The following is a 57,671-nucleotide window of genomic DNA, read 5'->3' as shown; positions in this document are numbered from 1 at the left end:
GAAGGCGCCGGGCACCGCGGCGGCGAGCGGTCCGGTGCCGGGAACGAGGTCGAGGCCGAGCGAGCGGTAGTGCGCGGCGGAGGCGCCCGCGGGGGCGGGGCCCTGGCCGCACAGAACCTGCACGTCGCCGTCCTTCGGCGCGAGGATCATCGGGACCTCGCCGGCCGGGCCGTTGAGGTGGGGTTCGACGACGTGCAGGACGAACCCTGCGGCGACGGCCGCGTCGTAGGCGTTGCCGCCGTCCTCCAGGACGGCCATCGCGGACTGCGAGGCGAGCCAGTGGGTGGAGGACACCATGCCGAAGGTGCCCTGGAGGGTGGGGCGGGTGGTGAACACGGGTACGGCTCCTTGCTGCGGCGTGCGGGGGTTCTGTGGTGCTTCGCGGATCGTACGGACGGGGGTCGGGTACCGGCGGTGCGGGTCAGGCCGCCGCGTCGGGGGCGGTGCCGTCGTCGGCCACGAGGTGGCAGGAGACCTGCCGGCCGCCGGGGATCTCCCGCAGGGCGGGGACCTCGGTGCGGCACCGGTCGACGGCGAGCGGGCAGCGGGTGTGGAAGCGGCAGCCGGGCGGGGGATCGAGGGGGCTGGGCAGCTCGCCGTGCAGCACGATGCGCTCCCGGGAGCGCTGGGCGACCGGGTCGGGGACCGGTGCCGCGGAGAGCAGCGCCTGGGTGTAGGGGTGCTTGGGGTCGGCGAACAGCTGGGCGGTCGGAGCCTGTTCGACGATCTGCCCGAGGTACATCACGGCGATCCGGTCGGCGAGGAACTCGACGGCGGCCAGGTCGTGGGTGATGAACAGGCAGCCGAAGCCCCGGTCGCGCTGGAGGTCGGCGAGGAGGTTGAGGACGGACGCCTGGACCGAGACGTCGAGCGCCGAGGTGGGTTCGTCGGCGACCACGAGGTCGGGGTCGCAGGACAGGGCCCGCGCGATGGAGATCCGCTGGCGCTGTCCGCCGGACAGCTCGTGCGGGTGCCGGTCGGCGTGTTCGGGACGCAGACCGACCTGGCCGAGCAGCTGCTCGACCCGCTCCCGTGCGGCCGCTCCGCGGGCGCGGCCGTGGAGCCGGAGGGGCTCGGCGATGATCTGGCCGACGGTCATCCGCGGGTCGAGCGAGGACGACGGGTCCTGGAAGACCAGGTGGAAGTCCTTGCGCAGGGGGCGCAGCGCCCGGCGGGAGAGGTGGCTGATGTCGGTGCCGTTGATGTGCACGGTGCCGGCGGTCGGCTCGTCGAGGCGCACGGCACACCGGCCGACGGTCGACTTGCCGCTGCCCGATTCGCCGACGAGGCCGACGACCTCGCCGCGGCCGATGGTGATCGAGACGCCGTCGACGGCCCGTACGGTGCCGCCGCCGGAGGCACCGAAGTGCCGTTCCATGGCGCTGATCTCCAGCACCGGAGGATGCGGTCCCCCACCGTCACGCGGTGCGGGGACGGTCTGTGCGGTGGTCACTGTCCGGCCTCCTGGTCGGGTCGTGTGCCGAGGTCCTGGGGGTGCGCCGGGGTTCCGGGGGCGGCCGGTGCCGGTGCCGTCCCGCCGGTGCCCTCCGTGTACGGGTGCCAGCAGGCTGCCCGGTGCGGGGCGTCCGCTCCGGCGGCCGGGTCGACGGCGCGGAAACCGGGGCGGCTGCCCGTGCAGGTGTCGTCGGCGCGGGAGCAGCGGGGCGCGAAGGTGCAGGCGTCGGGCTGGCTGTCCAGACTGGGGACGAGGCCGGGGATCTCCGGCAGCCGCCGCTTCCCCTCGCCGCCGGGCCGCAGCACGGCGCCGAGCAGGCCGCGGGTGTAGGGGTGGCGGCCGGAGGCGAACAGGTCGTGCACCGGGGCCTGTTCGACGCCGCGTCCGGCGTACATCACGAGCACCCGGTCGGCCGCGTCGGCGACGACGCCGAGGTCGTGGGTGACCAGGACGATGGCGGTGCCGAGGCGTTCGCGCAGCGACTGGAGCACGTCGAGGATGCCCGCCTGGACGGTGACGTCCAGCGCGGTCGTCGGTTCGTCGGCGATGAGGACGGCGGGGTCGCAGGCCACCGCGATGGCGATCATGACGCGCTGGCGCATGCCGCCGGAGAGCTGGTGCGGGTACTCGTCGATGCGGCGGGCCGGCGCGGGGATCCCGACGAGTTCGAGGAGGTCCACGGCGCGCGCCCTGGCCTCCTTGCGGCTCAGTCCCTGGTGCCTGCGCAGCACCTCGCCGATCTGCCGGCCGATGGTGAGGACCGGGTTCAGCGAGGTCATCGGCTCCTGGAAGATCATCGCGATGTCCTTGCCGCGGACATCGCTCAGCTCCTTCTCGGACGCGCCGACCAGTTCGCGTCCGCCGAGCCTGATCGAGCCGCCGATCCTGGCGGTCGGGGGCAGCAGCCCCATGGCGGCCATCGAGGTGACGGACTTGCCGCAGCCCGACTCCCCGACCACGGCGAGGACTTCACCCGGCGCGAGGTCGTAGGAGACGCCGTCGACGGCGTGCACGGTGCGGGTGTCGGAGTGGAAGGACACTGACAGGTCGCGCACGCTGAGCGCGGGCAGGGCCGGTGCCTGCACCGCCGGTCCGGGAACGGTCTCGGTCATCGGGTCCCTCCTCGGGGGTCCAGGACGTCGCGCAGCCCGTCGCCGAGCAGGTTGAAGGCGAGCGTCGCCGCGACGATCGCGAGGCCGGGGAAGACGGCCAGCCAGGGCGCGGGCGCCAGGAAGGACTGGGCTCCGGAGAGCATCACGCCGAGCGAGGGGTCGGGCGGCTGGACGCCGAGGCCGAGGAAGCTCAGCAGCGCCTCGCCGATGATCGCGGCGGGGATGCCCACGGTCGCCTGGACGATCAGGGCGGAGGTCGCGTTGGGCAGGATGTGCCGGAAGAGGACGGTGCCGTCGCCGCCCCCGTTGGCGACGGCCGCGGCGACGTAGTCGACGTGCTTGAGCCGCAGCGTCTCGGCCCGGGTGATCCGGATGACGGCGGGGATCTGCGAGATGCCGATGGCGATGGTCGCGTTGGTGAGCGACGGGCCGAGGATCGCGGCGAGTCCGACGGCGAGCACCAGGAACGGGAAGGCCAGCATGGTGTCGGTGAGCCGGGAGACGGCGGTGTCCGCGAACCGGCCGTAGTACCCGGCGAGCAGCCCGAGCGGTACGCCGACGAGGAAGGCCAGCAGGACGGCGACGAGGCCCACCTGCATGGACGCGCGGGCGCCGTGGAGGATGCGGGAGAGCTGGTCGCGGCCGAGGTCGTCGGTGCCGAGCCAGTGCGCGGCGCCGGGCTCGGCGAGCACGTTCCCGAAGTCCGGCTGCGAGGGGTCGTACGGGGCGATGAGCGGGGCGAACAGGGCGGCGAGGACGAAGACGGCCGCGATGACCGCGCCGGTGAGCGCGAGCCGGTTCCTGCGCAGGGCGCGGAGTTTGCCGCCGCCGGACCTCCGGCGGCTCGCCTCGGGCGGGGTGGACAGCACTGTGGACGCGGTGGTCACCGGGCACCTCCGAGCCGGATGCGCGGGTCGATGACCGAATAGACCACGTCGACCAGCAGGTTGATGAGGATGTACGCGGCGGAGGTGCAGAGCACCACGGCCTGGAGTGTCGCGTAGTCGCGGGTGAAGACGGCGTCGATGGTGAGCTTGCCGAAGCCGGGGAGGACGAAGATCTGCTCGGTGACGACGGCCCCGGAGATCAGGTGCCCCAGCTGGAGGCCGAGCACGGTCACGACGGTGACGAGTGAGTTGCGCAGCGCGTGTCCGCCGATGACGGAGCCATTGGACAGGCCCTTGGCCCGGGCGGTCCGTACGTAGTCGGCCGAGAGGGAGTCGAGCATCGCCGCCCGCGTCTGCCGCATCACGACGGCGGCCAGACCGGAGCCGAGCACGATCGCGGGCAGCACCATGCGGCGCAGGTTGTCGACGGGGTCGGTGCCGAAGGGCACGTATCCGGAGGCGGCGAACACCGGTACGGCGATGGCGAATCCGAGTACGAGCACGATGCCGAGCCAGAAGGTCGGGATGGAGAGGCCGATCAGCGCGACGGCGTTGGCGAGCCACTCCTCCGGCTTCCCGCGCCGCACGGCGGCGACCACTCCCGCGCCGATGCCGACCACGACCGCCAGGAGCAGCGAGAGCGCGGCCAGCTCCAGGGTGACGGGCAGGGCCTGCCCGATCGCGTCGGCGACGGGGAGCCCGGTGCGGGAGGAGGTGCCCAGGTCGCCGGTCAGGGCGTGCCCGATGAACCGTGCGTACTGGACGACCACGTTGTCGTTCAGCCCGTAGCTCTCCCGGATCGCGGCGAGGGCCTCAGGGCTGCGTTCCTCGCCGGCCAGTGCGAGCGCCGGGTCGCCGGGCAGCGCCCGGATGCCGGCGAAGACGACGACGCTGACGAGGAAGAGGGTGATGAGGGACTGACGCAGGCGCGTCAGCAGGTACTTCGTCATCGGGTGTACCCCGCATTCTTGACCCGGACCAGTCCGTCGCCGTACACGCGGATGCCCGCGACGTCCTTGCCGGCGACGACGTAGTTCTTCTGCCGGTAGAGGTAGATCAGTGCGTGGGCGTCCTGGACGCGCCGGGTGAGTTCCTCGTAGATCCGGGTGCGCCGGGCGGGGTCCGCGACACTGCGCCCCTCGGCGATCAGCTTGTCGATCTCCGGGTCGCCGAGTCCGTAGGCGTTCATGGCGCCTGCGGTCTTGAGGAAGTTCGAGACGTTGCCGTCCGGGTCGAGCCGGCCGGACCAGCCGCTGGTGAAGACGTCGTAGTCGCCGCCGTCGGTCTCCGCGAGCATGGTGGCGTACTCGGTGGGCCGCAGCGACAGCTCGAAGCCCGCCTCCTTGACCATCGCCTGGAGGACCTGGCCGACCCGCCCCTGCTCCGGGGTGGTGGACGTCTTCAGCTCGATCTTCACCGGTGTCCTCACCCCGGCCTCCTCGAGCAGCTTCTTCGCCCGGTCGACGTCGCGCCGGGGGCAGTCCTCCGGGTCGACGCCGGGGGCGATGGCGGACTGCGGGGAGACGGGGCCGCAGGCCGGCTCGTACATGCCCTGGAAGACGACCTTGTTGAGCAGGTCGCGGTCGATGGCCAGCTCGAAGGCCTCCCGGACGCGGACGTCCCGGGCGAGCGGGGTGTCGAGCTTCCCGGGCTTCTGCCCGAGGCCCTTCACGTTGCCGACGTTGATCCCGATGCCCTGGTAGCCGAGCGAGGGCGAGTTGAACAGCTGGAGCTTCGGTTCGGTCAGAGCGCTCTGCACGTCGACGGGGGCCATCTGGTCGCCGACCTGGAGGTCTCCGGAGCGCAGGTTCGCGAGCCTGACGTTGCCGTCGGGTATCGGCTTGTAGACCACGCCGTCCAGGTGGACCTTGTCGGCGTCGTAGTAGTTGGGGTCCTTCCTGAGCACGATCCGGTCACCGCCGACGCGCTCGGCGAAGCGGAAGGGGCCGACGCAGGAGGGGTGGTTGGTGAAGTTCTTGCCGTACTTCTTCAGTGCGGTCGGCGACATCACCATCCCGGCCCGGTCCGCGAGCACGCCGGTGAGCGGCACGTACGCGTGATCGAGCGTCAGGCGGACCGTGAGCGGTCCGGTGGCCTCGGCCTTGCCGACCGGGGCCAGTTCGGTGCCCCGTGCGGATCCGGGCAGGTCACGGTGGCGCAGCAGCGAGGTGACGACCGCATCGGCGTCCATCCGGGTCCCGTCGCTGAACTTCAGCCCGGGTCGCACCTGGATGGTGACGGTGCGGCCGTCGGCCGAGGTGGTGGGGAGGGACGCCGCGAGCTGCGGCACGAGGGTGCCGTCCTCGTCGATGTCGTAGAGCTTCTCGCACATGCCCGCGAAGACCGTGCGGCCCACCAGGGTCTGCGCGAGGCTCGGATCTAGTTTGTCCGGATCCGAGTTGAGGGCGACGGTGAGTGTCCCGCCGTCGCGTACGGACCGGTCATCGGTCATGCGCACACCACCGACTTCGGTCGCCGAGGACTGCAACGACGCGCAGCCCGAGGTGAGGGACACCAACGCAACCGCCACCAGGGCAACCGCTTTTCGGCGCACGGGGGCCTACCTCCCGCCAAGGGGTGATCAAGGAATATCGCAGACCGTATTTCGCATACAGTCCGCAAGGCAAGGGCTCCGCCCACATAGCGGACAGGATTTACCTGACGATCAGATAACGGAGCGGCGGCACCGGGGCGACCTTCATGCAGGTACCACCCACCACGGGCCGCGGGGCCCCGGCGGCCTCCGGGCACCGCCCGGCCGTAGCCCGCCGTTCGTATACGGATGCCGAGACCGTCACCCTGCGCCACCGGCCACTGCCCCGGACCGGCTGCCGGCCGCCCGGCCTCCGGGGAGGCTTCGGCGGGGCAACCGCGCCGACCGCCTGCCGTGCGGCACCCTATGAGCCACCATCTCCCCTTTGTCATCACTTCGAGAGGCGGCGCGCACGTGCCCAGTGGTCTCCATGCCGACACCGTCGGCCCGGTGGATGTGGCTGTCATCGCCTTCGAGGGCAACACGTTCGACGGAGGAATCGTCCCGGCGCTCCGCGAGCTCCAGCAGGACGCGACCGTGCGCGTCCTCGACCTGGCCTTCGTCTCGAAGGCGGACGACAGCTCGGTCACCGTCGTGGAGCTGACCGATCCAGGTGTCGCCGAGACCCTGCGGCAGGTCTCGGACGTCCAGTTCGACCTGCTCAGCGACGAGGACCTGCAGACCGTGTCCGACACGCTCACGCCCAGGTCCTCGGCGCTCGTGGTGGCCTGGGAGAACACCTGGGCCGGCCGGCTGGCCGCCGCGATCCGGGCGTCATCGGGCGAGATGGTGCTGCTCGAACGCATCCCGCGGTCCACCGTCGTCGAGGCCATCGCCGCACTCGACGGCAAGTGAACAGAGACGAAGGAGACGGCCTGCCATGCCACGACGAATCGGACGCCCGGGCCTGCTGGGCACGATCGCCCGCACCGCGGTGATCTCGGGCACCGCCACCGCGGTGTCCAACCGGGTGGAGAGGCGCGACATGCAACGCCGGACGGAGTACCGGCCCCAGCAGGCACCCCAGGCGCCCGCTCCACCTCCGGCCGCTCCTGTCGCTCCGGCCGCCGGCCCGGACCGGGTCGCCCAGCTGACCCAGCTCGCCGAGCTGAGGACCCAGGGCGTCCTCACCGAGGAGGAGTTCGCCGCGGAGAAGGCCCGCATCCTGGGGTCCTGACGGGATCGCCCGCACTTCCGCCTCTCCGCCCGCCCGCACGTCCGCCCGCTCGATCGCCTCTCCGCCCGCCCGCACGTCCGCCTCTCCGCCCGCCCGCACGTCCACCCCCCCGGTCGGCCGCGCGGCCGCGTCCCGGCGGCGCCCGCCCCCCTCCCGGTACGGATACCGACCCATGCTCGGTCACCTTCGCGACAGAGTCCTGCCGGACCGTCAGCGCCGTTCCCTGGACGACCTCCAGGAGGACCTGGACCTGTCCTCGGGGGACAGCCAGGCCAAACAGTCGGCCTTCTGGACCATGCTCACGCTGTCCTCGGTCATCGCGGCGGGCGGCATCCTGACCGACTCCACCGCCACCGTCATCGGGGCGATGATCATCGCCCCGCTCTCCACGCCGATCATGGGTATCGCCCTCGGCGCGGTGCAGCGTCGCCGCACCTCGGCCGCCGCCTTCGTGGCGCTCGGATGTCTGCTGGTCGTCCTCGTGGGCGCGGCCGCCTCCCTCGTGGTGCCGCCCGCCTACGACCTGCTGAGCGACAGTCAGATCTCGGGCCGCACCTCCCCGGGCCTGCTGGACCTCGTCGCGGCCCTGGCCACGGGCTTCGCCGGCGCGGTGGCACTGGCGCGCAAGGACGTCGCCGCGGTGCTGCCAGGCGTGGCCATCGCCATCTCGCTCGTCCCCCCGCTGGTGGTCACCGGCGTGTGCGCCGGCCAGGCGGCGTGGTGGCTGGCGCTGGGTGCGCTGGTGCTCTTCGTGTCGAACCTCCTCGCCCTGGTCTTCGCGGGCATGGTGGTCTTCGCCACCCTCGGGCTCCCCCGGGCCGCCGAGGGCCGGCGGCGGGCTCCACGCCGCGCCTACGTCATGCTCGGACTGCTCTTCACCGCGGTGCTCCTCCCCCTGGCCGCCAACACCGTGGCCACCGTGCTGCTGAACACCTGGACCGCACGGACGAAGAACTCCGCGCAGCGATGGCTCTCGCACACGCCCGGCGCGACGGTCACCGGCGTCGACGCGCAGTCCCGGACCCTGTACGTCCACGTCCGCGGCCCCGGTGACCTCCCCCCGCTGAAGGACCTGCTGGACGATCTCGAAGGGGAGGTCCCCGACGGCGTCCCGATCGTGGTCGACTCGACGCGTGGTGAGCAGATCGCCGCCGGGAAGGTCGGAGGGTGAGGCGGAACGCCTCGTCCTCGTCCCGCGTCCCCGGCACCGCACCGGCCGCATCGGGGCTGCGCATCCACTCGGCGCGGGCGAGCATGGAGGACCGGACCGAACCGTCGAGAGGAACGAAGCCGTGCATGGTGAGTACAAGGTGCCCGGCGGCAAGCTGGTCGTGGTGGACCTGGACGTCGAGGAAGGCGTCCTGCGCCACGTGGGGGTGGCCGGTGACTTCTTCCTGGAGCCCGACGAGGCGATCCTCTCGATCAACGGAGCCCTGGAGGGGGCCCCTGCCTCGACGGACACCGCGGGTCTCGCGGCCCGGATCACGGCGGCCCTGCCCGAGTCGACCGTCATGCTCGGTCTGACCGCGGAGGGCGTGGGCACCGCGGTGCGACGGGCCCTCGCCCGTGCCACCGAGTGGAGCGACCACGACTGGCAGCTGGTGCACATGGAGCCGCAGGCGCCGGCCCTGCACATGGCTCTGGACGAGGTGCTCACCGCGGAGGTGGCCGCCGGGCGGCGGGCCCCCACCCTGCGCGTCTGGGAATGGGCCTCGCCCGCCGTGGTGATCGGCAGCTTCCAGTCCCTGCGGAACGAGGTGGACCCCGAAGGGGTGGCACGGCACGGCATGACCGTGGTCCGGCGCGTCTCCGGCGGGGGCGCCATGTTCGTGGAACCCAGCAGCACGATCACGTACTCCCTGTCCGTCCCCGAGTCCCTGGTCTCGGGCCTCTCCTTCGCCGACAGCTACGCCTACCTCGACGACTGGGTCCTGGGCGCGCTCGGCGACATGGGCATCAGGGCCTGGTACCAGCCCCTCAACGACATCGCCACCGACACCGGGAAGATCGCCGGCGCCGCCCAGAAGCGGATCGCCGGCCCCGACGGCGCTCCGGGAGCCGTCCTGCACCACGTGACGATGTCCTACGACATCGACGCGGACAAGATGCTGGAGGTCCTGCGCATCGGCAAGGAGAAGATGTCCGACAAGGGCACCAGGAGCGCCAGGAAGCGCGTCGATCCGCTCCGCCGCCAGACGGGCCTCGCGCGCGAGCAGGTGATCGAGAACATGATCGGATCCTTCCGCGGCCGATACGGGCTGACCACCGGCGAGGTCACGGCCGAGGAGATGGCCCGGGCGCAGGAGCTGGTGCGGACGAAGTTCGCCACCGAGGCGTGGACCGCGCGGGTGCCGTAGGAACGGATGACGTCGACGCGGGTGCTGCGGACGTGGGTGCCCGGCCGCCTCCCCCGCCCGGGAGGGGGCCGGGCACGCCGTCAGATCGCGTCCGGTTCCCGTCTCAGCACACGGCCGGGGCGGGCACCGGTCGTATCGCCGTCCCGCAGGACGAACTCGCCCGCCACCAGCACGTGTCGCGTCCCCACGGCGTACTGCCACGGCTCCGCGTACGTCGCCAGGTCGGCCACCGCCGCCGCGTCCAGCACCACCAGGTCGGCGACCATCCCGGCCGCCACGGTCCCACGGTCGGTGAGGGGCAGCCGGGATGCGGGCAGGGACGTCATCTTGCGCACGGCGTCGGCGAGTCCCAGCACGTCGCGCTCACGGACGTAGTGGCCGATGACCCGGGCGAACGTGCCGAAGTTCCGCGGGTGCGGGTGTCCGTCCCCAGGGGCGCGCAGCACCCAGCCGTCGCTGGCGACGGCGCTGCCGGGGTACCGCAGCACGGTGTCCACGTCGGCCTCCGCCATCGCGTGGTTGACGATCATCACCTCGCCCTGGTGCGCGGCCAGCACGTCCAGGACGGCAGCCGCGGGTTCCGTCTTCTCGTCGCGCGCGATGTCGGCGATGCTGTCGCCGACCCGGTCCTCGTAGCGGCCGGGGCCGAGCATGGCGATGACGACGCCCTCGGGCAGGAAGGTGCGTCCGACGGCGGGGCGCAGGTCGTCCAGGATCCTGACCCGCGTCTCCGGGTCCGCAAGGCGTTCCAGGAGTCCCGCCGAACCGCCGTCCATGGCCCAGTCGGGGAGCCGGGACGTCAGCCGGGTGGAGGAGGCGGTGTACGGATACACGTCGCACGCCACGTCGACGCCCTCGGCCAGCGCCGCCCCGATGAGGCCGAGCGCCGTGTCGACCTTGCCGTGGTTGGCCGGCCCCATGGCCTTGAGGTGGGATATCTGGAGCCGTACGCCCGACTTCCGGGCCACGAGCAGCGCCTCCTCGACCGCCTGGACGAGATGGTCCCCCTCGTCCCGCATGTGGGTGGCGTAGAGCAGGCCGCGGCGGGCGGCCTCGGTGGCGAGCGCGATGATCTCGTCGGTGCCGGCGAAGGACCCGGGTGCGTAGATCAGCCCGGTCGACAGGCCGAAGGCACCCTGCTCCGCGGCCGTCGCCAGGAAGGCACGCATCGCGTCCAGTTCGGCGGTTCCCGCCACGGTCCGCGCGTCTCCCATGGCTGCGGCGCGCAGGGCACCGTGGCCGACGAGCGGCACGATGTTGAGGGCCGGCGCGGCGGCGTCCACGGCTTCGGCGAAGTCGTCCAGATCGCGCCACTGCGCCCCCGCGAGTGTGCCGGGGCCGCCGGCGGCCGGGTCCTCGTCGGGCGCCAGCGGGAAGGGGCTCAGCCCGCAGTTGCCCGTCACCACCGTGGTGACACCCTGCCGCAGACACGCCTCGGCGTCGGGCTGCGCCAGTACGGAGAAGTCGGCGTGGGAGTGGAGGTCGATGAACCCGGGTGTGACGGTCAGCCCTGTGGCGTCGAGCACCTCGGACGCGCCTGCGTCCGGATCCGGGTCTCCGACGTGGACGATACGGCCCCCGCGCACACCGATGTCGGCGTACCTGGGTCCGGTCCCCGTACCGTCGAGCAGGGAGCCCCCGGTGATGAGCAGGTCGTAGGGCTTGGTCGGGTGGGACATCGGTTTCTCTCTTTCGCGACGTTCTTCCCGTACGGACGGTGCGTACGGGTCGGGTACCGGCGGCGCTCCACCGGTCACAGCAGCACCGTCAGGAGAATCGTGTACAGCGCACACGCGGGGATCAGCAGGGCCCATCCGGTGCACAGGAGATACGGGAGCCTGCCGGCCCGGGCGAGTCCCATGGCTCCCACCATGTTGGCGTTGGGCAGCGGCCCGTAGGTGTCGGCCTTGGAGGCCCACAGCAGGATGACCACCCAGGCCTCGGGACCGATGCCGAGTTCGGTCCCGAGCGGGCCGAACACCTCACCGATGAGCACCACCTGCGCCGCGGTCGCACCCGGGACGCCGACCCAGCCCAGCGCGGCCACGGCCAGCGCGAAGGGCAGGGCCGACAACCCGCTGAGGGCCGGTCCGTAGGTCTCCAGGACGACGTCGTACGGCTGCACCAGGTCGATGAAGCCGAACAGCGCGGCAAGCAGCCAGAACAGCAGGAGCATCGGCAGCAGGCTCCGCGCCCCGGTGAGGAACGCCTTGACGGCGCGCAGGGGCGAGAGCCGGGCGGCGGCAGCGGTGCACACGGCCATCAGGGGCAGGGCTGTCAGCGGGAAGGCCGTGCCCGCCTCGGTCAGGGCCGCGTACAGGACGGTGAGCGCGAGCACGGTGACGAAGGCCCAGGTGGCATGACGGGTGCGGACCGTGTCGGCGGGGTCGGCCGGACCGTCGCCCGTGGTGTCCTCGGTGACCTCGTCGGCCCGGTAGAAGTCGTCCTTGGCCGCGCTGCGCCGCTGCACCCAGGGCACGACGACGGCGGCGAGGAGCAGCGAGAGCACGGCCAACGGCCCCGCGCCGACCAGTACGTACGTCGGGTAGCCGGTGTCGGCGGTCTTCATGATCGCGATGTTGGATCCGGCGAAGGGGGCGAGGGCGAGGCCCGCGCAGCCGCCGAGGAACATGGTGGCCGCGGTCGCCGACCGGGTGAAGCCGGCCCGCGCGGCCACGGGGACGAGCAGCGGCGCGGCGATGGCGAGCGCCCCCGCGAGGGTGCCGAGGCCCGCGACGAGCACGAGGCAGGCGCACAGCATCCCGTACATCAGGGCGATCCGGCCGCGGCCGGCCGCGACGCGCAGGATGCCGCGGACCAGGGAGTCGGCGACGCCGGTGACCCGGAGCACCTCACCGACCGCCGCGCCGAGCACGATGATCAGGCCGATGACGGTGACCGGGTCGGTGACGGAGCTGCCGAGGACGTCGACGGTGTCGCCGGCCGGGGGCAGCGCGACGAGTGCGGCGCCCGCCACGGCGATCGCGGTGACGACCACGAGATTCATGCCGGTCAGCGCGAGGAGCGCGTAGAGGCCGATCGGCAGCAGCCCCCACATGGTGGGGGCGGCGCTGAGCAGCCCGGCCACCAGGCTTGCTGTGAGGGCGACCGCTGCGGCCGCCCACGGCAGCGCGCGCCGCATCGGGGAGGGCGGGAGGGGGGCGGTTCCGGCCGCGGGTCCGGTGGTGACGGACTGGGTCATGGGAAGTCCTTCTGGCGGGCGGGAGGTGGGGACGACGGGTGCGGGAACCACCCGCTCGTCAGGAGCCGGCTGCGGCAGCCAGGGACACCAGCGCGTCCGCGTGGGCCAGGCCGCTCTCCGCCGCGATCTCGTCGAGCGTCTGGGGTGCGCGGACCGTCGTCAGCCGTACGCCGCCGTCCCGTCCGGCCGTGAAACCGTGGACCGCGGGCCGGGGCAGGCTGTTGTACGCCCAGTGCGTCGAGAAGTAGTAGGCGCCGGTGTCGTACAGGACGACGAGGTCGCCCTCCTCCAGCTCCGGGAGTTCCCTGCCGTGGGCGACGACGTCCCCCGCGAAGCAGCAGGGGCCCGCGATGTCCTGGCGCAGCGGCGCGCCGGTCCGTGGGCCGCCCCCGGCGTCGAAGGCGCCGACCCGCAGCGGCCACGCCTCGGGCATCAGGACGGTGCGCGTGGCGGTCTGCGCTCCCGCGTGGGTGACGGCGATGCGCCGGCCGCCGGCGTCCTTCGTGTACTCGACGCGGGCGGCGATGAAGCCGTTCTTGGCGAGCAGGGAGCGGCCGAACTCCGTGACGAGCGCGTAGCGGCCGTCGAGGAGGTCCGGGACGGCCGCGAGGAGCGCCCGGGTGTACTCGGCGAACGTCGGGCGCGTCTCGTCGTCCTCGAAGTTGACGGGCAGTCCGCCGCCGATGTCAAGGCTGGTGATCTGCCGCCTTCCCAGCGTCCGGTTGATCTCCTCGGCCAGCCGGTGCGTCTCCGCGATGCCCTCGGCGATGAGTGGGAGCGGGCATCCCTGGGAGCCGACGTGGGCGTGGAGACGGGTCAGCCAGGGGCGTTCGGCGAAGGCGCGTACGACGCGCTCGCGCGCGCCCGGATCGCGCAGCGCCACGCCGAACTTGGAGGTCGCGGTCGCGGTGCTCATCGCTCCGATGGAGCCGCCTCCGACCTGGGGGTTGACGCGCAGTCCGACGACCGACGCGCTGTGCGCCGGGCGGAGTCCGTCGATGCGGCGCAGCTCGTCGAGGTTGTCGGCGTTGACCGCCACGCCCAAGGCGAGTGCCTCGCTGATCTCCCGCCGGGTCTTGGCGGGCGAGTCGAGGACGATCCGCGAGGGCGCGACCCCGGCGTCGAGGGCCAGGCGCAGCTCCCCCGGGCTCGCCACCTCGCAGCCCATGCCGAGGCGGGCGAGCAGCCGGAGCACGGGGACCAGGGAGGCGGCCTTGACGGCGAAGGTGTGGAGCACGTCGGGGGCACGGTCGAAGGCGGCGTGGAGGCTCGCGACCGAGGTACGGATGCCCTCGGTGTCGAGGAATCCGGCGACCGGCTGTTCCTCCGAGACGAGTCCGGTGGCGGCGGCCCGGCGCAGCACGGCGGAGACACGCCCGTCCGGGGAGAGGGAGTCCGGTTCCGGGGAGAGGTCCATGGGAGAAGTCACGGGGGGGGTCTTTCCGGTGGGGCTGTACCACGCGTGCGCGAGCGGCGTGGCGGGATGGGGAAAGACTGGTGTCCGCACCCCTCGCGCGTCTTCGTCGCCCGGGACAAACCAGCGGCGGCATTTTGGCCTTGGGTACGAACACCACCCCCAATCCCCTCAGATCACCCCGGTCAGCCGCACCGCCAAGGCCAGGACCAGCCGGGTGTCGGGGTCGTCGAGGTCGAGGCCGAAGCGCTCGCGGACCCTCCGCAGCCGGTACCGGAGGGTGTTCGGGTGCAGCGTCAGGCGCCTGGCGGCCCGCGGGACGTCCCCGGCGGTCTCCAGATAGGCCGCGAGGGAGCGGACGAGGTCACCGCCCGTGGCGAGGTCCGCGCGGATCAGCTCGTGCACGGGTCCCGCGCCCGCCTCCCACACAGGACGCACCGCGTCGAGCATGTGCAGGGCGTCGATGGTCGGCCCCACGTCGCCGGCACCCGCGTGCCGGACGGGGCGGGGGTCGCGCCCCCGGGCCTCCCGCTCACGCAGTGCCCGGACGACCTGTAGGGCCTTCGCGTACGAGAGCGGGGCGTCCAGTCCCGACCGCACGGTCTGTCCCGCGCCGATCCAGACGGGTGCCGTGCCCGGGATGCCGGCCGCCAGCGCGTCGAGCTCGCGGGCCAGGGCGAGGGCCTCGCGCCGGTCGTCGGCGTCGTCGCTCACGGGCAGCAGCACGGCGACCTGGTCCTGTTCGCGCAGGGCCCGTGCAACGGATCGCGACGCCGTGGCCTGGATCGCGAGCGCCTCCAGGGTCCGGTCGGCCCCCGCCTCCTCGGTGTCGCCTCGTACGGCGACGACGACGGCGCACGGGGTGTCGGGCGGAAGCCCGAGCGACCACAGGTGGGCGTGCCGGTCGCCGTCCCCGTGCAGCAGTCCGCGCAGGGCGTGCGCCTCGCGCCGCGCGGTTCCGCTCTCACGCAGCCGGTGCCGCAGCAGATGGGGCACGGCGAGGGCGGCGGCGCGGCGCAGCACCGCGGCCGCGTCGGGCGAGAGACGGCGGCCGTCGGCCGCCGCCCACAGCGATCCCAGCATCTCGCCGCCGCTGCGGACGGCGACGACGAGGCGTTCGGGGCTGTCGCCGTCGGCAGCCCGGTGGATGACGTCCTGGGAGGTCCACAGGGCGTGCAGCAGTCCGCTGCGGCGGAGTTCGGCGACACGCCGGTCGGGTACCCGGCCGCCCAGGATCGTGGACAGGCGCACCCCGTCCGCGCCCGGGCCCGTGGCGGAGTGGGCGAGGACGCGGAACCGGGTGTCCTCCACCGTGATGGAGCCCCGGCAGGAGCGGGCGGTGGCCGTGGCGAGGGCCGCGAGCCCGCCGTCGGCGACGTCGTCCGCGAGGAGGCCGGCGCGGCCTGCCGAGGCGAAGGCGGTCGCGGACCGCAGGAGCGCGAGGGTGTCGCCCCAGTCGGCCCACTCCGCGCGGGCGAGCAGCGCGATCCCGCACTCATCGGCCGCGTCGAGCGCCTCCGCCGGCACGGGCGCCCCCTCGGGCTCCCGCAGCACCACCGCGGCCGCGCCACGCCGGGCGGCCTCCCGTACCGCGGCCGGGTCCGGGGCGGGGCCGGCCGCCAGCACGATCCGGCCGTCGTACGGGCGGGCGGACCCTTCCTCGCCGATGATCACGCCGTGGACCGTGACGTCCTGCCCGGCGGGGGCGTGCAGCAGGCGCAGGACGCCGTCCTCGTCGTGGGCGAGGATCTGGCGGAGCGTGACGTGGTCCGGGGCGTTGCCGGTGGTGCCTGGCGTCATGCGCCGAGGATACGAGCGGGCGGCGCCGGGCCCGCGGACGGGACCACCAGGCGCAGTCGGCAGGGAGCGCGCAGGTCAGGGGCGGTGCCCGGCCCTCGTGTGGAGCTCGCGGTGCATCGCGCGCATCCGGTCGGTGAAGTCGGTGACCGGGCCCTGCACCTCCAGGCCCGGCACGACGGTGCGGATGTCCAGCGGGGCGACCGCCGGCGGTGCGACGCCGAGGTCACCGAGCCACTGTGCGAGCTCCGCGGAGGAGTGGGCGTAGACGATCTTCCCGAGGCCCGCCCACCCGTGCGCGGCCGCGCACATCGGGCAGTGCTCACCTGACGTGTACACCGCGGCCAGGGAACGTTCCCGGGGATCCAGGTGCTCCGCGGCCCAGCGGGCCAGTTCGAACTCCGGGTGCCGGGTCTCGTCGCCGGTGGTGCGCACCAGGTTGCGGGCCTCCCGCAGGACCTCGCCCCCTGCGTCCACCAGGACCGAACCGAAGGGCTCGTCACCCGCGTCGAGAGCTTCGGCGGCCAGGTCCACGGCTCGTGCCACGTGGCGGAGTTCGGCGTCGGTCAGCTGCGCGGTCGTCATGCTCGTTCTCTCTCCTCGGGGACGTCCCACTCGTGGGGCCCGGGACGGTGCCCGGATCCGGAGCGTGTCAGTCCGTTCCCTCGCTGTCCACGCGGCGTTCCGGACCGGGCCCTACAGCACCGCGATGCCGAGGGGCCGCTCGCCGGCCGCCACGCGCCGCACCTCGCCGGACGCGACATCGACGACACTGATGCCGTTCCCATACCCGTCCCGGGTGAAGCCGCCCGAGACGTACGCGGTGCGGCCGTCGGCCGAGACGGCGACGTCCTCGTGCGGGCCGTCCAGAGGGATGACGCGCTCCTGGCCGCCGGGCGAACGGACGGTCAGGGAGGGCCCTTCGTCCTCGGCGGGGTCGATCGGACCCGTTCCGACCACGTACAGGGTCCCGTCCTCGGTGACCGCCGCTCCGTGCTGGTGCGTGTCGGCGGTCATGCGCTCGATCCCGACCCGCCCGGTGCCGGGGTCGACCACCGCGAGGCGTTCCCCCTCGAAGGGGAGGAGGAGCGCGCCGTCCGAGGGCCGTACGGCCGTGTAGTGGGGCTTCAGCCAGGAACCGGCTCCTCCCTCCGTGCCGTAGGGAGCCACCTCGATGCGCCGGCTCCTCCAGGTGCCGGCGTCCACGACCGTGACGTCGAAGGAGTCGTGGCCGGTCGTGTAGACCTGCCGGCCGTCGTGCGAGACGTCGACGTCGAAGGGGCGGCGCCCGACCGGGACGGCGGCGACCACCCTCCGCTCCCCGGTGTCGACGACCTCCAGGGTGCCGTTCCCGCCGGGGACGTTCACCCCGACGTAGACCTGCTTCCCGTCCGGTGAGAGCGCGATCCCCATGCCGCCGCCCCGGTACTCCCCGGTCGTCACGGGGCCGGTACCGGTCTCGTACGGGATCAGCGCGGTGCGTTCGCGGGTGGCGGTGTCCACCGCGGCCACGCCTTCCGCCGTCGCCACCCACGCGGTGCCGTCGTCGGCGAGTGCGATCCCGTACGGGGCGGTGCCGACCTCCACCGAGCTCCGCCCGGGCCCTCCGTCAGGCTCCGAGGGATCGAGGAAGGTGACGGTGTCCGCCCCGAAGTCGGTGACGAGCAGCATGCCTTCGGACGTACGGGCCCGTCCGTCTCCGGCGGTCGCCGGCGCCGACGGCCGCGGGGTCGCCTCCACAGGGGCGGCTCCGCCGTCCGCGCATCCGGTGAGCGCCGCGCCGAGGAGCAGCGCCCCCGTGAGGACCACCGTCCGCCCCCGCACCGGCGTACGGTTGCCCGGCCGGGCGGAGGGGCCCGGGGTGGGTACGGCGCCGACGGTCCGGGGCACCTCTTCCGCCCTGTGTGTCATCGCGGACAGCTCCTCGTCGCCTCGTGCGGCTCGGCGGTGTCTTCGTCCGCCGTCCTCCACCCTGCCCCGTCCTCCCGCCGACGCCATCGGCCGGCCGTACGTACGCCGGGACGCACGACGGCTGAGGGCGGCGTCGTCCGATCGGCTGACCCCCGGACCCTCCGCCGGGCCCACGCACGACCGCCCCGGCGGGCGGATGCCTGCCGGGGCGGTCGTGCGTGCGGTGCGCGGCCGTGGACCGCTGCCGGGGGTCAGCCCAGCGTCGCGATGGCCTTGTTGAAGGTGGCCGACGGACGCATGACGGCCTCCGCCTTCGCAGGGTCGGGCTGGTAGTAGCCGCCGATGTCGGCGGGCTTGCCCTGGACGGCGACGAGCTCGTCGACGATGGTCTGCTCCTGCTCGGACAGCGTCTTGGCGAGCGGTCCGAAGGCCTCGGCGAGCGCGGCGTCGGCGGTCTGCTGCGCCAGCTCCTGGGCCCAGTAGAGCGCCAGGTAGAAGTGGCTGCCGCGGTTGTCGATGCCGCCGAGCTTGCGGCTCGGGGACTTGTCCTCGTTGAGGAAGGTGCCCGTGGCCTTGTCCAGGGTGTCGGCGAGCACCTTGGCGCGCGCGTTGTCCGTGGTCGTGGCCAGGTGCTCGAAGCTGACCGCGAGCGCGAGGAACTCACCGAGGCTGTCCCAGCGCAGGTAGTCCTCCTTGACCAGCTGCTGGACGTGCTTGGGGGCGGAGCCGCCGGCGCCCGTCTCGAACAGTCCGCCGCCGTTCATGAGCGGGACGACGGAGAGCATCTTCGCGCTGGTGCCCAGCTCGAGGATGGGGAACAGGTCGGTGAGGTAGTCACGCAGCACGTTGCCGGTCACCGAGATGGTGTCCTCGCCGCGGCGGATGCGCTCCAGCGAGAACGCCGTGGCCTCCTCCGGGGTGCGGACGGAGATGTCCAGGCCCTCGGTGTCGTGCTCGGCGAGGTAGGTGTTCACCTTGGCGATGAGGTTGGCGTCGTGCGCACGGCCCTCGTCGAGCCAGAACACGGCCGGGTTGCCGGTCGCGCGGGCACGGGTGACGGCGAGCTTGACCCAGTCCTGGATGGGCAGGTCCTTGGTCTGGCACATCCGGAAGATGTCACCGGCGCCGACGGTCTGCTCCAGCAGGACGTCGCCCTTGCCGTCGACGACCCGCACCGTACCGGTGGTGGGGACCTCGAAGGTCTTGTCGTGGCTGCCGTACTCCTCGGCCTTCTGCGCCATCAGACCGACGTTGGGTACGGAGCCCATGGTCGACGGGTCGAAGGCGCCGTTGGCGCGGCAGTCGTCGATGACGACCTGGTAGACGCCCGCGTAGCTGCTGTCGGGCAGGACGGCCAGGGTGTCGGCCTCGTCGCCGTCCGGGCCCCACATGTGGCCGGACGTGCGGATCATGGCCGGCATGGAGGCGTCGACGATGACGTCGCTCGGCACGTGCAGGTTGGTGATGCCCTTGTCGGAGTCGACCATCGCCAGGGCCGGGCCCTCGGCGAGCTCGGCCTCGAAGGACGCCTTGATCTCGGCGCCCGCGTCCACGGAGTCGAGACCCTTGAGGATGCCGCCGAGACCGTCGTTCGGGGTCAGGCCGGCCGCGGCGAGCACGTCGCCGTACTTGGCGAAGGTGTTCGGGAAGAACGCGCGGACCACGTGGCCGAAGATGATCGGGTCGGAGACCTTCATCATCGTGGCCTTCAGGTGCACGGAGAACAGGATGTCCTCGGCCTTGGCACGGGCGACCTGCGCGGTGAAGAACTCACGCAGCGCGGCGACGCGCATGACGGCGGCGTCCACGACCTCGCCGGCGAGGACCGGGACGGACTCGCGCAGGACGGTGGTGGTGCCGTCGTCGCCCGCGAGCTCGATGCGCAGCGATCCGGCCTCACCGATGACGACGGACTTCTCCGTCGAGCGGAAGTCGTCGACGCCCATCGTGGCGACGTTCGTCTTCGAGTCAGCGGTCCAGGCGCCCATGCGGTGCGGGTGCGCCTTGGCGTAGTTCTTGACCGACGCGGGGGCCCGGCGGTCCGAGTTGCCCTCACGCAGGACGGGGTTGACGGCGCTGCCCTTGACCTTGTCGTACCGGGCGCGGACGTCCTTGTCCTCGTCGGTGCGCGGGTCGTCCGGGTAGTCCGGAAGCGCGTAGCCCTGTTCCTGGAGCTCGGCGATCGCGGCCTTCAGCTGCGGGATCGAGGCCGAGATGTTGGGCAGCTTGATGATGTTCGCGCCGGGAGTCTTGGCCAGCTCACCGAGCTCGGCGAGCGCGTCATCGATACGCTGATCGGCCTTGAGACGCTCCGGGAAGCCGGCGATGATCCGCCCCGCCAGCGAGATGTCGCGGCGCTCCACCGTGACACCCGCGGTCGAGGCGTACGCCTCGATGACCGGCAGGAACGAGTACGTCGCCAGGGCAGGGGCCTCGTCGGTGTGCGTATAGATGATGGTCGAGTCAGTCACCGGGTGCTCCGCTCCACGTCTGCAACATTGCTTGACATCAAGATATCTCCTGACCGCCCCCCTCTCCACAGTGGCCCGCGCCCATGGCGGCGGAACCGGTCACTCCCGCCCGCCGGAGCCGGTGACGCCAGGGAGCCCGCGGGCGTCGACCAGCCCGGACCCGTGGGCGAGGACGACCAGCTGAGCGCGGTCGCGGGCGCCCGGCCCGCTCGTGGCCCCGGCGGACGGAGGTCCTGGCCGGGACGTCACTGACCACCATGTGGACAGCGTGCTCCTCGTCGGTCAGCACTCGTCGCCGCAGGCGCCGTCACGGCGGGCGAGCGCCGTCGGGGCCCGGGGCGGCGTCCCGGCCGGGGCCATGCGGGCCGGGTGGTCACCGCCCGCCGGGCGCAGGCGGGCGGTGCTCGTACCAGCGCCGGTCGTCCTCCAGCTGGGCGGCGAGGGAGATGAGCCGTGCCTCGCTGCGCGAGGGCCCGAGCAGCTGGGCGCCGAGGGGCAGACCGTCGCGGGTGAAGCCCGCGGGGACATTGACGCCGGGCCAGCCGAGGACATTCCACGGCCAGGCGTACGGGCAGGCGGAGGTCATCGCGAGGTCGGTGCGCCAGGCGCTGAGCCGGTCGAAGGCACCGATCCGCGGCGGCGGGGCGGCCGTGGTGGGGGTGAGGAGGACGTCGTATCCGGGGCCGCCTCGTGCCCGGGCGTCGAAGAAGGCACCGATCCTCGCGTGCTGGCGCACCTCGCGTGCACGGGCGGCGCGTACGACCCGGCCGCCGAGGCGGGTCCCGGTGCGCAGGGCGCTGCGGGTCCGCGGGTCCAGGAGGCCGGGTTCGGGGTGCAGCGCGGCGAGTTCGGCGATGCCCGCGGTGGCGCGCGGGACGAAGGAGAGGCCGATCAGGCCGTAGCGGGGACGTGCCTCCTCGACGTGGTGGCCGAGCCGGGCCAGGACCTCGGCGAGCGCGGCGACGGCACGCAGGACCTCCGGGTGGGGCGTGTTGCGGGTGAGGGTGAGCGGAGGCTGCAGAGCGAGGCCGATGCGGAGCCTGCCGGGGTCGCGGCGTGCCGCGGCGGACGCGTCGACGGCGGGCGGGCGGTGCGGGTCACGGGGGTGCGGGCCCGCCGCCGCGTCCAGCAGCAGGGCGGCGTCGGCCACCGTACGGGCGAGGGGGCCGTTGACGGTGAGGCCCTGGAAGGCGTCGCTCCGGGGGTGCACGGAGATCCGGCCGCGCTGCGGTTTGATGCCGACGAGGTGCGTCCAGGCCGCGGGGATGCGGATGGATCCCGCTCCGTCCGAGCCGAGCGCCGCGGGGACGAGCCCTGCCGCGACCGCCGCCGCCGAGCCGCCGGACGAACCGCCTGGCGTGTGAGCGGTGCTCCAGGGGTTGCGGGTGACGCCGAAGGCCGGCCCCTCGGTGAAGGCCCACTGCCCGAGCTCGCAGGAGTTGGTCTTGCCGACGACGACGGCACCGGCGGCCCGGAGCCTGCGGACGGCCTCGCTGTCGGAGCCGGCGGGCGGCAGCACACCGTCGCAGCCGAAGTAGGTGGGCATGCCCTCGACGTCGGTGTCGTCCTTCACGGCGACCGGGACCCCGAGCAGCGGCAGCCGCTCCCCCGCCTCCAGCCGCCGGTCGGCGTCGGCGGCCTCGGCGAGCGCGGCTTCGGCGCGCACCTGGCGGAAGGCGTTGAGGGTGTGCCGGCTCGCCTCGATCCGCGCGAGCGCCGCGGCGACCAGCATGGTGGAGGTCGTCCCGCCCTCGGCCAGATCCCGCGCACTGTCCGTGAGCCCGGGCCGGACGTCCGGCTCCGCCGGACCGACCGGTCCGGTCCGCTCCGTGGGATCCGCTGAGGACATCGTCACCGCCTCCTCGTGTCCGCCTGAGCCGCGGCCCCGGGGGCATCCGGGGTCCGCCCGAGCGGGTCTACTGGAGAGTAACGAGGCGGGGGGTCCCGCTCAAGCACGCCGCACGCGGAGCGGCGCCCGTCTCAGGGACGCGTTCTCCAGGGTCCGTCCTCCGGAACACGTGCTCCAGGACGCGCGCTCCGGGGACGGACACCGGCGGCGGGGCGGCGGTGCTACGGGCGTACGTGGATCTCGCCGATGCCCGAACCGAGTCCGGCACAGTGGGCGGTCGACTGCCCGGACTCCCCGGGCCCGAGCGTGACGTGCTCTCCGTCCACGTCGGGGGACCAGCCGCAGACCAGGTGGACCCAGAAGGTCTGCGTGGCCGAGCCGTCGTTCCTGCACAGCGCGTACCCGGTGTAGTCGTCGACGGCGTGCTTGCCGGTGTGGCACGACAGTCCGGGCGGGACGGCGGCGGGCGCGACGGCCACCGCCGCCGTGGCCGGAACGGCGAGCGCGGCCGCCGTGACGGCGACGGCCGCGCCTCGCACCAGCACGCGGACGGTGTCCCCCTTGAACAGCTTCTTCATGATCTCCCCTTGGCTCCGGTCGCGTTCCGGTGATCTTCAGGGCAGCCCTCCCCCACGTTCCGTAGCCGAAAACAGCGCCGAACCTCACCCTCCGTGCCCTGGACGCCCTCGCACGGAACCGTGCGCGGGCGTGCGTCGCAAGGCGGGTGAACCCTCTCCGCCCGGACCCGGAGCGGCCGGCCGTACGCGAGGCCGCCTGCCCGCCCAGCCGGGCAGCCGGGCAGCCGGGCAGCCGGGCAGCCGGGCAGCCGGGCAGCCGGGCAGAACCTACGTAGTCGATTACGTGGTTCCACCGACGCTTCGGGAAGGCGGCCCCGGGAGACTCACCCCCATGAGCTTCTGGCTTCCGGACCGAGCCGCGGTGTCGGGGCGGGGAGCTTGCTGACCCCTGCGGGGCAGCCGGCGCCACCTGCCCGACAGGCAGCGAATGCGGTCCGGTCGACAGAGCCCGCCTGACGATGGGAGAGTCCTCCGTTGGTTTCCAAGACGCGTGTCTTTCTGGGCATGCTGGTGCTCCTCGCGCTGGCCGTCGGCGCCATCGCCCTGCTCGCGGCCGTGAAAGCCGATGCCACCTGGTTCACAGTCGTTCCTCTCGGCCTCCTCGTCGTCGGCGCGTCCGTCGCCCAGTCGATGGGATGGTTCAACAAGAGAGTCAGATGACCGCACCCGCCCGCCGCGCACACGACCGCGCACGGGCGTACGCTCGCCTGAAGGGGTGACCCCCTCGCGAATCCGGCTCGCAAAGGTCCTGACCAGGACGTTTTCCGAGGAGGCGCCGTGACAGGTCAGCGCATCGCCGCCCGTGCCGCAGCCTGTGCGGCGGTCGTGGCACTCGCCGTCACCACGGGCACCGCGGCCCACGCGGACGACGACTTCGAATCGCTCCCCGCCCAGCAGATCGCGGACCGCTCGCGCGATGCCCTGCTCGACGCCCGGTCCCTCCATCTGCGGGCGGTGGGCGACCTGGGCGAGGGCCGGACCCCGATGACGATCGACCTGAGCCTCGACCGGTCGGGCAACTGCGCGGGCGACATCGACCTGGGCAAGGGCAAGGGCACCGTCGAACTCGTCAAGCGGGGCGACGACGTCTGGGTCAGGCCGGACGCGGACTTCTGGGAGAACCAGGTGCCGATCGGTGGCGAGACCTTCGCGTCCATCCTCGACGGGCGGTACCTGAAGGGCGACGTCTCCGACTCCAGGCTGCGCCCCGCCGTGTCCGCCTGCGACCTCGACGCGTACCGCGACCTCGTCTCGGAGAACGCCGACCCGGCCGGGGGGACGCTGACGAAGGGTGACGTGACGACGGTGGACGGCGTTCGGACCGTCCCGGTCACCAGGACGGACGACGGCCGCACGACCACGGCCTACGTGGACACCGGAGGGGCGCACCACCCGGTGCGGATCACCCTGCGCGGCGACAGCGCGGACGCGTCCGTGGACCTCTCGCGCTTCGACAGGCCGGTTCCCTCGGCCACTCCGTCCCCGGACGAGACGGTGGACGTCAGCACGCTCCTCGGCAAGACCTCGGCACCGACCTGAGGAAGCGCGTCCGTCGAGCGCCCGGTGGGCGACGGACGTCCCGCCGGGGGGCCTTCACCGTGCGGGTTCGTCCTCCATGGCGGCGGCGACCCTCTCGCAGAGCTCCGCGAACAGGGCACCCTCGCCCTCGGTCAGCACGGACGCGGCGAGCCGCCCGATGTCCTGGCGGCCCCGGGCGACCCGGGCGAGAAACGCCTCCCCCTCGGGGGTGAGCGAGGTGCTCAGCTCGCGCCGGTCCTCACCCGAAGCGGTCTGCGTCACCAGGTTCAGGTCCTTGAGCACGCGCAGCGCCTTCGACGTGGACTGCCGGGACACGTCGAGCACGGCGCTCAGTTCGGAAGGTCTCATGGCGCCCCGCACCCGCAGTAGTTCCAGGACGTCGTACTGGTGCCAGTTGACGCCCTCGGGGTTGGCGCGTGACCGCCGTGCGACCAGAAGGCACTGAAGGTGGATCAGGGCCGCCTCCAGACCGCTGGGTTCCGAGGACCAGGGGGACATCGAACCGTCTCGTGGAGTCATAGGCGCTTTCCGGTACGGAGGGTTACCGGTAGGGGACGTTCCACAATATCAAGAGGCCACGCCGATGACACGGCCGAAGCCTGCGGCCTGCGGCGGACAGCGGCCGCCGCCCCTCCGGACGCGCCCTCCGCGCGATCCGCCGCACCGCAGGGCGGACCAGGAGCCGGACGCCACGCTTCGCCCGAGGTCGGGGGCGGTCCCGAAAAATGGTTGCCCTGAGGACACCATCAGGAGCGTGCACGCCCGAACCCGGGGTACCGGAGTCCAAGGACCGGTCGGGGGCCGGCCGACTGCAACGCCCGAAGGATCGAAGCGGCTTCCGCACGGGAGCCGTCGCACCGTCCGGCCACCCCGGCCCGGCCCGCACACGGGTCAGGGAAGCCTCGCCTGTCCGATTCCTCTCCGGCGGGCGCCCGGTGGGCGGCCCCATTTTTCGATCAACTCGGCCCGCACCGCAGGAGTTTGACTTCGATACCGTTCTGTGATTAGCATCGGTTTCCAAGTGGAAACCATATTTCCAACAGCACGCTGAAGAATTCGATGCCCCGGCTCGCGATTTCTCGCAGTACGCCCCGGCGAGATCGCTGAAGCCATTCCTTCGGACAGCACGCCGAGGAGATCAGCGATGACGGAGAACATTTCCTCCCACTTATCAAAAGGCCCCCCTCTCGTCCTCACCACTCTTTTCGAGGACACAGTGAGGAACAGCCGCGAGGCCGTGGCTCTGGCGCTGGGCCCGCACCGCGTCACGTACGACCGGCTCAACCGGCGGGCCAACCGCATGGCCCGTCTCCTCGCCCGCCGGGGGGTGGCGAAGGGCGACCGGGTCGGGGTGCACATGCACCGGTCGGCGGACCTCTACGCCGTGCTCCTCGCCGCCCTCAAGGCCGGCGGGTGCGTGGTTCCGCTCGACCCCGCCCATCCCACGGAGTTCACCGGCCGCATCCTGGGTGAGGCGGGGACGTCGCTGGTCGTCTGCGACGACCCGCGCGACCTTCCCCGCAGCGCCCGTGAGCACGCCCTCGCCCTGGACGACCTCGTCCGGGAGAGCGAGGGACTGGACGACGGTGACACGGACCTCGGCATCGGCCCGGAGGACACCGCGTTCCTCATGTACACCTCCGGCTCCACCGGGACACCCAAGGGCGTCCGGATCGCGCACCGCGGACTGGCACGCCTGGGCCCGCACAGCGGAGCCCTCGCCATCACACCGCAGGACGGTCTGACCCAGTCGGCCGCCTTCTCCTTCGCCGCCTCGACCATCGAGATCTGGCTCGCCCTGCTGCACGGTGCCACGCTGCTGCCGATGCCGCCCGGGCTGCCGTCGCTCCCCGCGCTGCGCGAGGCCGTGGAGGAGCGGGGCGCGACCGTGCTCAGCCTGCCGTGCGGTCTGTTCAACGCCCTCGTCGACCACGAGCCGGAGTGTCTGAGGAAGGTCCGGATCGTGCTGCTGAGCGGCGACTTCCCCTCCCCCGCCCATCTGCGCAAGGCCCTGGCCCACACGGACGCGACGCTCTACAACGGCTACGGGTGCACCGAGAACTCCTCGATCACCGCCCTGTACCCGCTGTCCTCCGCCGACCAGGTGGACGGCGGGGGCATGGTGCCGATCGGCAAGCCGCTCCCGACGGTCACGCTGGAGGTCAACGACCCCGAGATGCGCCCCTGCGGCACCGACGAGGTGGGGGAACTGTGCGTGGGCGGGACCGGCGTGGCCCAGGGCTACGCCGACCGGCCGGAGCTGACCGCCGAGAAGTTCACCGCGGCACCGGACGGGGGGCTGCTCTACCGCACCGGCGACCTGGCGCGCCGCAACGCCGACGGCGACATCGTGCTCGTCGGGCGCTCGGACAGCATGGTGAAGATCCGCGGCTTCCGGGTCGAGACCAGCGCCGTGACCCTGGCGATGCGCTCCCTCGACGGGATCGGGGACGCGGCGGTGAAGGCGTTCGAGGACGGCGCCAGGGAGAAGCGCCTCGTCGCCTTCTACACCACCCGTGACGGCGCGCCGGCCGACCCCTCGGACCTGGTCCGCCGGCTCTCCCGGCAGGTGCCCTCCTACATGGTCCCCTCCGCGTTCCGGCATCTCGACGCGATGCCGACCAACGTGAACGGAAAGATCGACCGCACCGCTCTCACCCTTCCCGGACGGTCCGGCACCCACGACCGGATGTCCACCGAAGAGAAAGGCCGAACCGTCATGCAGAGCCCGCTCGAAGCAGTCGTCCTGCAGTCCTGGATCGAGATCTCCGGAATGGAGGGATTCTCGACCACCGATTCCTTCCTCGGCCATGGCGGGAACTCCCTCCATTTCGTGCAACTGGCCTCCCGCCTGCAGAAGATATTCGGTATCGAGATCACCACCGAATCGGTTTTCCGGCACGGGACGGTGGAACAGCTGGCCCGTTTCGTCGAGGAGAGCCGGAATCAGGAGGCGAGCACCTCGACGTCCGGCGGCTGACGGAGTTCCCGACAGCGGCCGGCACCCGCATGTGCCCGGTCGCGTGACGTCTCCGGAGGGCGACGGAACCGTGAACGATCCTCTTACCTCAGCAATTCTGGAATTGGCGCGGAGAACGCTCCGGGCGCCCGGCCTCGGGCCGGATCAGGAATTCTCGGACCACTGCGACGATCCCGGCAGGCTGGACGAACTGGGCGCGGTCCTGCGGACCGTGTTCGCCGTGGATCTGCCGGCCGGTGGACTCCGCGGCGAGGACACCGCGGCGGCGTTGGCCGAGCGCACCGCACGAGGACGTCCCCGTCACCGCGGGCACGAGGTCGTAGCCGGCTCCGCGCCGCGGGACGGCGCCACGACGGAGGCCTCGTTCGGCCAGAGCGGCATCTGGCTCATCGACCAGTACCTCCCCACGCCGGAGGCGTACAACGGGCCGTTCCTGGTCCGGCTGCCGTTCCGGCTCGACGGGGAACAGCTGCGCCGCTCCGTCGCCGGGGTACTGCGCCGGCAGGAAGTGCTGCGCACCACCTACGCGTTGCGCGACGCCCGGCTCCTCCAGGTCGTCTCGGACGACGACACGGCCTTCCACTACCGCGTCGAGCACTACGGCGACGAGAAGGAACTGGACGCCGTCGCCCAGCAGGTGGCGAACGTCCGCTTCGACCTGGAGCACGGGCCGGTGACCTCGGTGGCCTGCGCGCTCGGGCCGGGCGAGGAGAGCACGATCGTCTGCAACATCCACCACATCGCGTCCGACGCCGCCTCGGCCGGAGTCTTCCTGCGCGAACTCCTCGACGCCTACGACCGCATCGGGCGGGGTCTGCCCGTGGAGGCCGTACCCGGCCGCCCGGACTACGCGGACTTCGCACACGGGCACAGGGAGCACCTGACGCCGTGCCGGACCGAGGAGCTCCTCGACGAGTGGGAAGACCGGCTGGCAGGGGAACTGCCCGTGCTCGACCTCCCGGCGGACCGTCCGCGGCCCGCGGCACAGGAACACCGGGGGGCCACCGTGCCCCTGCGGGTTCCGGCCGAGGTGACGGAGCGGCTGGAGCGGCTGGCGGAACGCGAGGGCGTGACGCTGTTCATGGCCCTGCTCGCCGTGTACGGCGTGTTCCTCAGCAAGCTGACGCGTCAGGAGCGCGTGCTCGTCGGCTCCCCGGTCTCGCTGCGCGACGACCCGCAGACCCGTGATCTCATCGGGTATTTCGTCAACATGGTCGTACTGCGCCAGGACGTCTCGGGCGCGATGAGTGTGCGCGAGGTCCTGGCGCAGGCGCGCGAGGAGGTCACCGACGCACTGCGGCTGAAGTGGGCTCCCTTCGACAAGGTCGTCGAGCGTCTGAGGCCCGAGCGCAACAGCGGCCACACCCCCGTCGTCCAGACGATGCTCGTGCTGACCGACCCGGGTTCCGCGCAGTGCGCCCACGACGGCACCCCGCTGCCGATCCGGCGCGACATGGCGCACGGCGCGAAGTACGACCTGTCCGTGGTGTTCGCACGGGAGGAGGACGGGCTGCACGGCACGCTCGAGTACGACGCGCACCTCTTCGACGCGTCCACGGCGAGGCTGATGGCCGAGCGTCTGGGCCGGCTGGCGGGCCGGATCGCGGCCGCCGGGCCCGACGCCCTCGTCCGCGATCTCGGCCTGATGTCCGACGAGGAGGAGCGGGACCTGCTGGCCCGCGACGACATGGTGGACCCGGGCGCGCGCCCCGTGCCGGTGGGCGAGCTGTTCGAGCGGCAGGTGTCGGCCACGCCGGATGCCGTCGCGGTGACGGACGGCGGACGCTCGTGGACGTACCGGGAGCTGGACGAACGGGCCAACCGGCTCGCCCGCGTCCTGATCGAGGAGGGGGCGGGGCCGGGCCGCCGCGTCGGCATCAGCCTGCCGCGCTCGGTCGACATGGTCGTCGGGCTGCTCGGTGTCGTGAAGTCGGGGGCCTCCTACGTCCCGGTGGACCCGTCCTACCCGCCGGAGCGGGTGGCGTACGTCCTCGGCGACTCCGGCGTCTTCCTCGTGCTCACCGACAGCACGGTCGGCGCGGAACTCCCACCCGGTACCCGGCTGTTCGAGATCGACCGGGAAGCGGACCGTACGGCCGCCGCCGATCCCGCGACACCGGGCCGGACGAGGACACCCGACGACGAGATCTACATGGTCCACACCTCCGGGTCGACCGGCGCCCCGAAGGGGGTCGTCATCCGGGACCGCACGGTGGGCAATCTGATCGGCGCCCAGCACCGCGTCTCCCCGTGCGGGGCCGAGGGCGTCACGTTGCAGTACATGACGCTCTCCTTCGACGTCTCCGTGATGGAGATCCTGGGGACGCTGTGCGTGGGCGGGACGCTCGCCCTGATCCCTGGAGAGCTCCGGAAGGACCTGCACCGGCTGGCCGCGTTCGTGGCCGAGCACGAGGTCACGCGCCTGTACCTGCCCTACATCGCGCTCCAGCGGTTCGCCGCGATAGCGGTCGCGGAGGGCCTGCGGTGCGAGGCGCTGCGCGAGGTCACGTCCGTGGGCGAGGCGCTCGTCGTCTCCCCGCAGATCCGTGAGTTCTTCTCCCGGCACCCCCGGGCGCGGCTGCTGAACATGTACGGCCCGTCCGAGACGCATCTGGCGACCTGGCACGAACTGTCAGGCGACCCCGCCGGGTGGCCCGAGGCCCCGGCCATCGGCCGTCCCGTCGAGGGGATGCGGCTGCGCGTCCTCGGCCCCGACGGGGAACTCCTGCCTCCCGGGGTCACGGGCGAGCTGTACATCGGCGGCCCGCACCTCTCGCCCGGTTACCACGCCAGGCCCGAGGAGACGGCGCTGCGCTTCGTCGCCGATCCGTACGGCGGGGCGGACGACCTCCTCTACCGCACGGGTGACCTCGTACGGTGGAACGCCCGCGGCGACCTGGAGTACCTGGGCCGCGCCGACGACCAGATCAAGATCCGCGGGTACCGCATCGAACCCACCGAGGTCGAGGCCGCCCTCGACGCACTCGACGGGGTGAAGAGCTCGGCGGTGGTGGCGGTCGGGTTCGGAGCGGGTGACCGGCGGCTGGCCGCCGCGGTCACGGAGGACGGTGCCGAGGACGACGTGCGGCTGCGGGCCGCTCTGGCCGCGCGGCTCCCGGAGTACATGGTGCCCGCGCACATCGTCCGCATGGACCGGCTCCCCACCTCCCCGAGCGGAAAGATCGACCGGGGCCAACTGGCCGCCAGGCTCGCCGGCGAACTGCGCGACCGCGCGGACGCCCGCGCCGGGGCGGTGGAGCAGCCGAGGGCGGGAACCGAGCGCGAGATCGCCGACGAGTGGTCGGACGTGCTGGGCGGCGGTCTCCCGGGGCGGGACGACGACTTCTTCACGCTGGGCGGCAACAGCATCATCGCCACCGAACTGGTCTACCGTCTGAGGCGGTTGTACGACATCGACATTCCGCTGCGGACCCTGTTCGACAACCCCACGGTCGCCGGCATGGCCGCGCGCGTCGAGGAACGGCGCGCCGGTGACACCACGGCGTTCCCGGCTCCCGCGGCCGACCTGAGCGGCGATGTGACGCTGCCCGACACCGTACGGGCCGACGGCCGCGACACGGTCCCGCCGGCCGACGCCACGGAGTTCCTGCTGACCGGCGCGACCGGCTTCCTCGGCAGTTTCCTCCTGCGGGACCTGGCGGCCGCCCCCGGCCGCACGGTCACCTGCCTGGTGCGTGCGGCCGATGCGCGGGCCGCCCTGGAACGGCTGCGTACGACAGCCGCCGAGTACCGCATCGCGGACGACATCGCCTGGGAGCGGGTGCGCGCCGTACCCGGGGACCTCGCCCGCGCGCGCATGGGACTGTCCGACGCGGACCACGGGGAGTTGAGCGCCTCGGTCCAGGTGGTCTACCACGCGGCGGCGCACATCAACTTCGTCCTCCCGTACGCCTCGGTGAAGCCCACCAACGTCGACGGCATGCGCTCCGTGCTGGAGTTCGCCTCCACGGGGCGGCTCAAGCCGGTGCACCACATGTCGACCATCGCGGTGTTCGCGCCCGGCCGGGGAGACGGGCCGATCACCGAGGAGGCCGTGCCCGATACCAGCGAGGGACTCGGCATCGGCTACACCCGGAGCAAGTGGGTCGCCGAGGGGATCGCGCGGCTGGCGCGTGAACGCGGGCTGCCCGTGACCGTCTACCGCATCGGCCGGGTCTCCGGGGACAGCGTCACCGGTGCCTGTCAGGCCGACGACTTCCTGTGGCGCCAGATCAAGAGCTTCATCGAGCTCGGCTCGGCCCCGCCCGCCAAGGAACTGACGACGGATCTGCTGCCGGTGGACTTCGTGAGCCGGGCCGTCGTCGCGCTCTCCGCCGATCCCTCCGCCGACGGCGCGACGTTCCACCTCTTCCACCCGCGCGGCTCCGACTTCACCCCGGTGCACGCCGCCGTGCGCGCGTGCGGCTACCCGCTGGACACGGTGCCGGCCGACGAGTGGCTGACGCGTCTGGAGGAGTCGGCCCGCCGCCCCGGGGGCAACGCCCTCGCCGCGGCCGTCCCGCTGTTCCGCGAAGGCGCGCTGGAGCTCGGTGAGAACACGTACGCCAACGAGACGACGTCCCGGCTGCTGCGACGTCTGGGGCTGCACTACCCCGACATCGACCGCCGGTCCCTCTCCCGCATGATCCGCTACTTCGGCTCGACGGGCCGGCTGGCCGGCCCGCAGCACGCGCGGCAGACCGCGTAGGGCAGCCGTTCAGCGGCTCTTCCGTCCCAGACATCCGCAGGCGTCCACCCCACGGGCCGCCTCAGAGCGAAGGCCGACAGCATGTCCCGAAATCCCTTGCCGAGCGCCGAGCACGATCCCTTGATCGCGTCGATGGTGGCCGGGCTGACGGCCCGTCAACAGCCGCAGTGGCCCGACCGCTCCCTCCTCCCCCAGGTGCACGAACGTCTGGCCGGCGAGGCGCCCCTCGTCTCGTACGACAGCGTCAGGGCCCTGGGCGACCTGCTCGCCAGGGCCGCCGAAGGCGAGTTCTGCCTGCTCCAGGCCGGCGACTGTGTGGAGCTGACCACCGAGTGCGAACCGCGCGACATCGCCCGCAAGGTGGAGATGCTCGACGTGCTCGGGGACATCATGTGCACGAGCTCCGGACTGCCCGTCCTGCGCGTCGGACGGATAGCCGGCCAGTTCTCGAAGCCGCGGTCGCAGGACTGGGAGACCGTGTACGAGGACCGGCTCCCGGTGTTTCGGGGCCCCGTCGTCAACGCGCCGGACCCGCATCTGACGGCCCGTACCCCCGATCCGTCCCGCATCCTCGCGGGGATGAAGGCCGCCCGCTGCGCCGTCACCGCCATCGACGGGCTCGGGCGGGGCGAGGGCGCACCGCCCGAGGACCGGGTGTGGACCAGTCACGAGGCGCTCCTGCTGGACTACGAACTGCCCCAGGTCCGGCGGCACGGGGAGGGCGGCAGCTATCTGGCCTCCACCCACTGGCCCTGGATCGGCGAGCGCACCCGCCGGGCGGACGACGCGCACGTGCGGCTGATGGCCGAGCTGGACAACCCGGTGGCGTGCAAGATCGGTCCCGAGGCGACGACGGACGAGGTGCTGGCCGTGTGCGCGGTGCTCGACCCGCAGCGCACCCCGGGCAGGCTCACCCTCATCGCCCGGTTCGGCGCGGGGCAGGTCGCCCGGGTGGCACCGCTGGTGCGGGCGGTGAAGCAGGCCGGGCACCCCGTGCTGTGGATGTGCGACCCCATGCACGGGAACACCGTGAAGACTCCGGACGGCCTCAAGACGCGCAAGCTCGACGCGATCATGTCCGAGATCCGGCAGTGCGTCGACGTGGTGTCGGAGAACTCCGGGCGGTGCGCCGGGCTCCATCTGGAGGCGTCCCCCGACGACATCTCCGAGTGCGACGGTGCGGGCAGGTCCCCCGAGCCGGGCCCCGGATACCGGAGCCTGTGCGACCCCCGGCTCAGCCTCGTCCAGGCGGTGGCTGCCGCTGCTCACTGGCGTCTCCCCGTGGGAGCGGCGGCGTGAGCGCGGCTCCCGCGCCCGCCGTGCCGGCCTGGGCCCCCGAGGCGTTGCTGCCACCGCCGGGGAGGCCGTTCGCGGTGCTGCACCGGCCCGGGACCGCACATGAGGCGCCGGCCGAGATCCTCAGCGGTCCGGTCCGCCGCGCCGGCCACCTCGACGACCTTGGGCTGGACCGCCCCGGCCCGGCTGCCCCGGGAGCGGACGAGGCGAGCACCCTGGTGCTGGCGCCCTACCGGCAGATCCGCGAACGCGGCTTCGCCCACCCCGACGACCACGAACCACTGCTCGCCATGGAGGTCCGGGAGCAACGACGGTTACCGCTTGCCGAGTTGCTGGAGCGTCTGCCGGACCGGGCGCCGCAGGTCGAGGACCCCCGCTTCGACGTCGGTGACGACGCGTACGCGGCCGCGGTGGACAGCATCGTCCACCGCGAGATCCACCGCGGTGAGGGCTCCAACTTCGTGCTGGCCCGCAGTCTGCACGGCCGCATCCGCGACGTCGACCGGGCCGCCGCGCTGGCGGTGCTGCGCGGGCTGGTGACGGCCGAGACCGGCGCGTACTGGTCGTTCCTCGTGTTCACCGGCGACCGGTACCTGATCGGATCCACCCCGGAGCAGCAGGTGCGCGTCCGTGGTGACCGGGTCGAGATGAATCCGATCAGCGGGACCTACCGCTACCCGCGGACGGGTGCGGACCTGCCCGGGGTCCTGCGCTTCCTGCGCGACCCCAAGGAGACCGACGAGCTCTACATGGTGGTGGACGAGGAGCTCAAGATGATGACGTCCCTGTGCGGCCGGGACGTGCGGGTCGGCGGGCCCTCCCTGAAGTGGATGTCCCGGCTCGCACACACGGAGTACTACCTCTCGGGGCGCTCGGAGCGCCCGCTCGCCGAGATCCTGCGCACGACCATGCCCGCGCCGACCGTGACGGGCAGTCCGGTGGAGAACGCCTGCCGGGTGATCGAGCGGTACGAACCGCAGGGACGCGGCTACTACAGCGGGGTCATCGCCCTGCTGGGCCACGAGGGCGGGCAGCGCCGGCTGGACGCCGCCATCATGCTGCGCACGGCGGACCTCGGTACGGACGGCACGGTGCGGCTGACGGCGGGATCCACGGTGGTGCGGGAATCGGTGCCCGCCCAGGAGACGGCGGAGACCACGGCCAAGCTGTCCGGCCTGCTCGACGCGCTGTCCGGCCGGCGCACGGCGGACGCGCCCGTCCCGGTGCCCGCCGCCGGGCTGGCCGACGACCCGGCGGTGCGCGGCGCGCTGGCCGCGCGCAACGCCGGGCTGTCCTCGTTCTGGCTCGACGGGGCGGGGAGCCGTCCCCCGGACGTAGCGGGGACGGCGGTCACGATCGTCGACGCCGAGGACGGCTTCACCTCGATGCTCGCCTACCAGTTGAGGTCGCTCGGGTGCGCGGTGCGCCTGGTGCCGTGGCATCGCGCCGGGGAAGACGCCGGGGCCGGTGGCGCCTCCGGCGCCCGGGGCGTCGTCCTGCTCGGCCCGGGGCCCGGCGATCCGCGGGACGCGTCGAACGCACGCGTGCGCGCCCTGCGGGCGGTGGCCGCCGAGCGGCTCGCCGGGGAGCGGCCGCTCGCCGCCGTCTGTCTCGGGCACCAGATCGTGTGCACCCTCCTGGGACTGCCCGTCGCCGAGCTGCCCGACCCGGCGCAGGGCAGGCGGCTGCGGATACCGCTGTGGGGCAGGACGCGCACGGCCGGCTTCTACAACAGCTTCTCGGCGCGCGCCCCCGGCGACCGGGTCCGGCGGCCCCCGTCCGGCCCGGCCGTCCAGGTGCAGCGCCTCGGGGACGAGGTCATCGCCCTGCGCGGCCCGGCCCTGTCCACCATCCAGTTCCACGCGGAGTCGTTCCTGACCGAGGACGGCCCCGGCATCCTGGCCGGCCTGCTGACCGGTGCTCAGGCACCGGCGAGGGCGCGCCGGGCGACCGTCCACGAGAGCAGGGGTACCCATGAACATGCCTGACGGAGGCGTGCGCACCGCGCCCCGGCCGATCGACCCGCGCGCGCTGCGCAGTTGTATGGGCCAGTTCGCCACCGGGGTCACCGTGATCACCTGCCGGCGGGGCGACATCGTCCACGGCACGACGGTCAACGCGTTCACCTCGGTGTCGCTGGACCCGCCCCTGGCGCTGGTGGCCCTGGACCGGCGCAGTCGCGCGGGTGCGCTGCTGCGGGAGGACGGCGGGTACGTCATCAACATCCTCGACGAGACGCAACGCGATCTCGCCATGCACTTCGCGGGCCGCCCGATGCCGGGCCCGGTCCCGTGGGTGGACGAGAGCGGACCGCATCCGCGGCTCGCCGGCACGGTGGCCCACCTCGTCTGCCGCCCCTTCCAGGTGCACGACGGAGGCGACCACACGCTGCACCTGGGCCGCGTCGACGCGTTCGAGAGCCGTCCGGGACGGCCGCTGCTGTTCCATCGCGGTGCCTTCCCCGAGCTGGCACCGGACGGGAGCGACGAGGCCTGGTCGCAGTGTCTGGACGGCATGGACCCGGTGGAGCACCTCCACGCACGTGACGAAACCGACGAGACGAGGGACTGACGCACATGACGGAGAAGGACGATGTGACCGGCACGGCGGCGGACTCCGGGGACCGGACGGACGCGGCGCCGCGCCGTGCGACCCGGCCGATGACCGGTGACGAGTACCTGGAGAGCATCCGCGACGGCAGGGAGATCTGGGCGTACGGGGAACGGGTCGACGACGTCACGAAGCACCCGGCGTTCCGCAACACCGCGCGGATGACGGCACGTCTGTACGACGCCCTGCACGACCCCGAGCACCACGACACACTGACCACGCCCACCGACACCGGCAGCGACGGCTTCACGCACAAGTTCTTCCGCGTGCCGCGCACGGTGGAGGACATGGTCGGGGACCGTGACGCGATCGCCCGGTGGGCCCGGCTGACCTACGGCTGGATGGGCCGGAGCCCGGACTACAAGGCCAGCTTCCTGGTGACGCTGGGCGCGAACCCGGAGTACTACGGGGAGTTCGCGGACAACGCGCGGCGCTGGTACACCGAGGCGCAGGAGCGGGTGCTCTTCTGGAACCACGCGGTGATCAACCCGCCGGTGGACCGCCACCGGCCGTCGGACGAGGTCGACGACGTGTTCGTGCACGTCGAGAAGGAGTGCGACGACGGCCTCGTGGTCAGCGGGGCGAAGGTGGTGGCCACGGGGTCGGCCCTGACCCACTTCAACTTCGTGGCGCACTACGGACTGCCGGTGAAGAAGAAGGAGTTCGCCCTGGTGGCCACGCTGCCCATGGCAGCGCCGGGCGTGAAGCTGATCTGCCGTCAGTCCTACGAGCTGGCCGCGAACCGCATGGGCAGTCCGTTCGACTACCCGCTGTCGAGCCGGCTGGACGAGAACGACACCGTCTTCATCCTGGACAAGGTGAAGATCCCCTGGGAGAACGTCTTCATCTACGGCGACACGGCGAAGGCCGGCACCTTCCTGAACACGTCCGGATTCACGCACCGGCTGACGTTCCACGGCGTCACCCGGCTCGCGGTCAAGCTCGATTTCCTGGCCGGTCTGCTGCTCAAGGGACTGGACGTGACCGGGACGAAGGATTTCCGGGGAATACAGACGCGGGTCGGCGAGGTCCTCGCCTGGCGCAACATGTTCTGGGGCCTCAGTGACGCGATGGCACACAATCCCCATGCATGGCACGACGACGGGCTGCTGCCGAACCTGGATTACGGCATGGCGTACCGCTGGTTCATGACCATCGGATATCCGCGGGTACGCGAGATCATTCTGCAGGATCTCAGCAGCGGTCTCATCTATCTGAACTCGCACGCGAAGGATTTCCAGAACCCCGAGCTGCGCCCGCACCTGGACCGGTACATGCGGGGTTCGAACGGATACGACTCGGTGGAGCGGGTCAAGCTGATGAAACTGATCTGGGATTCCGTGGGAACGGAGTTCGCGGGGCGGCACGAACTGTACGAGCGCAACTACTCGGGCAACCACGAGAACGTGCGCATCGAGCTCCTGATGGCCCAGACCGCCTCCGGCCAGATCGACGGCTACCGGGGCTTCGCGGAGGAGTGCATGGCGGAGTACGACCTCGACGGCTGGACCGCTCCCGACCTGATCGGGCCCGACCGGACATGAGGACCGGGGCGGCGGACCACGTCCGGGGGCGGCCGGCGGCCGGTGTCCGGCCCGCCGCCGCCCCCGCGGTGCGTCAGGGCAGGATCAGCGCCAGGGTGAACCCGTCGTACCCCTTGCTGCCCACCGTCTGGATCGAGGTGGCGCTGACCCGGGGCTCGGCGGCCAGCATCTCGTGGAACCGCCGCATCCCCCGGACGCCTCCGTCCTGGTCGGCGGTCCCGGCGACGGCCCCGCCGAGCACGACGTTGTCGACGACGATCACCCCGCCGGGGCGGGAGAGTTCGAGCGCCCAGGTGAAGTACTCCGGGGTGTCGGGCTTGTTGGCGTCGATGAAGACGAGGTCGAACGGCGGCCCGCCGTCCTTCGCGAGGGCGGGCAGGATGTCGAGCGCCCTGCCCACGTGCTGCTCGACGACGTCGGCGACGCCGGCCCTTTCGATGTGTCCGGCGGCCGCCTCGGCGAACGACCGCTCCCACTCGACGGTGACCAGCCGCCCGCCCGGGGGAAGCGCCCGGGCGAGCCAGATGGTGCTGTACCCGCCGAAGGTGCCTATCTCGAGAATGCGACCGGCCCCCTGGATACGGGCCAGCAGGTGCAGCAGTTTCCCCTGGGACCGGGAGACCCCGATATCAGGAAGGTCGAATGCGACATGTGCCTGGGCGGCGGCAGCCAGTGCCGGGTCCTCGTCGCCGAGAACCGCGTCGAAGTAGTCGTCCACCGCGCTCCACTGATTCTGTGTCATGACACCAGTATTCCTCCGGAAGGGGGGCACCAGGCAAGCGTTCAAGGAACTTTTTCCGGTCGGAAGCGACGATATTCATGAAGCTCTCGTCCCTTTGTTTTGGGCTGCCCCGAAATTGTTGCCCGTGACATCTGGACAACCCACGCGAAAACTTGAGCAATCCCCTTCCGTTACTTGACCTGATTTCCGGGAAATCGCTAGCCTGAATAAGGAAAAGAACAATGATGATCGATCTGTTCCGGAACGAGAGGAGCGCAGTACCTTGCCCCCGAACCCGACCGCGGCCGAGCGCCCGACGGACCTCGACCTCATACCGGAGCTCCATCACGTAGGAGTGCAGACGGCCGATCTCGACAACTGCCTCGGCTGGTACCGGGAGTTCTTCGGCTGCCGGCCGAACTGGACCCTGGACACGTTCTCCGACCTCACGCTGAGCCGTCTGCCCGGCATCACCCGGCTGACCGAGCTGGCGGTGGCAGGCCTGCGCTTCCACCTCTTCGAACGCGCCGGGCACGACGACGTCCTGCCCGGCGGCAACACCCGCCAGTTCCAGCACATCTGCCTGTCCACCGGCTCGGCCGAGGAGCTGCGGGCCTGGCGTGACCGCTGGATCCACCTGTACGACTCCGGCCGCTACACCTTCGCCGGCGAGGAACAGCCCACCGACATCGTCACCGACGCGGACGGCGTGCAGAGCTGCTACGTGCTGGACGTCAACGGGCTGGAGTTCGAGTTCGCCTACGTCCCGCCAGGAGGAGACCGATGAACACGCGCGTCCACCGCACCGTGACCGAACTGCCCGTGCCCGACGGCTGGGACTTCGGGGACTTCCCGTACGGCCTGGAGCCGCTGACGCTGCCCGAGCCGCCGACGCCCGAGGCCGGGTACGGCATGCCCGACGTGCTGCCGGCCGACGAGTCCCTCGTGGACCGGAGCACGTTCTGCCCCCGGGCGGGTGCGGCCCTCTCCACCACCGACTTCTCCCACCAGCTCTTCTGGTTCCGCTGGATCACGGGTCACCAGGCCACCTTCGCGGTCTGGCAGCTGACCGCGCACGCCCTGCACCAGGCCCGCGCCCGGACGGATCCCGCCCCGTCCCTGCGCGCGATGACGGACCTCACCGACGCCTACACCTCGATGCTGCTCTACACCAGCTCCTGCCCGTCCGACGTCTACGGCACGGTCATCCGGCCCAGCATGTACCTCCAGCACCGCAGCTTCAGCGGCACCTGGGCCCCGGACTTCGTGCCCGTACGGGGGCTGTTGAGGGGCAGGAAGCCGGAGTGGGAGAGCACACCCGAGAGCGAGCGGCTCCAGCGCGCCGTACGGACCTATCACACGGTGCACGCGGGGGTGGCGGCCAAGCTGGTGCCCGGCGGCCGGTCCCTGCTCCAGGAGTCCGCCGCGGAGGCCACGCCGACGCACCCCGAGACCCAGGCGCTGCTCTACGACCACTACTTCCTGACCCTGCGGGCGCCGGTCGGCACGGTGGAGCTGGTCGACCAGTTACGGAGCCGGCTGCGCGCGATCTCGCTCGACGTCGCGACCAACGGACTCTACCCGGGCCTCACCGCTGAGGAGGACGAGGCCTTCCCCCACGAGCTGCGGAGCACCGAGGTGCGGCGCTACGAGAGGGACTTCCCCCTGGCCCTGAGCCGGATCGACGTCGCCGCCCGGCAGCTCAAGCCGAAGGTGCTGCACACGACGGCCCGCTGACCGGCCGTCGCCGCAGAGGAATCCCGACACGGAACGGAGTGAGGACGAGTGCGTCACGGAGTGGTGATCCTGCCCGAACAACGCTGGTCGCAGGCGCGCGACCGGTGGGTACTGGCCGAGCGCCTCGGCTTCGACCATGCGTGGACCTACGACCAGTTGATGTGGCGCTGGCTGCGTGACGAACCCTGGTTCGCCTGTGTGCCCACCCTGGCGGCCGCTGCCGCCGTCACCTCGCGGATCACGCTGGGCACGATGGTCGCCACCCCCACCTACCGCCATCCGGTGACGCTGGCGAAGGAGCTGATGTCCCTGGAGGACATCGCCGGGGGCCGGTTCGTCTGCGGCCTGGGCGCCGGCGCGGGCGGCCTGGACGACCGGGTGGTGGACCCGGCCGAACGCACCCCGCGGCAACGCGCCGACCGTTTCGCCGAGTTCGTCGAGGCGCTGGACCTGCTGCTCACCGACCGGGTCTCCTCGTACACGGGCACCCACTACGACTTCCGCGACGTACCCGTCAACCCGGGATGCCTGACGCGCCCGCGGGTGCCGTTCGCCGTCGCCGCGACCGGGCCGCGCGGCATGCGGCTGGCCGCCCTGCAGGCGGAGACATGGGTCACCGCGGGCCCGCCGGGCCGCTTCGACGCCCTGCCCTACGAGAAGGCCCTGCCCGACATCGCCCGACAGCTGGAAGGCCTGGACGCCGCCTGCGCCGCGACCGGGCGCGACCCGGCCACGCTGAACCGGCTCCTGCTCACCGGCGCCCTGGTCGGCGGGGTGCTGGACTCCGTGGAGTCCTACCGGGACGCGGTGGGCCGGTTCGGCGAACTGGGCATCACCGACCTGGTCGTGCACTGGCCGCGCCCCTCCTTCCCGTACGCGGGCGATCCGCGCGTGCTGGAGGCCGTCGCGGAGGAGGTGCTCCTCCCCCGCCCGCGGACCACGGGCGCCGTCGCGGGACAGGACACCCCGGGTCGGAACGCCGGCTCTCAGGACACCACGGGGCACGGGCTCGACGAGGCAGGAGGCGGACGGTGATCGGGTACGAGATCGTCGACATGTTCACCGACGTCCCCTTCGACGGCTGCGCCCTCGCCGTCGTCCCCGACGCGAAAGGGCTGTCCGAGGCGGACATGCTCGCCGTCGCCCGGGAGACCGCCCTGACCGAGACGGCGTTCGTCCTCCCGCCCGAGCTGCCGGGATCGGCCTACCGCGTCCGGGTGATGACCCCGGCCGGGGAGTCGCCGTTCGGGGGGCACAGCGCCGTGGGTACGGCCAGTGTGCTGGTCCGGACCGGGCGGCTGGCGCCCGGCGAGGCGGTGCAGGAGTGCGGCGGACGGCAGCTCACCGTGACGGCCGGGCCGGACGGCTCCGCCCTGACCGTCGCGGGTACGCCCCTGCTGCGGCCCGAGTGGGACCCCGGCCCCCTCCTGGCGGCGTGCGGCCTGTCCGGGTCCGACCTCACCGCGCCACCCCACCTGACCGGCTTCGGACCGGCCTTCCACTTCCTGCCGGTCGGCGACGAGGCACTGGCCGGGGCGTCGGCCGACCTGACCGACCCGGTCTGGGAGGACTGCCCCGACGCCGTGCTCGTCGCCTACGACCACGAGAACCGGACCGCCCGGGTCCGGGTGTTCGCGCCCGGATACGGCATGCCCGAGGACCCGGCCTGCGCCTCCGCCGCCCTGGGACTCGGCGCCTGGCTGGCCCGGGAGAAGGCGCTGCCCGGCGCGGAGGGCCGGCACCCCTACCGGGTGCTCCAGGGCGAAGGGCTGGGCCGGCCGGCCACCCTCACCTGCGCCGTGGACCTGCGGGAGGGGCTGGCCACCGCCGCCACGGTCCACGGACGGGTCACCGCCACCGCGTCCGGCCGGCTGGCCGCACCGGGAAGGCCCTGACCACCGGGTCCGCCCGCCGAGAACCCGCACGAGGAGAAGGGACCTGTTCACGTGCTCTTCCGACCGGAACTGCACGGCACCCGCGGTGCCGTGGCGTCCACCCACTGGCTGGCGTCCACCGCCGGGATGTCCATGCTCGACCGGGGCGGCAACGCCTTCGACGCCGCGGCCGCCGCGGCCTTCGTCATCCAGGTGGTGGAACCGCACCTCAACGGGCCGGGCGGTGACGTGCCCATCCTCGCCCACCGCTCCGGGTCCGGCCGGGTCGACGTCGTCTGCGGGCAGGGGCCGATGCCCGCGGCGGCGACCGTCGACGCCTTCACGGGGCGGGGTCTGTCCGTGGTCCCCGCTTCCGGCCTGCTGCCGGCCGTCGTCCCCGGGGCCTTCGGCGCCTGGCTCCGGCTGCTGAAGGAGTACGGCACGCTGCCTCTGGAGGCCGTCCTGGAGCCCGCCGTGGGGTACGCGGAACGAGGCTACCCGCTGCTCCCCAAGGCGGCGGCGATGATCGGAGCGCTGTCGGACCTGTTCCGCGACACCTGGACGGAGTCGGGCCGCACCTACCTGAGGCGGGGTGCCGCCCCGCGGGCCGGGGAGCGGGTCACCAATCCCGTGCTGGCCCGGACCTTCCGGCGCATCATCAGTGAGGCGAAGGCAACAGGGCGCGACCGCGAGGGCGTGATCGACGCGGCGACGGAGGTGTTCTACACCGGCTTCGTGGCGGAGGCGATCGACACCTATCTGGCCAAGGCCGAGGAGATCGACTCCACCGGGCGCCGCAACGGCGGGCTGTTGACCGGGGCGGACATGGCCGCGTGGCGGCCGGGGCTGGAGCGGCCACTGAGCCTGGAGTACCGGGGCCGTACCGTGCACAAGGCGGGCCCGTGGTCGCAGGGCCCGGTCTTCCTCCAGCAACTGGCGCTGCTGGAGGGCTTCGACCTGGCGGCGATGCGGCCGGGGAGCGCCGCATACGTGCACACGGTGGTCGAGGCCGCCAAGCTCGCATTCGCCGACCGCGAGGCGTGGTTCGGCGACCCCGAGCACGGCGACGTGCCGATGCGCGCCCTGCTGGACCCCGCGTACACGGACGGGCGGCGGGCGCTCATCGGGTCCGAGGCGTCCGGGGAGCTGCGCCCCGGCAGGCCCGACGGACGCGAACCGCTGCTCCCGCCGCTCCACGACGGGAGCGCCGCACCGGCGGACCCGGCCTGGCTGGGTGAGCTGGAGCAGGGCATACCGGCCATCATGAAGCTGACCGCCTCCACCGGCGACACCTGCTGCGTCACCGCCACGGACGCCGCGGGCAACATGGTGGCGGCGACGCCCAGCGGCGGCTGGCTCAAGAGCTCTCCGGTGGTACCGGGGCTGGGCTTCCCCCTCGGCACCCGCGGGCAGATGGCGACACTGATGCCGGGTCACCCCAACACGCTGGCGCCGGGTAAGCGCCCGCGCACCACGCTCAGCCCGACCATGGTCCTGCGGGACGGGGAGCCGTGTCTGGCCTTCGGCACACCGGGCGGCGACCAGCAGGACCAGTGGACCCTGGGCTTCTTCCTCAACCACGTGGACCACGGCATGGGACCGCAGGCGGCCGTGGAGGCGCGGGCCTTCCACACCGACCACGTGCCCACGTCGTTCGCCCCGCGCCGGTTCCGCCCCGGGACCGTGGTGCTGGAGAGCGGCTGGCCGGCCGGGGAGGTGGAGCTCCTGCGGCGGCGGGGCCACGAGGTGGAGCTGGCACCCGACTACTCCCTGGGCAAGGTCTGCGCCACCGGCCCGGCCGGCGGCGGCCTGGTGCTCGGAGCGGCCAGCCCACGCGGCGCGCAGGCCTACGCCGTCGCCGGGTAGGAGGGAGTACGTGAAATGGTTTCCTCAGGGAAACCACCCGTCCAGCTGTGGAAGGGGCTGACATGGCGGCTCACCGGAAGACCGACCCCGAGGACTTCATCGTGCTGGGCGAGGCCCGGCAGAACAACCTCAAGGGCGTCGACCTGCGCATCCCGAAGAGAAAGCTGACCGTCTTCACCGGGGTCTCCGGGTCGGGGAAGTCCTCGGTGGTGTTCGACACCCTCGCGGTCGAGTCCCAGCGGCAGCTCAACGAGACCCTGCCGGCCTTCGTCCGTAACCGGATGCCCAAGTACGAGCGCCCGGAAGCCGAGGTGATGGAGAACCTGACCACGGCGATCGTCATCGACCAGCGGCAGGTCGGCGGCAACGCCCGCTCGACGGTCGGCACGATGACCGAGATCCTGCCGATGCTGCGGGTGCTCTTCTCCCGCGCGGGCAGCCCCGGCGCGGGCCCCTCCCACATGTACTCCTTCAACGATCCGCGCGGCATGTGCGAGGCCTGTCAGGGGCTCGGCACGACGGTCCGGCTGGAACTCGACCGGCTGCTCGACGAGAGCAAGAGCCTCAACGAGGGAGCCATCGGCTTCCCCTCGTTCGCGGTCGGCACCTTCCAGTGGCAGCTCTACGGCGAGTCCGGGCTCTTCGACCCGGACCTGCCGTTACGCGACTTCTCCGCGGAGGACCGCGAACTGCTGCTGCACGGCAAGGGGTTCACCGTCGACCGGGCCGGCCGCAACGGCGTGTACAAGAACGAGTACGAGGGGATCGTCGAGCGTTTCACCCGCAGGTACGTCAAGCCCGGCCTGGACCACGCGAAGGGCAAGGAGCGCGAGGCGATCGAACGGGTGGTGACGCGGGGCCCCTGCGCCGTCTGCCACGGCGGCCGGCTCAACGAGACGGCTCTCGCCTCGCGCATCGACGGGGACAACATCGCCGACTTCGCCGCGATGGAGATCACCGAGCTGATCGAGCGGCTCGTCCGAGTGGACACCCCGGCCGTCAAACCGGTGGTGGCGGGAGCACGGGCCGCGCTGGAACGCATCAGCTCCGTCGGGCTCGGCTACCTGTCGCTCGGGCGGCAGACCACCTCGCTGTCCGGCGGCGAGGCCCAGCGTCTCAAGATGGTGCGTCATCTGAGCAGCAGCCTGACGGGGCTCACCTACATCTTCGACGAGCCCAGCGTCGGCCTCCATCCACGCGACGTGCGCCGCATGAACGAGATCCTGCTCGCCCTGCGCGACAGGGGGAACACCGTGCTGGTCGTGGAGCACGACCGGGACGTCATCGCCATCGCCGACCATGTCGTCGACATGGGCCCCGGGGCCGGCCGCGACGGCGGCGAGGTGACGTTCGTGGGCACCCCGGCGGGCCTGCGCCGGTCCGCCACCGTGACCGGCGAGCAGCTGAGGCGCGTCCCTGGGCTCAAGGAGCGGTACCGCACCCCCACCGGCGCCCTGACCGTGCGCGACGCCGGTCTGCACAACCTGCGCGACGTCACGGTCGACATCCCCACCGGGGTGCTCACCGCGGTGACCGGTGTGGCCGGATCCGGCAAGAGCACGCTCGTCTCCCGGGTGTTCACCGCACAGCACCCCGGGGCCATCGTCATCGACCAGTCGTCGATCGGCATCTCCCCCCGCTCCAACCCGGCGACGTACACGGACGTCATGGACGTCCTGCGGCGGCGGTTCGCGCGTGCCTCGGGCGAGAAACCGGGCCTGTTCAGCTTCAACTCGGAGGGCGCCTGTCCGGAGTGCAAGGGCAAGGGTGTCATCGAGACGGACCTGGCCTTCATGGATCCGGTGACCACCGTGTGCGAGCGCTGCGACGGCCGGAGGTTCAACGACGAGGCCCTGCGCCACACCGTGGACGGCAGAACCGTCGTCGACGTCCTGGAGATGACCGCCGAGGAGGCTGCGGGCTTCTTCGACGACGCCACCGCCCTGCGGAAGCTGGCCCTCCTCACCGAGGTGGGGCTCGGCTACCTGACCCTGGGCCAGCCGCTTTCCAGCCTCTCAGGCGGTGAGCGGCAACGGCTCAAGCTCGCGCACCGTCTCAAGGAGACGGGGAGCGTCTACCTCTTCGACGAGCCGACCACCGGACTGCACATGAGCGACATCGGCCGGCTCCTGGAACTCTTCGACCGGCTCGTGGACGGCGACAACACCGTGGTCGTGATCGAGCACGACCTCGACGTGGTCAAGCATGCCGACTGGGTCGTCGATCTCGGCCCGGAGGCCGGCGCCCACGGGGGGCGTGTGGTCTTCGAGGGCACGCCCGCCGATCTGGTCCGGGCGAAGGGTTCGCACACGGGCAGCAGTCTCGCCGCGGACCTGCGCGACCGGAAGAACGCGTCGTCCTGACGTGCGGCCGAGGGCCGGCCCCCGCAGCACGTCCCCGCCGGAAGGAGTTCGCGATGCCTCTCATCCACGTCACTCTGCTGGACGGACGGTCGCCCGAGGAGGTGGCGTCCCTCGGGCGGGCGCTCACGGCCGCGGTGCACGAGACGCTCGGCACGCCGGTCGACGCCGTACGGGTGATCGTGGAGGAGGCGTCACCGGCCCACTGGTTCGTGGGCGGCAGGTCGGTGGCCGAGCGGCGCTCGGACTCCACGTGACCAGCCCTCTCGCGACCCGGTGCCGGAGGACTCCGGCGACGGGCCCCCCGGTCGCTCCGGCCGGGGGGCCCGTCGCGACATCCGCCGGATCAGTGCGCGGCGGCGCCGCGGAGCCGGCTGTCGGCGCGGGCGAACCGGTCGCGGACCAGCTCGACACGGTCAGGGGACCAGGAGGGCATGTCGTCCTGGGTGAGCCGCCCGCTGCGGGTGATCAGGTGGGCGTTGAACGCCTCCAGGCCGAGGTCGGTGTACCGGTCCAGTTCCTCGAACCACTCCTGGCTGATCCTCGCGGTGCGCTGCATGGACTCCACGTCCGGCCGGCGCTCCGCCTCGTAGGCGGTGAGGGCGTCGGGCACCGCTCCGTGTCCGTCGACCGCCAGGGCCAGGGAGAGGGCGTCCTCCATGGCCAGCCTGGTCCCCGATCCGATGGAGAAGTGCGTGGTGTGCGCGCTGTCCCCGAGGAGGGCGATGTTCCCGTGGCTCCAGCGCCGGTTGCGTACGACGGAGAAACGCGCCCACCGCGACCGGTTCGTCCGCAGCCCGTGGCCGTCCAGCACCCCGGCGAAGAATCCGGCGATCCGGCCGGCGTCGGCCGTGCCGTGGTCGTCCCGCCCGCCCCCCGGTGTGCCGGCGTCCCCGTCGGTGAACCCGGCGGCCTCCCGGACGTGGTCGTCGACCTCGGCGATGAACGTGCTGAGGCCGGGGGCGTACGGGTAGGCGTGCGCGTGCATGGGGCCGAACTCCGTCTCGGCGACGGCGAAGGTCAGAGCCGTGAAGGTCCGGTCGGTGCCGAGCCACAGGTACCGCGACCCGCGTGTGCCCCCTTCGGTTCCGAAGTCCTCGCGATGGGCCTCACGCGTCGAGGAGTTGACCCCGTCGGCGGCCACCACCAGGTCGTACGTCCCGGCCAGCAGCGCCGCTTCCGGGGCGCGGGTGCCGTAGCGGACGGTCACGCCCAGCTCCGCGCAGCGGGTGCGCAGCATGGTCAGCAGGACGCGCCGGCCGATCGCCGAGAAGCGGTAGCCCCCGTTGCGCATCACCTGGCCGCGGTGGTGGACGTCGATGCGGGACCACCGCGCGCACGCGGCGTCCAGGCGGGCGAACAGCCGGGGGTCGGCGGCCTCGATGCCGCCGAGCGCGCCCTCGGAGAGGACCACGCCGAAACCGAAGGTCTCGTCGGGGGCGCCGGCCTCCCAGACGTCGATCTCGCATCCGGGCCTGAGCCGCTTGAGGAGCGCGGCCGTGTAGAGGCCGCCGGGGCCGGCTCCGATGATCGCGATACGCATGACACCTCACTGGGAATCGGTCGGGTGGTTCGGCGGCGCGCGGGGCAGCCGAGGCGCCCGGCCCGTGGGATCGGCCGGACCGGCGCGGATGGACCGTCCGACGGACGACGTGAAGCCCGTCAGGCCATAACTCCTGTCCGATGAAGCCCAGTTGAATCCGAAGGACCCGTACATCACCGCCCCGCGGGGCGAGAGAGGAGCCGGCCATGAGGCCCGAGGACTCCGGGATGAGCAGCGTGCGCGTACTGGAGCGCCTGTACGGGACGGCGCCGCCGCCCTTCGCCCTGCTCCGCAGGGACCGCACCGACGGGAGCGGCCCGGGCCCGGTGGAGGTGCTGTTCGGGGAGATGGAGACGGTCCGCTCGCTGGACGACGCCGGGCCGGCCGGCACCTCGCCGGGGCCGGGCACGCTGGCCCTGCTGCCGTTCCGGCAGATGGCCGAGCACGGCCTGCCCTGCCACGACGACCGCATTCCCCTGCGCGTCCTGCGGGTCTCCGAGCACCACGTGCTGCCGGAGGCCGCGCTCGGCGCCCACGGCGGCGCACCCGTGCGGTGGCAGGACGCGGGATTCACGACGGACGACGCCCGGTACGCGTCGCTGGTACGCGAGTTCGCCGCGTCGGACGCCGCCCGTGGAGGGCTGAACGTCCTGCTGCGGCGCGACTGCACCGCCCTGCTTCCCGGCTTCCGCCCCGCCGTCGCGGTGGAGCTGTTCCGCCGGTTGCTGACCGGCGAGTCGGGGGCGTACTGGACGTTCCTCGTGCACACCGGGGGTGAGCGGCCCACCACCCTGGTGGGGGCGACCCCGCAGGGCCATGTGGCCGTCGAGGACCACCGGGTGGTGATGAACCCCCTGTGCGGCACGTACCGCCGTCCCCGGCACGGGACGCGCGCCGGGGACCTGCTCGCCTTCCTCGCCGACGGCAAGGAGTCCGAGGAGCTGGCGACGACGGTGGACGCGGAACTGGCGGTGCTGTGCGGGCTGGCCGGCCCGGGGGTGCGGGTGGAGGGGCCGTTCCTGCGGCGGATGGCCCATCTGCTGCACACGCAGTGCCGGATCAGCGGGCCGGCGGTGGCGGATGCCCGCGGGACCCTGGCACGGGCGATGTTCGCCTCCACGGCGGTGGGAAGCCCCTACGCCGAGGCCTGCCGCGCCATCCACCACCACGAGACGACCGGCCGGGGTTACTACGGCGGGCTCCTCGCCCTGATCGGCCGCGACGCACGGGGCGACGAGGAGCTGGACTCCGCTGCGGTGCTGCGCACCCTGGACATCGATCATCTGGGCCGCGCGCGGCTGTCGGTGGGGGCGACCGTCGGCAGCCGGTCGTCACCGGAGTCGGAGGCGGCCGAGACGCGGACCAAGGCACGCGCCCTGCTGACGGCCCTCACGACGCCCTCCCCGCCGCGCCCCGAACCGGACGACGGCACCGCCGCCGCCATCGCCACCGCCGACGGCCCGGAGACCGCCGCCACCACCGGCCCGGAGACCGCCGACAGCCCGGAGACCGCCGCCGGACCCGTGCGGGATGCCCTGGCCCGGCGGCACGCGGCGCTCTCGTCGTTCTGGACGAGCGGCGGACACGGCACGCCGGGGGCCCGCGGCGACCGGGTGCTCGTGCTCTCCACGGGCGGCGCGGACCTGGCCTCCCTGGTCCACATGGTGGCCGCGGTGCACGGACCGGCCGAGGTGGTCGGGTACGGGGAGCCCGGCGCGGGCGACACCCTGTCACGGCACCGGGGGCCCGTGCTGCTGGCTTCCGGACCCGGACGGCCCGACGACCCCGACGATCCCCGGATGGCAGCGCTCCGCGAGGTGAGCGCCTCCCTCGTGCACGGGCGGCGGCCGGACGGAGCCCCGGTGGCCGGGGTGGGACTCGGCTTCCAGTTGCTCGCGCTCGCCGCCGTACCGGGCGCGCGGATCACGGCCAGGACCGGCACCGGGATCGGCAGGGACGTCGAGGTCTTCGGCCGGCGGATCAGGGCCGCCTTCCGCAACGCCTACGCGGTCACGTCCGGCGCCCCGCCCGTGCGCCAGGCCCCGCCCCCCCTGTGTCCCGGCCCGGACGGACGGGAGCTGATCGCGATGCACGGCGCGGCGGTCCGGGGCGTGCAGTTCCGCCCGGAGTCGGTCATGACGACCCGCGGCGCCGAGGTGCTGGCCTCGCTCCTGAGCTGAACCCGGCCGGGCCCCTCAGGGGGTGGTGGTCCTGCCGAGTTCCAGGACGGTGCGTGCCGCGGACTCCAGGGCGAAGGTCATCGACCCGCCGTTGGGTTCGAAGCCGGCGTGGTCCCCGGCGAAGTGGACACGCCCCTCGGGCCTGCGGATCACCGGCATGAGGGCGCTGTGCCCGCGCTCGGGAAGGATGTACGCCCCTTCCGCGTAGGGCCGTTCGTCCCAGCAGACGGACGTGCCGGTCTCGAAGTGCTCGCGGGCCCCGGGGAGCATCCCCTCCAGTTCGGTGAGCACGAAGTTCTGGCGCTCCTCCTCCGTCATGACGGACACCGCCCTGGCGCGCCACCCCGTCATCAGGCACTCCATGATCTTCCTGGGTCCCGGCAGCTGGGGCGTGGCGTCCCGTATCCAGCGTACGGGCAGGTCGGTGGAGAAGCTGGCGTTGCGCTGCGGCCAGAACTGGCGGCGCATCTGCAGGTACACCCGGACCACGGACGAGTACGTCACCCGCCGCATCACGTCGTGCTTCGCCTGGGAGAGACCCGCGTCGGTGAAGTCGATGTGCCGGATCGCGCTGAACGGGACGGTGACGACGACCCGTTCGGCCTCCGTCGTCCGCAGGCTCCCGTGGTCGAGGTAGGTCACCCGGGCCCGCTCCTCGTCCTGTTCGACGCGGACCACCGGGCAGCGGTAGCGGATCCTGCTCTTGAGGCGTTCCGCGAACGCCTGCGGGAACCGGTCGGTCCCGCCCTTCACCTTGGCCCAGCGGGGATCGGCGTTGCTGAGCGAGTGCGGGCTCGCCTCGTGGCGCAGCCAGGAGAGCGCCGACGCCGTCTTCAGGTCGCCTCCGCGCATCTCAAGGAACATGGGTTCCATGAGATCGATCGCCGCCTGGGAGGCGCCACCGTCCGTGAGGACCTGGTGGACGGACCGCTCGTCGTAGGGGGCGAGCCGTTCGGTGGCCTCCCAGTCGGGGGCGCCGAGGTCCGGCTGGAGGCTGTCGCCGACGGCTGTCACGTACCGCTTGATCATGCCCGCGACGCCGAGTTCCGCCTCGTGCGGGTGGAGTGCCAGTCCTGCGGCCGCCACGTCCTCCGGGCCGGGGGTGAAGAACCGTCCCCGGGCGAAGTAGGAGAAGGTGGTGTCGAAGAGGTCGGCGGTCTCGGTCTCCACGCCGAGTTCGCGCAGGTAGTGCATCGCGTAGTGGCAGTGCGGCGTCAGCGTCATCGCGCCCGCCTCCGCGTGCAGCCCGTCGGCGAACGGCGCCCGTAACGTGTAGGCGCGCCCGCCTGGCCGCGTGTCCGCCTCCAGGACGGTCACCTCGCAGTCCCGCGCCGCGAGTTCATGGGCGACGGCCAGGCCGGCGAGGCCGGCTCCGATGACGATCACGGACCGCGGGGGCCGTAGCCCCGGCATGCCGCTGTCGAAGGCGCGGCGTACTTCCGTCTGCGTGGGTTCACGCATGGGCGTTCTCCGTTCCGATCAGCCGAACAACAGTGCTCCTCGTGCTCCTGCCCCGTGGAGCGGCTGCCGATCGGGTGTCGTCCGGAGGGCGTCAGGCGGACAGTGCGGGGATGATCGTCGATCCGTAGGCGTCGATGGTCGCCTCCCGCGCGTCGTGCATGTTGTAGACGGCGAACTGGTCCACGCCCAGGTCCCGCAGGACCTGGAGCTTCGCGATGTGGGCCTCGGGGGGTCCCAGCAGGCAGAAGCGGTCCACGATCTCGTCGGGGACGAAGGCGGTGTCCGGGTTCCCGGTGCGGCCGTGGTGGCTGTAGTCGTAGCCGGAGCGGCCCGCGATGTACGCGGTGAGCGCCTCGGGAACGAGACCCGAGTGCTCCCCGTACCGGGAGACGAGGTCGGCCACATGGTTGCCGACCATGCCGCCGAACCAGCGGCACTGCTCACGCGCGTGCTCCACGTCCTCGCTCACATAGGCCGGCGCCGCGACGCAGATGGTGACGGAGTCCGGGTCGCGGCCGGCCGCCGCGGCCGCCTCGCGTACCGCTTTGACCATCCATTCGGTGAGGTAGGGGTCGGCCAGCTGGAGGATGAATCCGTCGGCCCTCTCCCCGGCCAGCGCGAGCGCCTTGGGCCCGTACGCGGCCATCCAGACGGGCAGCCGGCCGTCCTTCACCCAGGGGAGCCGGAGCGGCTGTCCGTCGACGGTCGCCTCGCGGCCCTCGGCCAGGTCCCGGATCACGTCGATGGCCTCACCGAGCCTGGCCAGCGTGTTCGGCTTGCGGCCGGCCACCCGCATCGCGGAGTCCCCGCGTCCGATGCCGCAGACGGTGCGGTTGCCGTACATCTCGTTGAGCGTCGCGAACGTGGAGGCGGTGACCTCCCAGGTGCGGGTGCCGGGGTTGGTCACCATCGGGCCGACCACCAGCCGCTCGGTGTGTTCCAGGATCCGGCTGTAGATGACGAAGGGTTCCTGCCACAGCACGGCCGAGTCGAAGGTCCAGCCGTAGCGGAAGCCGTTCCTCTCCGCGCGGCGCATGAGTCCGACGACGGCCGAGGCGGGTGGGTCGGTCTGGAGGACGAGTCCGAAATCCATGACAGATGCTCCTTGTGGAAGTACTGACACGTGAGGCGCGGGGACGGTGAGCCGTGACCGGGACGGTGGTGGGCCGCCCGCGCCGCCGGTACGGCTGCGTGGGCGGGCGGAAGGACCGCGGGCGCGCTCCCGGAGACGTGTTCCGGCAGAGCTTTCCACATGGAGCCGCGCCCGCCCCGCCGACGCGGCCCCCTCGGAGCGCGAGTCGCGGGGGGACAATCCTGGACCGCTTCGGGGCCTTTGGGAAGAGGGACTCTACGCGCGGAGCTTCCGTATGCGGGTGGGCGTGGTCAGCGGGTTCGCACGCATCGCCGGGGCTTCCCGCGCACCACCGCACCGAGGGTCGAAATGAGGGTTTCGCCCGGGAAAGGTATCGTTTCGTGGGGTCGGCCGCACAGGCGGTTCCTTGTCGAGGCGCCCCCGAACCCCTTCGGCCGAGGCGCTCCGGCACGTCCCCCTCCCCGCACGAGCGGTCAGCGATCAGCAGTCAGCGATTCAGCGGAAGGATCGACATGGGCACGGTCACCACCAGCGACGGCACGAGCATCTTCTACAAGGACTGGGGCCCGCGCGACGCGCAGCCCATCGTGTTCCACCACGGCTGGCCGCTCAGCGCGGACGACTGGGACAACCAGATGCTGTTCTTCCTCAGCCACGGCTACCGCGTCGTCGCCCACGACCGGCGGGGTCACGGGCGCTCCAGCCAGAGCGCCACCGGACACGAGATGGACACCTACGCCGCCGACGTGGCGGCGGTGACCGACGCGCTGGACCTGCGGGACGCGGTGCACATCGGCCACTCCACCGGCGGCGGCGAGGTGGCCAGGTACGTCGCCCGGGCCGAGCCGGGCCGGGTCGCCAAGGCCGTGCTCGTCAGCTCCGTGCCCCCGGTCATGGTCAAGTCGGCGTCGAATCCGGGCGGGACGCCGATCGAGGTGTTCGACGGCTTCCGCGCCTCCCTCGCCGCCAACCGCGCGCAGTTCTACATCGAGGTGGCCTCCGGCCCCTTCTACGGCTTCAACCGCCCCGGCGCCAAGGTGTCGCAGGGGGTGATCGACAACTGGTGGAGGCAGGGCATGCGGGGCGCGGCCAACGCGCACTACGAGTGCATCAAGGCCTTCTCCGAGACCGACTTCACCGAGGACCTCAAGAAGATCCAGGTGCCGGTCCTCGTCGCCCACGGGACGGACGACCAGGTCGTGCCCTACGAGGACGCGGGGCTCCTGTCGGTGAAACTGGTGGCCGACGGCCGGCTCAAGAGCTACGAGGGCTACCCGCACGGCATGCTCACGACGCATCCCGAGGTCATCAACCCGGACCTCCTGGCCTTCGTGAAGGAGTAGGCCCCGCGAGACGGGCCGGCGGGGCCGAGGAGTGTGCACGGTCCCGCCCGACCACCTCGGTCCTCCGGACAGCATGGTGAAAACGGACCAGTGAGGGTGAGCGCCGCCCACGCGCCGGCCGGCCGCCCCGGCCTAGCGTGGGCGGAGCGGGAACCGCCCGCCCTTTCCCGCCGTGCACCGAGGACTGATCCCATGCCCATGCAGCCCTGGTTCCCCGATGCCAAGTTGGGCATCTTCCTCCACTACGGCATCTACGCCGTGGACGGCGTCCCAGAGTCCTGGTCGTTCTACGACGGCCTGGTGACGCACGAGCAGTACATGCGGCAGCTGGAAGGCTTCACCGCGTCCGCGTACGACCCGGACGCCTGGGCGGACCTCTTCGCCCGGGCCGGCGCGCGGTACGCCGTGCTGACCGCGCGCCACCACGACGGCGTGGCCCTGTGGGACACCGCCCACGGCGATCTCGACGTCGTACGGAGGACCCCCGCGGGACGCGACCTCGTGGCCGGGTACGCCGGGGCACTGCGCCGGAAGGGCCTCAAGGTCGGTCTGTACTACTCGCATTCGGACTGGAACCACCCCGACTACGCGAGCGTGGTCCATCCCGAACCGCCGAACGAGGACGTGGTCACCCACCCCCTCGTCGCCCCCGCGGACGGGATCGAGGACCCGGAGGCGTGGGCACGCTACCTCGCCTACCGGAACGCCCAGGTCGGCGAGCTGGTCTCCCGCTACCGCCCCGATCTGCTGTGGTTCGACGGGGAGTGGGAACGCAGCGAGGAGCAGTGGGGCCTGCGCGAGCTCGCCGGGCAGATCCTCGCGGCCGGTCCCGAGACCGTCCTCAACGCCCGCATGCTCAGCCACGGCGACTACGCCACACCCGAGCAGGGGGTGCCCCTCGTGGCGCCGGACGGACCCTGGGAGCTGTGTCTGACCGTCAACGACTCCTGGGGCCACCAGCACCGGGACCGCAACCAGAAGTCGGTCCGCCAGCTGGTGCGGTACTTCACCGAGACGATCGGCATGGGCGGGAACCTGCTGCTGGCCGTCGGGCCGAGGGAGGACGGCACCATCCCTGCGGAGCAGGCCGAGCGGCTGGAGGGCCTGGGGGCATGGATCACCCGGCACGAACGGGCGGTGTACGGGACGGTGGCCGGCCTGCCGGCAGGGCACCACTACGGTCCCAGCACGCTCTCCGCCGACCGGCGCACGCTCCATCTGATCTGCTTCGACACCCCGCGCGAATCGGTGTCGCTGCGCGGCCTGCGCAACACGGTGGAGCGGGTGACCGTGCTCGGCACCGGCACCGAGCTGGCCCACCGGGTGACCGGCGGACTCCACGACGTGCCCGGCGTGCTGTGGATCGACGCCCCCGGTTCGGAGGACGTCGACCCGTGCGCGACCGTGCTGGCCGTCGAGCTCGACGGGGAGCTGGACCTCTACCGGGGCACCGGCCGCGACTGAGCCCTCCCCGGCCAAGGCCGTCCGTCCTGCTCAGCTGCCGGCGCGCACCGCGCGGGGCGACGCGCCCAGTTCGCGCCGGCACGCCTTGTTGAACGACTGCAGATCGTCGATTCCGACCGCCGCGGCCACCGCGGGGATCGGCAGGGTCGACTCCCGCAACAGGTGCCGCGCGCGCTCCATCCGCCGCTGCCGGATGTACGCCACGACGGTGGCGCCCGTCCCGGCCCGGAAGAGGCGCAGCAGATGGTTGTGCGACACACCCGCGGCCCGGGCGACGTCGGGGACGAGGAGCCGCTCCGCGAGATGCGACTCGATGTGGGCGACGGCGGCGGCGAGGGAGGCGTGCGGACCGTTCTCGCGCCCCGCCGGGGCGGCCAGTTCGGCCAGCTCCCACAGCGCGGTCCAGATCTCGGCGTCCGCCCGGCGCGGAGCGCGCGGCGCCACCGCGATGGCCCGCAGCAGCACGTCCGACAGGGCCGGGGTCCGTGCACCGGCGTCCTGGACGACGGGCAGGGTGACCGCCTCCCCCGTACCGGAGAGGCTCAGGTGCGCGTAGAGGTGCTCGGACCGGCCGCGGTAGCGGAAGCGCACCTCGGCCCCCGGCGGGACCAGACTCACGTGCCCCGGCCGGACGATGTGGAGCACGCCGTCGACGACGAGTTCGGCGGTGTATCCGTAGAGGTGCAGCTGCCACAGGTCCGGGAGCCGGAACACGTCGACGGGACTCGTCGTGCCATGGACCCCGACGCCGAGGCTGAACACCCGCGGCGGCTCGTCCAGCCGAACCGCGACGGTCCGTCCGGGCAGGCCCCGGAAGCCCCGGGTCACGCGCGGACCCCGGCGACGGGGGAGACGCCGGGCGGACTCGGGTGAACCACTGCCCCTCCCTCGGACGGTCCGGTCTCGCGGCGACGGACGCTGACACACCGCTACGGCAGTCGTCCTGCCCGCCGCCCCGCATCCGGTCGTATGCGGCCTCGAGCAGAATGGCACAGGTCCTCGTGCCGGCCCGGGACGAGGACGAGGTGAGGGACCCGCCGACACGGAACGGGTGTCGCGGCGCTGGTGCGGCGAGTGAGCGAGAACCCTTGACGGCCACCGGCCCGGGGGAAAGGATGACCCTCGATCTGACAACGTTGTCAACATCCCGGAGCACGCTCATGTCACGTCACGCGACCCCCTTCGACAGGCGCAGATTTCTCCAACTCGCCGGTATTACGGGGCTTTTGACCGTCGGCCCGCTGTCCGTCGCGGGTGAGTCGGCGGCGGCCGGACCAGTCGCCGCCGCCGGCCACCGGCCTCTCGACACCGGCCGGGACAGCGTGGCGGACACCTATTACCAGGTTCTGCTGACGCATACCCGTTGGGCGGAGACGCAGTGGGACGCAGCTCGCGGCCACTACACGGCCAAGGACTTCGGCTTCGCGGTGGTGCTCGGCAACGCCGTGCTGCTGACCCACGGGACCTTCGACCCCGAGCGCGCCGGCATTACCGAGGAGACCCTCCTCGCCCGCACGCTGGCCACCATCGAGCACTTCGCCGCCTCCAACCGCTGTGCGGGCGGCACGGAGTGGGGGCGGACCCTGTTCTTCGACACGACGTTCCAGCTGTACTTCGTGCTCGCGGCCAGACTGCTCTGGGAGCGGCTGGACCCCGCGACCCGGCAGAACGTCGACACGATCGTCGCCGAACAGGCCCAGTACACCGCGTCGCTGGGCAGCGGCAACGACCCCGCCTCCGGCAGCTGGACGCCCAACGGGCTCGAGGGCGGCCACGTGGGCGACACCAAGCTGGAGGAGATGGGCGTCTACGCCCAGTCCCTGGCGCCCGGCCTCGCCTGGGCCGGCTCCGATCCCCGGCACGCCGGCTGGGCGGCGGCCTTCGGCCGGTGGACGAGGAACGAGGCGGGGCTGCCTGCGGCGGACCTGGCCAACCCGGCCCTGGTCGACGGCGTGCCCGTGAGCGCCAACACCGCGACGAACCTGTACGACTCGTTCATCGTCGAGAACCACAACTCCTTCGGCCCGCACTACCAGGCGGAGCTGTGGCGCACCTCCGGGCGCAACGCCGCGCACTTCATCACGGCGGGGCGACCCATGCCCGAGGTCCTGACCGCCCAGCCGAACGCGGCGCCCCTGTGGCGCACGCTCCAGTTGGTCATGAGCGACGCGGGCGAGCCGCTGATGCCGATGGTGGCGGACCGCGAACACCTCTACGGCCGCGACGTGATCCCGCTGGCCTTCCTGGCCCAGGTGACCGGCGACCGCGCCGCCGCCTGGGCGGAGGCGGCGATGGCGGAGCGGCTGGTGCCCTACCAGGGCTACGCCCCCGCCGACCGGCTCGCGAAGTTCTCGGGCGAGGCGAAGTACGAACCCGAGGCACGGGCCGAGATCGCCATCAGCTATCTCCTGCACCGGTGGCGCGCGGCGCACGACGGCCCCGTGGCACCTCTGTCCGACGAGGAGTTCTTCGCCCGGGCCGCGGGGGTGAAGGACTTCGGCGAGGGCCCCGGCCTGGTGGTCCAGCAGACCCCGTCCGCCTGGGCGGCCTCGGTCAGCAAGCCGGGCTTCGTCAAGTTCGCGTGGCAGCCGGCACACGACGACTGGCT

The 57,671-nt window shown here is 72.5% G+C and carries 44 protein-coding genes (2 of these 44 cut by a window edge); 23 read left to right on the top strand and 21 right to left on the bottom strand.

Annotated elements, in window-relative coordinates; all coding sequences use genetic code 11:
• The 6 genes from ACFC51_RS15135 to ACFC51_RS15110 form a co-directional block, all read right to left on the bottom strand.
• Nucleotides 1-336: the beginning of a gamma-glutamyltransferase family protein gene (locus ACFC51_RS15135; RefSeq protein ID WP_376378409.1), read on the bottom strand. Its footprint begins 1,530 nt before the window's first position; the window shows 336 of its 1,866 coding nt (coding positions 1-336); its start codon is at nt 334-336; its stop codon lies beyond the left edge, outside the window.
• Between the two features lie 85 nt (nt 337-421).
• Nucleotides 422-1,378, bottom strand: coding sequence for an ABC transporter ATP-binding protein (locus ACFC51_RS15130; RefSeq protein ID WP_376378443.1), 957 nt, complete (start codon nt 1,376-1,378; stop codon nt 422-424).
• A gap of 71 nt (nt 1,379-1,449) precedes the next feature.
• Entirely contained in the window at nt 1,450-2,568 is a 1,119-nt protein-coding gene (locus tag ACFC51_RS15125) for an ABC transporter ATP-binding protein (RefSeq protein WP_376528975.1), read from the bottom strand.
• Nucleotides 2,565-3,437, bottom strand: a complete 873-nt coding sequence (locus ACFC51_RS15120) for an ABC transporter permease (protein ID WP_376378440.1) — start codon at nt 3,435-3,437, stop codon at nt 2,565-2,567. Before ACFC51_RS15120 ends, ACFC51_RS15125 begins: the two co-directional genes overlap by 4 nt.
• 14 nt (nt 3,438-3,451) lie before the next feature.
• Nucleotides 3,452-4,405, bottom strand: a complete 954-nt coding sequence (locus ACFC51_RS15115; protein ID WP_376528972.1) for an ABC transporter permease — start codon at nt 4,403-4,405, stop codon at nt 3,452-3,454.
• Entirely contained in the window at nt 4,402-5,907 is a 1,506-nt protein-coding gene (locus ACFC51_RS15110; RefSeq protein WP_376528970.1) for an ABC transporter substrate-binding protein, read from the bottom strand. The genes ACFC51_RS15115 and ACFC51_RS15110 overlap by 4 nt, the downstream gene beginning before the upstream one ends.
• 531 nt (nt 5,908-6,438) lie before the next feature.
• Between ACFC51_RS15110 and ACFC51_RS15105 the strand changes: the two genes are divergently transcribed.
• From ACFC51_RS15105 to ACFC51_RS15090, 4 genes are all read left to right on the top strand, one after another.
• Complete coding sequence (locus ACFC51_RS15105; protein WP_376528968.1) at nt 6,439-6,843, top strand: DUF6325 family protein; 405 nt, start codon at nt 6,439-6,441, stop codon at nt 6,841-6,843.
• Between the two features lie 25 nt (nt 6,844-6,868).
• On the top strand, nt 6,869-7,165 hold the full coding sequence (locus tag ACFC51_RS15100) for an SHOCT domain-containing protein (protein WP_376528966.1): 297 nt from the start codon (nt 6,869-6,871) through the stop codon (nt 7,163-7,165).
• Between the two features lie 172 nt (nt 7,166-7,337).
• A complete protein-coding gene (locus ACFC51_RS15095; RefSeq protein WP_376378393.1) occupies nt 7,338-8,336 on the top strand; it encodes a DUF389 domain-containing protein in 999 nt (332 codons plus the stop codon).
• A gap of 121 nt (nt 8,337-8,457) precedes the next feature.
• A complete protein-coding gene (locus ACFC51_RS15090; protein WP_376378390.1) occupies nt 8,458-9,522 on the top strand; it encodes a biotin/lipoate A/B protein ligase family protein in 1,065 nt (354 codons plus the stop codon).
• An 80-nt stretch (nt 9,523-9,602) separates the two neighbouring features.
• Here ACFC51_RS15090 and ACFC51_RS15085 read toward each other — a convergent pair whose 3' ends face one another.
• The 9 genes from ACFC51_RS15085 to ACFC51_RS15045 form a co-directional block, all read right to left on the bottom strand.
• On the bottom strand, nt 9,603-11,201 hold the full coding sequence (locus ACFC51_RS15085; protein WP_376528963.1) for an amidohydrolase family protein: 1,599 nt from the start codon (nt 11,199-11,201) through the stop codon (nt 9,603-9,605).
• A gap of 74 nt (nt 11,202-11,275) precedes the next feature.
• Complete coding sequence (locus ACFC51_RS15080; RefSeq protein ID WP_376378385.1) at nt 11,276-12,724, bottom strand: Na+/H+ antiporter NhaC family protein; 1,449 nt, start codon at nt 12,722-12,724, stop codon at nt 11,276-11,278.
• Between the two features lie 58 nt (nt 12,725-12,782).
• Nucleotides 12,783-14,141, bottom strand: coding sequence for a diaminopimelate decarboxylase (locus ACFC51_RS15075; protein WP_376378437.1), 1,359 nt, complete (start codon nt 14,139-14,141; stop codon nt 12,783-12,785).
• Between the two features lie 168 nt (nt 14,142-14,309).
• Nucleotides 14,310-15,938, bottom strand: a complete 1,629-nt coding sequence (locus ACFC51_RS15070) for a PucR family transcriptional regulator (protein ID WP_376528961.1) — start codon at nt 15,936-15,938, stop codon at nt 14,310-14,312.
• A 75-nt stretch (nt 15,939-16,013) separates the two neighbouring features.
• Nucleotides 16,014-16,520 carry a nucleoside deaminase gene (locus ACFC51_RS15065; RefSeq protein WP_376528959.1) on the bottom strand — a complete coding sequence of 169 codons (507 nt, stop codon included), beginning with the start codon at nt 16,518-16,520 and terminating at the stop codon, nt 16,014-16,016.
• Nucleotides 16,521-16,631: 111 nt separating this feature from the next.
• A complete protein-coding gene (locus ACFC51_RS15060; RefSeq protein WP_376378376.1) occupies nt 16,632-17,846 on the bottom strand; it encodes a YncE family protein in 1,215 nt (404 codons plus the stop codon).
• 251 nt (nt 17,847-18,097) lie between these two features.
• Entirely contained in the window at nt 18,098-20,317 is a 2,220-nt protein-coding gene (locus ACFC51_RS15055; RefSeq protein ID WP_376378447.1) for an NADP-dependent isocitrate dehydrogenase, read from the bottom strand.
• A 373-nt stretch (nt 20,318-20,690) separates the two neighbouring features.
• Nucleotides 20,691-22,166 carry an amidase gene (locus ACFC51_RS15050; RefSeq protein WP_376378450.1) on the bottom strand — a complete coding sequence of 492 codons (1,476 nt, stop codon included), beginning with the start codon at nt 22,164-22,166 and terminating at the stop codon, nt 20,691-20,693.
• A gap of 221 nt (nt 22,167-22,387) precedes the next feature.
• Entirely contained in the window at nt 22,388-22,744 is a 357-nt protein-coding gene (locus ACFC51_RS15045) for a hypothetical protein (RefSeq protein WP_376378453.1), read from the bottom strand.
• 474 nt (nt 22,745-23,218) lie between these two features.
• Between ACFC51_RS15045 and ACFC51_RS15040 the strand changes: the two genes are divergently transcribed.
• Nucleotides 23,219-23,404: a hypothetical protein gene (locus tag ACFC51_RS15040; RefSeq protein ID WP_376378456.1), complete on the top strand. Its 186-nt coding sequence runs from the start codon at nt 23,219-23,221 to the stop codon at nt 23,402-23,404.
• Nucleotides 23,405-23,521: 117 nt separating this feature from the next.
• Nucleotides 23,522-24,283 (top strand): hypothetical protein, encoded by a 762-nt coding sequence (locus ACFC51_RS15035; RefSeq protein ID WP_376378459.1) that lies wholly within the window; start codon nt 23,522-23,524, stop codon nt 24,281-24,283.
• Between the two features lie 54 nt (nt 24,284-24,337).
• Here the strand turns inward: ACFC51_RS15035 and ACFC51_RS15030 are convergent, their stop codons facing one another.
• Entirely contained in the window at nt 24,338-24,802 is a 465-nt protein-coding gene (locus ACFC51_RS15030) for a MarR family winged helix-turn-helix transcriptional regulator (RefSeq protein WP_376378461.1), read from the bottom strand.
• A gap of 625 nt (nt 24,803-25,427) precedes the next feature.
• On the opposite strand from ACFC51_RS15030, the gene ACFC51_RS15025 reads away from it, so the two are divergent.
• From ACFC51_RS15025 to ACFC51_RS15000, 6 genes are all read left to right on the top strand, one after another.
• Nucleotides 25,428-27,263 (top strand): amino acid adenylation domain-containing protein, encoded by a 1,836-nt coding sequence (locus ACFC51_RS15025; RefSeq protein WP_376528957.1) that lies wholly within the window; start codon nt 25,428-25,430, stop codon nt 27,261-27,263.
• Nucleotides 27,264-27,366: 103 nt separating this feature from the next.
• Nucleotides 27,367-31,971 carry an amino acid adenylation domain-containing protein gene (locus ACFC51_RS15020; RefSeq protein ID WP_376528955.1) on the top strand — a complete coding sequence of 1,535 codons (4,605 nt, stop codon included), beginning with the start codon at nt 27,367-27,369 and terminating at the stop codon, nt 31,969-31,971.
• An 81-nt stretch (nt 31,972-32,052) separates the two neighbouring features.
• Entirely contained in the window at nt 32,053-33,270 is a 1,218-nt protein-coding gene (locus ACFC51_RS15015) for a 3-deoxy-7-phosphoheptulonate synthase (protein ID WP_376528953.1), read from the top strand.
• Nucleotides 33,267-35,255 carry an anthranilate synthase family protein gene (locus tag ACFC51_RS15010; protein WP_376378472.1) on the top strand — a complete coding sequence of 663 codons (1,989 nt, stop codon included), beginning with the start codon at nt 33,267-33,269 and terminating at the stop codon, nt 35,253-35,255. The genes ACFC51_RS15015 and ACFC51_RS15010 overlap by 4 nt, the downstream gene beginning before the upstream one ends.
• Nucleotides 35,242-35,838 (top strand): flavin reductase family protein, encoded by a 597-nt coding sequence (locus tag ACFC51_RS15005; RefSeq protein ID WP_376528952.1) that lies wholly within the window; start codon nt 35,242-35,244, stop codon nt 35,836-35,838. Before ACFC51_RS15010 ends, ACFC51_RS15005 begins: the two co-directional genes overlap by 14 nt.
• A gap of 5 nt (nt 35,839-35,843) precedes the next feature.
• A complete protein-coding gene (locus ACFC51_RS15000; RefSeq protein ID WP_376378478.1) occupies nt 35,844-37,421 on the top strand; it encodes a 4-hydroxyphenylacetate 3-hydroxylase family protein in 1,578 nt (525 codons plus the stop codon).
• A 73-nt stretch (nt 37,422-37,494) separates the two neighbouring features.
• On the opposite strand, the gene ACFC51_RS14995 is transcribed toward ACFC51_RS15000, so the two are convergent.
• Entirely contained in the window at nt 37,495-38,163 is a 669-nt protein-coding gene (locus tag ACFC51_RS14995) for an O-methyltransferase (protein ID WP_376528950.1), read from the bottom strand.
• 262 nt (nt 38,164-38,425) lie between these two features.
• Here ACFC51_RS14995 and ACFC51_RS14990 point away from each other — a divergent pair, with 262 nt between their 5' ends.
• The 7 genes from ACFC51_RS14990 (at nt 38,426) to ACFC51_RS14960 (ending at nt 46,236) form a co-directional block, all read left to right on the top strand.
• Nucleotides 38,426-38,929, top strand: coding sequence for a VOC family protein (locus ACFC51_RS14990; protein ID WP_376378484.1), 504 nt, complete (start codon nt 38,426-38,428; stop codon nt 38,927-38,929).
• Nucleotides 38,926-39,879 (top strand): hypothetical protein, encoded by a 954-nt coding sequence (locus ACFC51_RS14985; RefSeq protein WP_376378487.1) that lies wholly within the window; start codon nt 38,926-38,928, stop codon nt 39,877-39,879. The genes ACFC51_RS14990 and ACFC51_RS14985 overlap by 4 nt, the downstream gene beginning before the upstream one ends.
• A 48-nt stretch (nt 39,880-39,927) precedes the next feature.
• Nucleotides 39,928-40,914 (top strand): LLM class flavin-dependent oxidoreductase, encoded by a 987-nt coding sequence (locus tag ACFC51_RS14980; protein ID WP_376378490.1) that lies wholly within the window; start codon nt 39,928-39,930, stop codon nt 40,912-40,914.
• The gene (locus ACFC51_RS14975) at nt 40,911-41,774 is read left to right on the top strand and encodes a PhzF family phenazine biosynthesis protein (protein WP_376378493.1); all 864 of its coding nucleotides are present in this window, start codon (nt 40,911-40,913) and stop codon (nt 41,772-41,774) included. The genes ACFC51_RS14980 and ACFC51_RS14975 overlap by 4 nt, the downstream gene beginning before the upstream one ends.
• Before the next feature lie 51 nt (nt 41,775-41,825).
• A complete protein-coding gene (locus ACFC51_RS14970) occupies nt 41,826-43,619 on the top strand; it encodes a gamma-glutamyltransferase family protein (protein WP_376528948.1) in 1,794 nt (597 codons plus the stop codon).
• 62 nt (nt 43,620-43,681) lie between these two features.
• Entirely contained in the window at nt 43,682-45,982 is a 2,301-nt protein-coding gene (locus tag ACFC51_RS14965; RefSeq protein ID WP_376528946.1) for an ATP-binding cassette domain-containing protein, read from the top strand.
• Between the two features lie 53 nt (nt 45,983-46,035).
• A complete protein-coding gene (locus ACFC51_RS14960) occupies nt 46,036-46,236 on the top strand; it encodes a 2-hydroxymuconate tautomerase (RefSeq protein ID WP_376378502.1) in 201 nt (66 codons plus the stop codon).
• Between the two features lie 89 nt (nt 46,237-46,325).
• Here the strand turns inward: ACFC51_RS14960 and ACFC51_RS14955 are convergent, their stop codons facing one another.
• Nucleotides 46,326-47,522 (bottom strand): FAD-dependent monooxygenase, encoded by a 1,197-nt coding sequence (locus ACFC51_RS14955; RefSeq protein ID WP_376528943.1) that lies wholly within the window; start codon nt 47,520-47,522, stop codon nt 46,326-46,328.
• A 206-nt stretch (nt 47,523-47,728) separates the two neighbouring features.
• On the opposite strand from ACFC51_RS14955, the gene ACFC51_RS14950 reads away from it, so the two are divergent.
• Nucleotides 47,729-49,702, top strand: a complete 1,974-nt coding sequence (locus ACFC51_RS14950) for a chorismate-binding protein (RefSeq protein WP_376528941.1) — start codon at nt 47,729-47,731, stop codon at nt 49,700-49,702.
• Nucleotides 49,703-49,717: 15 nt separating this feature from the next.
• Here ACFC51_RS14950 and ACFC51_RS14945 read toward each other — a convergent pair whose 3' ends face one another.
• Both ACFC51_RS14945 and ACFC51_RS14940 read right to left on the bottom strand, forming a co-directional pair.
• Nucleotides 49,718-51,163: a flavin monoamine oxidase family protein gene (locus ACFC51_RS14945; RefSeq protein WP_376379183.1), complete on the bottom strand. Its 1,446-nt coding sequence runs from the start codon at nt 51,161-51,163 to the stop codon at nt 49,718-49,720.
• Nucleotides 51,164-51,254: 91 nt separating this feature from the next.
• Nucleotides 51,255-52,256 carry a TIGR03842 family LLM class F420-dependent oxidoreductase gene (locus tag ACFC51_RS14940; RefSeq protein WP_376528940.1) on the bottom strand — a complete coding sequence of 334 codons (1,002 nt, stop codon included), beginning with the start codon at nt 52,254-52,256 and terminating at the stop codon, nt 51,255-51,257.
• A 512-nt stretch (nt 52,257-52,768) separates the two neighbouring features.
• Between ACFC51_RS14940 and ACFC51_RS14935 the strand changes: the two genes are divergently transcribed.
• Complete coding sequence (locus ACFC51_RS14935) at nt 52,769-53,599, top strand: alpha/beta fold hydrolase (protein ID WP_376379189.1); 831 nt, start codon at nt 52,769-52,771, stop codon at nt 53,597-53,599.
• 192 nt (nt 53,600-53,791) lie between these two features.
• Nucleotides 53,792-55,063 (top strand): alpha-L-fucosidase, encoded by a 1,272-nt coding sequence (locus ACFC51_RS14930; protein WP_376379192.1) that lies wholly within the window; start codon nt 53,792-53,794, stop codon nt 55,061-55,063.
• A gap of 30 nt (nt 55,064-55,093) precedes the next feature.
• Here the strand turns inward: ACFC51_RS14930 and ACFC51_RS14925 are convergent, their stop codons facing one another.
• The gene (locus tag ACFC51_RS14925; protein WP_376379195.1) at nt 55,094-55,891 is read right to left on the bottom strand and encodes a helix-turn-helix domain-containing protein; all 798 of its coding nucleotides are present in this window, start codon (nt 55,889-55,891) and stop codon (nt 55,094-55,096) included.
• A gap of 332 nt (nt 55,892-56,223) precedes the next feature.
• Here ACFC51_RS14925 and ACFC51_RS14920 point away from each other — a divergent pair, with 332 nt between their 5' ends.
• Nucleotides 56,224-57,671, top strand: partial view of a discoidin domain-containing protein gene (locus ACFC51_RS14920; RefSeq protein ID WP_376528937.1) — the 5' portion only. The gene runs 1,717 nt beyond the window's last position; only the first 1,448 of its 3,165 coding nucleotides appear in the window; the start codon lies at nt 56,224-56,226; the stop codon falls past the right edge of the window.

Origin of the sequence: Streptomyces sp. NPDC055962 (genome assembly GCF_042270185.1) — a bacterium.
Classification (GTDB): Bacteria; Actinomycetota; Actinomycetes; order Streptomycetales; family Streptomycetaceae; genus Streptomyces.
This window is presented reverse-complemented; position numbering and strand designations above follow the sequence as displayed.

Coding starts and splice junctions, on each gene's coding strand:
- ACFC51_RS15130 (WP_376378443.1), bottom strand. CDS start 1,378: ATGGAACGGCACTTCGGTGCCTCCGGCGGCGGCACCGTACGGGCCGTC.
- ACFC51_RS15125 (WP_376528975.1), bottom strand. CDS start 2,568: ATGACCGAGACCGTTCCCGGACCGGCGGTGCAGGCACCGGCCCTGCCC.
- ACFC51_RS15115 (WP_376528972.1), bottom strand. CDS start 4,405: ATGACGAAGTACCTGCTGACGCGCCTGCGTCAGTCCCTCATCACCCTC.
- ACFC51_RS15110 (WP_376528970.1), bottom strand. CDS start 5,907: ATGACCGATGACCGGTCCGTACGCGACGGCGGGACACTCACCGTCGCC.
- ACFC51_RS15100 (WP_376528966.1), top strand. CDS start 6,869: ATGCCACGACGAATCGGACGCCCGGGCCTGCTGGGCACGATCGCCCGC.
- ACFC51_RS15095 (WP_376378393.1), top strand. CDS start 7,338: ATGCTCGGTCACCTTCGCGACAGAGTCCTGCCGGACCGTCAGCGCCGT.
- ACFC51_RS15085 (WP_376528963.1), bottom strand. CDS start 11,201: ATGTCCCACCCGACCAAGCCCTACGACCTGCTCATCACCGGGGGCTCC.
- ACFC51_RS15080 (WP_376378385.1), bottom strand. CDS start 12,724: ATGACCCAGTCCGTCACCACCGGACCCGCGGCCGGAACCGCCCCCCTC.
- ACFC51_RS15075 (WP_376378437.1), bottom strand. CDS start 14,141: ATGGACCTCTCCCCGGAACCGGACTCCCTCTCCCCGGACGGGCGTGTC.
- ACFC51_RS15070 (WP_376528961.1), bottom strand. CDS start 15,938: ATGACGCCAGGCACCACCGGCAACGCCCCGGACCACGTCACGCTCCGC.
- ACFC51_RS15065 (WP_376528959.1), bottom strand. CDS start 16,520: ATGACGACCGCGCAGCTGACCGACGCCGAACTCCGCCACGTGGCACGA.
- ACFC51_RS15060 (WP_376378376.1), bottom strand. CDS start 17,846: ATGACACACAGGGCGGAAGAGGTGCCCCGGACCGTCGGCGCCGTACCC.
- ACFC51_RS15050 (WP_376378450.1), bottom strand. CDS start 22,166: ATGTCCTCAGCGGATCCCACGGAGCGGACCGGACCGGTCGGTCCGGCG.
- ACFC51_RS15045 (WP_376378453.1), bottom strand. CDS start 22,744: ATGAAGAAGCTGTTCAAGGGGGACACCGTCCGCGTGCTGGTGCGAGGC.
- ACFC51_RS15030 (WP_376378461.1), bottom strand. CDS start 24,802: ATGACTCCACGAGACGGTTCGATGTCCCCCTGGTCCTCGGAACCCAGC.
- ACFC51_RS15025 (WP_376528957.1), top strand. CDS start 25,428: ATGACGGAGAACATTTCCTCCCACTTATCAAAAGGCCCCCCTCTCGTC.
- ACFC51_RS15015 (WP_376528953.1), top strand. CDS start 32,053: ATGTCCCGAAATCCCTTGCCGAGCGCCGAGCACGATCCCTTGATCGCG.
- ACFC51_RS15005 (WP_376528952.1), top strand. CDS start 35,242: ATGAACATGCCTGACGGAGGCGTGCGCACCGCGCCCCGGCCGATCGAC.
- ACFC51_RS15000 (WP_376378478.1), top strand. CDS start 35,844: ATGACGGAGAAGGACGATGTGACCGGCACGGCGGCGGACTCCGGGGAC.
- ACFC51_RS14995 (WP_376528950.1), bottom strand. CDS start 38,163: ATGACACAGAATCAGTGGAGCGCGGTGGACGACTACTTCGACGCGGTT.
- ACFC51_RS14985 (WP_376378487.1), top strand. CDS start 38,926: ATGAACACGCGCGTCCACCGCACCGTGACCGAACTGCCCGTGCCCGAC.
- ACFC51_RS14965 (WP_376528946.1), top strand. CDS start 43,682: ATGGCGGCTCACCGGAAGACCGACCCCGAGGACTTCATCGTGCTGGGC.
- ACFC51_RS14960 (WP_376378502.1), top strand. CDS start 46,036: ATGCCTCTCATCCACGTCACTCTGCTGGACGGACGGTCGCCCGAGGAG.
- ACFC51_RS14955 (WP_376528943.1), bottom strand. CDS start 47,522: ATGCGTATCGCGATCATCGGAGCCGGCCCCGGCGGCCTCTACACGGCC.
- ACFC51_RS14950 (WP_376528941.1), top strand. CDS start 47,729: ATGAGGCCCGAGGACTCCGGGATGAGCAGCGTGCGCGTACTGGAGCGC.
- ACFC51_RS14945 (WP_376379183.1), bottom strand. CDS start 51,163: ATGCGTGAACCCACGCAGACGGAAGTACGCCGCGCCTTCGACAGCGGC.
- ACFC51_RS14940 (WP_376528940.1), bottom strand. CDS start 52,256: ATGGATTTCGGACTCGTCCTCCAGACCGACCCACCCGCCTCGGCCGTC.
- ACFC51_RS14935 (WP_376379189.1), top strand. CDS start 52,769: ATGGGCACGGTCACCACCAGCGACGGCACGAGCATCTTCTACAAGGAC.
- ACFC51_RS14930 (WP_376379192.1), top strand. CDS start 53,792: ATGCCCATGCAGCCCTGGTTCCCCGATGCCAAGTTGGGCATCTTCCTC.